Source organism: Aerococcus sp. HMSC10H05, assembly GCF_001806975.1.
Classification (GTDB): domain Bacteria; phylum Bacillota; class Bacilli; order Lactobacillales; family Aerococcaceae; genus Aerococcus; species Aerococcus viridans_B.
Genome location: NZ_KV787010.1, coordinates 1 through 44,589 on the forward strand (window position 1 = coordinate 1; position 44,589 = coordinate 44,589).

The following is a 44,589-nucleotide window of genomic DNA, read 5'->3' on the forward strand; positions in this document are numbered from 1 at the left end:
AATTTCCCACCAACACTATTTATCATAGAACCTTTAAGATTATTCGAACATAAAAGCCAGTGAGTTACTGGCTTTCCCATATGTAGAAAAAAACCGAGCCTGTGCTCGGTTTTTTTACGCGCTAACTATTAAAATGCTTTTTTGATAGTATCTAAGAAATGTTTGTTGTATTTTTCTGCGTCAACACCTAGCGCAACAAATACATTTGGTTTTTCGTTACGATTTAATGCTGATTGATCTTGAACTAAGCGCCCCTCTTGCTCGCCGTATAAGCTCTTGATGCGGAATGTTTCACCAGTCACCCAGTCGCTGTTAAGTGCAACAGAGACAGCCAATGGGTCATGTAATGCACAACCTGTAAGGTCTTCATATGAATTAGCGTAAGCTTTAAAGTAGTAAGTGACAATTTCATGGAAAACTTGGGCAGCTTCAGACATTTCTAACCAAGGTGCAATATCAGTGTCGGTGATTAGCGTTCGTAAAGTAACATCTAAACCAATCACTTTAATAGGCAATCCAGAATCGAAAACAATATTATTTGCTTCAGAGTCTTTCCAGAAGTTTGCTTCAGCAAAGGGGCTAACATTTCCTGGTACAGTTAGCGCACCGCCCATTGATACAATACCTTTAATTTTTTGCATAGCAGGTAGATCCTTTTGAATTGCTAATGCAGCATTTGTTAAAGGTCCTGTTGTTACTAAGACTAATTCTTCACCGTATTTGTTTGCAGACTCAATAATAAAATCGATAGCACCTTGATCAGAGATATTATTGCCAGCAGGTAATTCAATATTCCCTAGGCCATTTAGCCCATGAAAGATACCAGATGCTTTTTCTTGGATATAATCTTCACTTGCGCCAATCTTGTGGGCAGCGCCTCGGAAAACCGGAATGTCTTCGCGGTCCAATAATTTTAATACCGCTGAGGCATTGTGGACACACTTGTCAACTTCAGCATTTCCAAATACAGATGTAATACCGATTACTTCTGCATCTTCTTCGCCCAAAGCAAGTGCAATAGCCATTGCATCATCAATACCCGTATCAAAATCTAAGATTAATTTCATATTTAAACCCCCTAAAAAGTTGGATATTTTAATATCTTATCCTAAGTAAAGTATAAGGCATTGGCTTTCAAATTGATAGAAGAAAGACAATGCCTTATACAAGTTTATTAAAATGGATTGATGAACCAGCTTTCTAAATTAGAAGAAGAAACCAACTATTGTTGCTGAAATCATAGATACTAAGACTGATGCAATGATTAAACGCCATGTATTGTTTGCGATAACTTTGGCCTGTTTAGTTGACATAATTTTTACAGAAGCAATAATCATGCCGACAGTTGCGATATTTGAAAATGAGATAACATAAGTTGACATCATTGCCATTGTTTTCTCTGTTATTTGTCCTGCAACCGCTTGAACTTCACCTAAGGCGACAAATTCATTGGTTAATAATTTGGAAGCCATGATAGAACCAGCGCTTACGATATCCGTACTTGGAACACCCATTATATATGCAAGGGGGGAGAAAACGTAACCAAGGATAGTAAAGAAATCTATGCCAAATACCAAACTAGCTAATGAATTAAGGAAGGTAATTAAAGCTGTAAAACCAATTAATGATCCAGCAATTGCTAAAGCAATTTGGAAACCACTAGAGATGTAGTCGCTCAATACGGAGAAAAAGTTTTCTTCTTCAATACCTTCATTTTCCTTAGCTTCTTCAATAGGGTTAAAATCTACCTGAAGAGTTTGTGGATTATATGGTGTCATCAATGAGACGATGACGAAAGCGGCAAAGACATTTAAAAGAATGGCTACTACTACAAATTTACCATCAACCATTTGCATATAAGAAGCAATAGTCGTAGCAGATACACAAGATAACCCCATTAACGCAAATGTAAATATTTGTTCGGGCGAGAATTTATCAATGTAGCGCTTAATTGTAATGAAACCGTTTGATTGGCCAAGCATGGCCATCATGATAGCAATATATGATTCATTTTCCCCCATACCAGTCACCTTATTAAGGGCTTTACCTAAGAATTTAGCGATAAATGGTAGGACGTTAATATATTGAAGGATACCAATCAAACCAGAAATAAATACGATTGGCATTAAAACGTTTAGGAAGAAAATACCATATCCTGTGGATCCCTCACCAAAAACAAATTCGGTACCACCATTTGCTTGTAAGATTAACCAGTTAAAGAACTCTGATATACCTTCCAAAATTGCGATCCCAAAGCTTGTTCTTAAACCAACGAAGGCTAAAACAAACATAATAATCAATAAAATGCCTACTTGTTTAATACGGGCGTTCTTACGGTCTTTACTAAGTAATAAAGCAATAAGTCCAATGACAATTAGACCGATAATTCCGCGAATAATACTCATAGTGATCTCCTTTTCTTATTTTTATTCAAATTTTTGCACTGCTAATCATTATAAAATATTGACTAGTAAAATACTAGTAATTTAAAAGAATTCCCGAACGATAAACTGGTTACATTTTTAGACTTATCATATATGATATACAATAGACCTAAAACATATAAAATGAAGACATTTAAATTGACTTAAAGTCAAGAATTTGGCACAATAAGATGATGTAAAAAGGGAAAGGAGAACGGATAGCATGTATAATGATGATGAACAAACAACGATTCACTGTTCTTTTTGTGGAAAATCACAAGATGAGGTAGACAAAATCATCGCTGGACCGGGTGTTTATATCTGTAATGAATGTGTAGCACTGTGTCAGGAAATTATTGATGAAGAAGTTAGCCAAGAACGACAAGAATCTTATACAATGGTTGAACCACCAAAACCAACTGAAATTCGTTCCATCTTAGATGATTATGTTATTGGCCAGGATCAAGCCAAAAAGACTTTGTCAGTAGCAGTATATAACCATTACAAACGTATTTCTTCTAACAACGAAGCTGCTGATGATGACATTTCTCTTCAAAAGAGTAATATTCTATTAATGGGACCAACTGGTTCAGGAAAAACATACTTAGCTCAAACGTTAGCGCGTATTTTGGACGTGCCATTTGCGATTGCGGATGCAACGACATTGACAGAAGCGGGTTATGTTGGGGAAGATGTTGAAAATATCTTAGTCAAATTAGTACAGGCTGCTGATTTTGACGTGGAGCGTGCCCAAAAAGGGATTATATATGTTGATGAGATTGATAAGATTGCGCGTAAATCAGAAAATGTTTCCATTACACGTGATGTCTCTGGTGAAGGTGTTCAACAGGCGTTACTGAAAATTTTAGAAGGAACTGAAGCAAACATTCCGCCACAAGGTGGGCGTAAACATCCACATCAAGAATTGATTCAAGTAGATACAACCGATATACTCTTTATTGTAGGTGGTGCCTTTGACGGTATTGAACCAATTATTAAAGAACGCCTCGGGGAAAAAGTGATCGGTTTTGGTAATAGTTCAAAGAATCAGATTTTAAATGATAATGATGCGATTATGCAACAGGCTATTCCTCAAGATTTACAAACATTTGGATTAATTCCTGAATTTATTGGTCGTTTACCAATTATGGCTAACTTAAATAAGTTAACCAAAGAAGATTTAGTTCATATTTTAACAAAACCAAGAAATGCTTTAGTAAAGCAATATCAGCAATTGTTAAAGATGGATGATGTTGAACTTACATTTACTGATGAAGCGCTTGATGCGATAGCACAGAAGGCTTTAGACCGTAAAACAGGAGCCCGTGGTCTCCGTTCAATTATTGAAGAAGCAATGTTAGAAATTATGTTTGAGATTCCATCTCGTGATGACGTCTCAAAAGTGACGATTACAGCTTCGGTCATTAATGATGATATTGAACCGGATTTATTTGATTTAGAAGGCAAAAAAATCGCTTAAATAAGTCTAAGCGTTGCAATGTATGAAATACAATGGGAAAGACTGGCTTTAGTCTTTCCTTTTTGTGTCAGAAAGGAGATTTTCATGGACGTGCATAATGTTGAATTTCTAATCTCAGCCGTAAGGCCAGAGCAGTATCCAGCTTCTACAATACCTGAGATTGCTTTAGCGGGACGGTCAAATGTTGGAAAAAGTTCATTTATCAATACGATGATTAATCGAAAAAAATTGGCTAGAACATCAAGTAAGCCTGGAAAAACACAACAGTTAAATTACTATCAAATTGAAGATTTGTTCTATTTTGTAGACGTTCCTGGATATGGATACGCTAGAGTGAGTAAAACTGAAAAAGCAAAATGGGGCGAGATGTTAGAAACATATTTTACTACCCGTGAAAACCTAGTTTTAGCACTTCTTGTAGTGGACTTTCGCCATAAACCAACCAAAGATGATATTCAAATGAAAGAATTCATGGATTACCATGGCGTACCTTATTTTGTTATCGCAACAAAAAGTGACAAAATTAAGAAAAGTCAATGGAATAAACACCTAAGTGATATTTATAAAACATTAGGATTAGAATCAATTGATCAAATTTTACCATTTTCAGCTGAAACAAAAAATGGTAGAGACGAAGCTTGGGAAATCATTCAAGCTGTTTTAGATGGCGAATTTGAACTTGAAGAATAATTATTCAAATAATATGTCCATATCGATTGCATTTTGATTTGGTTTCCGCTATATTTATTGTGAGTTTTTGCCGGCAAAAGTAGGTGGTCAATTGGCGAATTTTATTCCAGAGGAAGTCATTAATGAAGTCAAAAACAATGTAAATATCCTTGATATAACTAGTCAGTTTGTTGACTTACAAAAAAGAGGCCGTAACTATTTTGGTCATTGTCCATTTCATGAAGAACGTACGCCTTCGTTCACAGTAAATGAAGAAAAACAGATTTTTCACTGTTTTTCATGTGGTCGAGGGGGTAATGTTTTTCGTTTTATGGAAGAAATTGAAGGCTATACATTCCCACAAGCTGTTCAGAAAGTAACAGAACTTGGAAATGTTTCAGTCTCTTTCGACTGGTCTGCTCTAGAAGATGGACAGCAGACAAACAACTATAGTAATACACAGAATCGGTTAATTCAAATTCATGAAGAATTAAGGCAATTTTATCACTATTTATTGATGAATACTGAAAATGGAAATCTAGGATTGCAATATCTATATGATCGAGGATTGCGTAAAGAAACACTAGAAACCTATCAAATAGGTATTGCACCTGAAGATGGTAGGTTAGCAGCTCAGCACCTTTTAAATAAAGAATTTACGGTTGAAGAATTACAACTGTCTGGCATTTTTGTAGGGGATCAAGATCGTTTAAAAGATCGGTTTGCTGGTAGAATTATGTTTCCACTAAGAGATGTAATAAGTAAGACTGTGGGTTTCTCTGGGCGGATTTTACCTGGGTCGATGCATCAAAAGAACTATCCTGATGCTGCTAAATATTTAAATAGTCCTGAGACAGAAATTTTTGAAAAGAATACTTTCCTATTTAATCTTGATTTAGCTCAAAGTGAAGCTAGACGAGCCAAAGAACTTGTATTGTTTGAAGGTTTTATGGATGTAATTGCTTCTCATAATGAGGGTATAGGAAACGGTGTTGCCTCTATGGGAACAAGTTTAACTAGTAATCAAATTAGAGTGATTGAAAAGGCAAGCAAACAAATCTTAATTGCTTATGATGGAGATACTCCAGGTCAAAAAGCAACGTTACGAGCGATCAATTTGATTCAAGATCAAAGTAATCGATTGAAAATAAATGTGCTATCTTTTGAACAGAATTTAGATCCAGACGAATTTATACAAAAATATGGTGGCGAGAAGTATGCCAATTTTGTTATAAATAAAAGAATGAGTCCGATACATTTTATGAGAAACTTCTATCGGAAGAAGTTTTCTCTTGAAACGGACAATGGAAAGATTCAGTTTATAAATGTGATGCTTGAGGCGATTGCAAAAACACAGCAAGCGATTGAGCGAGATATTTATATCAGTGAAATTTCTGAAGATACGGGTGTATCTAAAGATACACTCTTGCAACAATTAGAGAGTTATACTTCAAATAAACAGAATTATCAATCATATCAGGAACAGGGCCATAGGTCATCTCAGTATTTTAATGATGGTAACCTAGCAGTGCCTGAGGTTGGAGTTACAAGAGGTCAGAAAAAGACACAACTTGAAAAAAGTGAATTGCTATTGTTGTATCGTTTACTCTATAATAGTGAGACATGGTTACTCATAGCGAATAAGGATTTTCATTTCCAATCTAGTGAAGTTGAAACGGTCTATATGCTACTGTCAGACTATAGGGATAGGAAACAAAACATAGATGGTGAAATAGATCCAGGAGACTTCTTACAAGCTTTAACAGGCGCTGAAGAGCAACGTTTGGTTGCTGAAGTATTGAACTTAGAAGTCGCCCCTGATATTGGTGAAGGTGAAGTGGAAGACCTTATTTATAATATACAAACTAAAGGGAGTATAGAACAAAAGATGCAAACTTTAGATGATGAAATTGCTTATGCAAAATCCGTAGATGATTTTGCACAAATTGGTATTTTGATCAAGAAAAAAATTGATTTATTGAAACAACTAAAAAATCGTAATAGTTAATTTAATGATGCTAATTTTTGATTTATGTTAGGAGCGAATTGAATGGCAAAGAAAAAAGTGGATGGTATCACACTTAACCAAGCTACCAAACAATTAATAGCTGAGAAGAAAATTTTTGGTACAATTCAGTATACTGATTTAAGCGATAAAATCGCACAACCTTTCGAATTGGATGATAAAGAAATGGATAGCCTGATTGAGAAATTCGAAGATCAAGGTATTGCAGTTGTGGATGAAAATGGCGAACCAACAATGCGCCAAATGGACAAAGAAGCCGACAAGGAAGCTGAAAAAGTGAAAAAAGAAGAGGTAGATCCTACTTCTGTTGCTTCTGATGTTAAAATCAATGATCCAGTTAGAATGTATTTGAAAGAAATTGGTCGTGTTGAATTATTAACGGCTGACGAAGAGGTTTCCTTAGCACAACGTATTGAGCAAGGGGATCCAATAGCTAAACAAGAATTAGCGGAAGCAAACTTACGTTTAGTTGTGTCTATTGCAAAACGTTATGTAGGACGTGGTATGTCTTTCTTAGATTTAATTCAAGAAGGAAATATGGGTCTGATGAAAGCTGTTGAGAAATTTGATTATCATAAAGGATTCAAGTTTTCTACATATGCTACGTGGTGGATTCGACAAGCAATTACTCGTGCCATCGCTGACCAAGCACGTACAATCCGTATTCCAGTACATATGGTCGAAACGATTAACAAGTTAGTTCGTATTCAACGCCAACTATTACAAGACCTTGGCCGCGAACCAACCCCAGAAGAAATTGGGGCTGAAATGGACTTACCAACTGAAAAAGTACGTGATATTCTTAAAATAGCGCAAGAGCCAGTGTCACTTGAAACACCAATTGGTGAAGAAGATGATTCTCATTTAGGAGATTTCATTGAGGACCTTGATGCTACAAGCCCAGCTGACTATACTTCTGCTGAATTATTGAAAGAACAATTAAACGAAGTACTAGATACTCTGACAGATCGTGAAGAAAATGTGTTGCGTTTACGTTTTGGATTAGAAGATGGTCAATCGAAGACATTAGAGCAAGTTGGGCAACAATTTGGTGTTACTCGTGAACGAATTCGTCAAATTGAAGCGAAAGCTTTGAGAAAGTTACGCCACCCATCTCGTTCAAAACAATTGAAAGATTTCTTAGAATAAATATATTAGAGAAGATGAGACAAAAGTCGTTTAGCGTTGACGTACTAGACCAACAGCCGAAGAATAACGAAATGTGATTGGCGTATTTTGGGTAGTATCGGACAAGGCTGACTTTTGAAACCCGATTATAAACATCTTTTATATAGCAAAGAGAGGCTGAGATATTTTTGTCGTAGCCTCTTTTTTGTTTACTAGAGAAATTTATTGACATCAGTAAATGGTTATCGAATGTATTCAGATTTTATCTATGTTCTTAGATAGTGAATTGTAGTTTAGCTCTAATGGGTAGCGCTTATAGCGTATTCGTTTTTATCTACTAGTATGCTTGATAAAGTTCTGCCATCTAGTAAAAAAATAAAATAATGGCCATATAAAATACAAAAATTGTATTATATATATTTGAATACTGTTAGGAGATATCAGTTACTAATTTATTACATATATAGTAATAAATGGTTTTTTGATAATAAAATAGTTGTGAATAAATGAGAAATATATATTTTTTTTCATTTTCTGTTTGACCTATAATTCAACATAGCGTAAAGTACATCAGAGGAAAAACTACTTCACAAACGTGTATAGAGTCGACTGACCAAGAATTACACTGAACTGCTTATGAAAGCACGTGAAGATATTTTTTTAATAAGCCAATCAGCATCTAATTTCTAATAAATCCTTAGTTTCAGACATTTATTTGGAACTAAGCGATTTAGGGAAATTGGTGGATTTGTTATGCAATCGGTAGGCCATTAGAAAAGGGGAAAAAATATGCCAAAGAGAACAGATATTCACAAAATTCTAGTTATCGGATCAGGTCCAATTGTTATTGGACAAGCTGCCGAATTTGACTATGCTGGAACCCAAGCTTGTCTTGCTTTAAAAGAAGAAGGCTACGAAGTTGTTCTGATTAATTCGAATCCAGCGACCATAATGACTGATCGAAAAATAGCAGACAAAATATATATCGAGCCGATTACTGAAGAAATGGTTTCTAAGATCCTTTATGATGAAAAGCCAGACGCAATTTTACCCTCGTTAGGTGGTCAAACGGGTTTAAATATGGCTTTGACATTGGATGCTTCTGGAATTTTAGAAGAACTAGGTATTGAATTAATAGGGACCAACCTAGAAGCGATTGATCAAGCTGAGGATCGAGAATTATTTAAAAACTTGATGACGTCAATTGGTCAACCAGTTCCTGATTCAACCATTGTGCACACAGTTGATGAAGCAATCGATTTTGCCAATTCTATTGGCTACCCTATCATTGTACGCCCAGCTTTTACAATGGGTGGATCAGGCGGTGGTATTTGTGAAGATCAAGATTCACTTGAACAGATTGTTAAAAATGGTTTGACGTTATCACCGGTAAGCCAATGTCTAATTGAGAAATCTATTGCTGGTTACCAGGAAATAGAATACGAAGTAATGCGAGATAGTTCGGGAGAAGCCAAAGTAATTACATCTATGGAGAATTTCGATCCAGTAGGTGTTCATACGGGTGATTCAATTGTATTTGCCCCTAATCAATCTCTTAACGATGAACAGAATGATTTGCTAGCTGAAGTTGCACTTAAAATTATTCAAGCTTTAGAAATTGAGGGTGGTTGTAATGTGCAATTGGCTCTAAAACCTGATAGTAATGAATACTATATTATCGAAGTAAATCCACGTGTCTCGCGTTCTTCAGCTCTAGCTTCAAAAGCAACAGGATTCCCTATCGCTCGTGTAGCAGCCAAAATCGCAGTAGGTTACTGCTTTAATGAGTTGTATAACCCTTACACGAAGACGCATTTTTCTGACTATGATCCAAAAGATATCACTTATACTGTTGCAAAGGTACCGCGTTTTTCTAATGATAAATTTAAACATGCCGATAGAAGCTTGACGACGCAAATGAAGGCTACAGGTGAAGTCATGTCACTTGGGCAATCAATTGAAGAATCTTTACTAAAATCTATTCAATCATTGGATAATGGCCATGCTCATTTATTTGATGTGGATGCTAGTAACGCTTCAGATGAAAAGATTATGAAAGAGCTAGTAGAGGTAAAAGACGATCGGATATTCTATCTAGCTGAAGCAATTCGTCGCGGTATGAAAGTTGAAGAGGCATATGAATTAACTAAAATTCGTCCATTATTCCTTCAAGCTATCAAACATATCGTAGACATCGAAAAAGCTATCAAAGATCAACCTCAAAACTTTGAAATAGTAAGAGAGGCGAAAAAGAATGGCTTTGATGATCAAACAATTGCAGAAATTGCTGGCTTAACTGCTAGCGAAGTGAAGGACCTTAGAGAATCCAATGGCATCACGCCAAACTTTATTCCGGTTACAATTTGGGGAATGGGAGATTATGGTGAATCTGGTTACTACTTCACTTCTTATAACGGAGAAAACAAGCCAAAAACGACTACAGATAAGCAATCTGTCTTAGTTTTAGGATCTGGTCCAATTCGAATAGGTCAAGGAATCGAATTTGATTATGCGACAGTACATTGTGTTAAAGCATTACAAAAGGCTGGGTATGAAGCGCTAATCATCAATTCTAATCCAGAAACAGTTTCTACAGACTTTTCGATATCTGACAAATTATTCTTTGAACCCGTTACTTTTGAAAATGTTATGGCAATTATTGAACGTGAACAACCGGTAGGTGTGATGATTCAATTTGGTGGCCAAACAGCAATTAACTTGGCCAATGATTTAACTCAAGCAGGTGTTCAAATTCTTGGGACATCAGTTGAAGATATGAATCGTGCAGAGGATAGAAAACTATTTGAACAGGCCTTAAAACAATTAGGAATTGCACAACCAAAAGGAGATACAGCTTTGAATTTAGAAGAGGCTCTTGCAATACCTGAAAAAATAGGTGGCTATCCAGTTTTAGTTAGACCTTCTTTTGTCTTAGGTGGTAGAGGAATGGAAGTAGTTTATAATCAAGAAGATTTAACTAAATATATTAATGATGCTTTGGTTGAAAGTAAAAAATTAAACCGTGAAGCACCAATTTTAATTGACCATTATGTGCAAGGAATAGAAGTTGAAGTGGACGCTATTTGTGACGGACAAGATGTCTTTATCCCAGGAATTATGGAACATATTGAAGCTGCTGGTGTTCACTCTGGGGATTCTATGGCCGTATTCCCGACACAAAGATTGTCTCAACCAGTGATTGATCAGGTTATAGAAGAAACAGTTAAAATTGGTAATGGCTTAGGAACTATTGGAATGGTAAATATTCAATTTATCGTAGAGAATGAAGAAGTTTTTGTAATCGAAGTGAATCCGAGAGCAAGCAGAACTTTGCCTTTCCTATCTAAAGTGACTGATATTGAGATTGCACAAATTGCTACTAACGTGATTATGGGAACTAGCTTAAAAGCCCAAGGATTGGGAACTGGTTTATATGACTATACTGGAGATGAGGTACATGTAAAAGCACCCGTATTCTCTTTTACTAAGTTAAATGGTGTTGATCCTGCTGTAAGTCCAGAAATGAAATCTACTGGTGAAGTGATGGGTACTGGAAAAACTTATGCTAGTGCTTTACAAAACGCTTTTGAGGGAGCGAATATTCCTTTAATCAAAAAAGGCACTATCGTTTTCAATATATTCGAAAATGAATTAGAAGAAATTCAAAATAGTTTAAAAAATCTATATAAAGCTGGTTACGAAATAGTAGTAAATATTAATGATAGTTCAAAAGAAATAATATCTGAGGTCTTTACTAGCTTTAAGAATACTGAAGATTTAGACCAGTTTATCATTCAAGATAAGGGGCAAATCGTAGTAGATACCACAGGTAATGTACCTGGTTACGAAAGAGGTTTATCTACTAGAATGGCAGCTATTAGTCACCTTGTACCACTTTTTACCCATTTAGATACTTTTAAAGCTTATGCTACGGCTTTAGAAGAAAAAAGCTAGTTGCTTTCAATTAGTCTAATATCTACAAGGTTGTGTTATAAAATATATATCACCATATTTAAAAAAGGATTAAAATTTAATTGACATTATCATTATTTTCTAATAGAATAATAGAAATATTTAAAATCAAGTATGGAGAGAGTAGGTAACTATTGGATTTACAGCGAATTAGGATAGAGTGGAAGCCTAATATGATAAGGTTGCTGAACCGCACTTCATGGATAAATTGGTGAATGACAAGTAGTCAATTTCGCTGATGCAGCGTTAACAAAAATGAGTGAATTCGATTTGAATTAACTAGAGTGGTACCACGGATAAGCCTCGTCTCTATGTTCTATTTGAACATGGGACGGGGCTTTTTTTATATAATTGAATCAAAGATAAAGTTAGTAATTTGCGGTATATACTTAGCGAGGTAGTGACGGTGTGAGACTACTGATATTAACCAAATGAATCGTGCTTTATAGATTTCTTGTAAGGGTTAAACTGAACAAGGACGTAATATCCACGTTAGGATAAGAGATAGTCTTTTTCAAGTAGTTGTGAAAAGGCTAAGTAGAGTGGTATCGCGGTTAAACGCCTCTATATTTGCAATAAGCAGATATAGGGGTATTTTTTATTAGGAGGGGGATAAAAGTGATAGAAATTAGTAAGCAAGATATTGAAAAGGCTAATATTTTAATTGATTCGTTGGCCTATATAAAAGATTTTTATCAAAAAATTATAGTCATTAAATATGGTGGGCATGCAATGGTTTCTGAAGAAATTCGTCAGCGAGTAATTTCAGATATTGCTTGGCTATCTTATGTGGGTATGAAACCAATTATTGTGCATGGTGGTGGACCTGAAATTAACCGGATGCTTGAGTTACAGGCAGTTGAACCGCAATTTATGAATGGTTTGCGAGTGACTTCTCATGATGTGATGCGGACAGTGGAGATGGTATTAACAGGGTTGATTTCACCAAATTTGACAACTATGCTAAATGAAGAAGGGATTGCTGCTATTTCAATATCAGGTAAGGACAATAAGGTAATGGAGGCAGTGAAGAAAGATGAAGCGTTGGGGTTGGTGGGAGAAGTTACCAAAGTAAATACAGCATATCTGCATCAAATGCTTGCAGATAATATATTACCTGTTATTTCACCGATTGCTTATGGACCTCAGGGGGAGAGCTTGAATATCAATTCTGATGAAGCTGCAGCCGCAATTGCCTCAGCTTTAAAAGCAGAGAAAATGATCTATCTAACGGATATTAATGGCATATATGAGGATCCAGCTGATCCCACTAGCTTATATTCAGAAATGTCCGCTAAAGAAATTCAAATAGCAATTGAAAATGAAGTAATTACTGGAGGTATGATTCCTAAGGTAAAAAATTGTCTTAGTGCAATTCAATCTGGCGTTCACTCATGTCAAATTATTGACGGCACTATTCCTCATGCTATTATTTTAGAACTTTTTACTAAAAATGGCCTCGGTACAATGATTACAGCGTAAAAGGTGGTAAGAAAATGAATTTACAAAATAAAAACTTTTTAAAATTATTAGATTACACTAGTCAAGAAATTGAATTTTTGATTGATTTCGCCTTACATTTGAAGCATTTAAAGCAAGCCAATATTCCTCATGAATATTTAAAAGGTCAAAATATCGCACTTTTATTTGAGAAATCATCCACTCGTACACGTGCAGCCTTTACCGTTGCGGTAAATGACTTAGGTGGACATCCCGAATATCTTGGGGCTAATGATATTCAACTTGGCAAAAAAGAATCAGTCATTGATACGGCAAAAGTGTTAGGTTCAATGTTCGATGGCATCGAATATCGTGGGTTTGACCAAGAAGCAGTTGAACTATTAGGGGCGCATGCTGGTGTGCCAGTTTGGAATGGGTTAACTAATTCTTGGCATCCAACGCAAATGATCGCAGATTTTATGACGATAAAAGAAATATTTGGCACTTTAAAAGAGCAGCATTTGGTTTATCTAGGTGATGGTCGTAATAATATGGCGAACTCTCTAATGATTGCCGGTGCAAAATTAGGCGTGGACATAACGATTGCAACTAGTCCAGAATTAGAACCTGATCAAATGATTTTAAAGGCGGCAGAAGATATAGCGAAGACGACGCAAACTAAAATAATAGTTACAAATGATCCTTATGCAGCAGTTAAATCAGCTACGGTTATTTATACGGATGTGTGGGTATCTATGGGAGAAGAAGCCAGTTTTGAAGAACGTATTCAACAATTAATGCCATTTCAAGTTAACCAAAAGTTAATTGATCATGTAGAATCAGATCAGTTTATTTTCCTGCATTGTCTACCTGCCTTCCATGATGCAGAAACAACGTATGGACAACAGGTATTAGATCAATATGGCTATAAAGAAATGGAAGTGACCGATGAAGTCTTCCAGGCAGACTATGCTAAACAGTTTATACAGGCAGAAAATCGACTCCATTCAATTAAAGCAATCATGGCAGCTACCAATGGGCATCTATTTTGGCCAAGTCAAGCGATTAAAGGTGGTGATTAGATGATTAGAGTAGGTATTATCGGTGCAACCGGTTATACGGGTGAAGAACTTATTCGTTTACTGGTTACCCGTCCGGATATAGAATTAACTTGTTTAACCTCAAGAAATCAAGTTGGGACAAAGGTTCAAGATTACTATCCACATTTTAAAGGACTTATTGATCAAGCTTTCATAGCTTATGACCCCAACCATATTTTTGATTTAGTAGACGTATTATTTTTATGCTTGCCACATGGTGTTTCTATGGAAATTGCAAGCGCCGCACAGGGTTATGATGTGAAAGTGATAGATTTAGGGGCAGACTTCCGAATTAAAGATAAAGAAGTATATGAAGCATATTACGGTGTTCAACAAACAGAACCAGAACTCCTAGCTCAAGCAGTTTATGGACTGCCAGAATTGTATGCTAGAGAAATTCAACAAGCAAACTTAATCGCTAATCCAGGTTGCTTTGTAACTTGTAGCTTATTAGCTTTGCTACCTATTATCGATGCTGATTTTATTCAGAAGAATTCGATTATTATTGACGCCAAAACAGGTGTATCAGGCGCTGGAAGGTCAGCAAAAGCAGCCAACCTACTGACAGAATTAGGGAATAACTTTTATGCTTATAACCCACTAACTCACCGTCATATCCCAGAAATTGAACAAGTTTTAAATCATATAACAAAAAGTCCGGTAACTGTTCAATTTACCCCACACTTATTGCCGACTGAGCGTGGGATTTATACAACTATTTATGTAGACTTAACTTCAGAAGTTTCAGAAGACAAAGTCCAACAAATATACAAAAATTATTATCAGGATAACTACTTTATCCAAATTTTAGAAAAAAATCAATTACCACAGATGAAGGCTGTCCGTGCTAGTAATTTTACTCAAATTCAAGTGCAGATAGATAAAAGAACTAATCGTTTAGTTATCTTTGCTGTGATCGATAATCTGGTGAAGGGGTCAGCAGGACAAGCAATTCAGAATATGAATTTAATGTTTGGACTTGACCAAACTACTGGTCTTAGCCAAGCGCCCATTTTCCCGTAACGCTTTAAGAAAGGAGTCAAGATATGCCACAAATAGATCATGTAACTATCACTACCGTTGAACGTACGCCTACTTCTTTGGAGAAGCAAATAATCCCTGGAGGTTTATGTGCTATCGACAATGTCTGGGTATCAGGAGTACATTCAGGTTTTAAACATCGTAACAAAGATTTGGCGCTTATTTATTTTCCTAAAGGTGCAACAATGGCAGGCGTCTTTACGAAGAATGCCATTGAATCTCATCATATCAAGTATGATAAAAAACTTTTAAATGAACAAGCGACATTCAAAGCAATTATGACTAATTCAGGAAACGCTAATACCTTTAATGGAGAAAAAGGGGATGCGGATGTCAAAATCATGGCTGAAACACTAGCGAATAAATTAGCTATTCACCCTGATGAGGTATTGATTTGCTCAACTGGTGTAATCGGTGTGCCAATGGATCTAACAAATTTTGATAAAAAGGTAGCACATTTAAGCCATAATCTAACCGATGGAGACTCTATTCAGGCAGCTGAAGCAATCATGACAACAGATACTACCATTAAACAAAAAGCAATAGCTTTTGAAATAGAGGGTAAACCAGTACATTTAGCTGCAATTGCCAAAGGTTCAGGTATGATTCACCCTAATATGGGCACTATGCTGTCATATATCGTAACCGACTTAGATTTAGGGCAAGCAACCTTATTGCAATTACTAAAAGAAGCAGTTAGACAGACTTTCAATAAAATTTCAGTTGATGGAGATACTAGCCCAAATGATTCTGTAATTTTGGCTTCTACCAATAAAATATCTGTTAACCCAACTAAGCAAAATATTCTCCTCTTCCAAGAGAGATTAACAGAAATATGCCAAATGATGGCACAGGAAATTGTAGCAGATGGGGAGGGTGCTTCAAAATTCGTAACTGTATCAGTCAAAGGTGCAAGTAGCCTTTCTGATGCAGAGGGGATTGCTAAACAAGTTGCCACTTCCTCCTTAGTCAAAACAGCAATTTACGGTCAAGATGCCAACTGGGGACGTGTATTATCAGCTATTGGTCAAGCACAGCCAAATTACCTAGATCCGAGCAAAATCAAAATTCAATTTATCTCGAAAAAAGGTTCAATACTTACTTGTAAGGGCGGACAAGGATTAGATTTTGACGAAGCCTTAGCCTTTGAAATATTATCAGAAAAAGAAATAACGATTGATATCGATTTAGGATTAGGTAAGAGCCAAATAGCTGTTTGGACTTGTGACATTACGGAAGATTACATTAAGATTAACGCTGATTACCGCAGTTAGGAGTATATAATGAATACAGAAGAACTGATTGCATTGGGTCAGGAAGTCACCATGCATACTTTCAACCGCCAAGAAACTGTCCTAGTCAAAGGTCAAGGAGCCTATGTTGAGGATCTAGATGGAAAAAAGTATATCGATTTCATTTCTGGCATTGCATGCAATGTATTAGGCCACGCTGACCAAGAATTCGTCGAATACATTTCTAAGCAAGCAGGCAATTTGATACATGTATCTAACCTTTTCTGGAATGAAAATGGGATCAAACTCGCTGAAAAATTAAGCGAAGTATCAAATCTTGACAAGACTTTTTTCGCTAATTCGGGTACAGAAGCCAATGAAGCAGCCATTAAACTAGCCCGTAAATGGGGGACTGAAATGAAGGGTCCCGATGCTTTTGAAATTATTTCCATGAACCAATCTTTCCATGGTAGAACTTTGGCCAGTTTAACAGCGACCGGTCAAGAAGACATGCATACTGCATTTAAACCACTACCTGTGGGCTTTAAATACGTCGATTTTAATGATATAAACGACTTAATAGCAGCCGTGAACAATAATACATGTGCTATTTTGCTGGAGGTCATCCAAGGAGAGGGTGGAGTCAATGCAATTACGCCAGAATATGTTGCTGCTGTGAATGAAATTCAGAAAAAGGAAAAAGTTTTAGTGATCGTTGATGAAATTCAAACCGGTATCGGCCGAACCGGTACCATGTTTGCTTTTCAACAGACGAGTCTAAAACCAGATCTTATTACCTTAGCTAAGGGATTAGGAGGTGGGTTACCGATTGGTGCGCTTGTGGCTAAAAATCATGTCGCCAGTCATTTTAAACCGGGAGATCACGGCACAACCTTCGGTGGCAATCCCCTAGCAACAGCAGCTGGAAACTATATTCTTTCAGCGATAGAAAAGCAGCACTTGTTGGCAAATGTGCAAGAAGTGTCACAATATATCATTAATGAAATTGAGTCATGGCAGTCCCTAGCCATTAAAGAAATTAGAGGAAAGGGATTATTAATCGGCTTGAAACTGACGAAATCAGTTGGGCATGTAATTACCAAAGCTGCTGAACAAGGATTATTGATTACTTCCGCTAAAGATGATGTTATCCGCCTGCTACCACCATTAAATGTCTCAAAGTTAGTAGTGGATGAAGGATTAGAAAAATTAAAGGTTGCACTACAGGCATAAAAGTAATATATCTCATAGGTTATCTAAAGTGAGTATTTATATAATAAAATAATTTTAAGACCTTTCTTTTCTTGTGTATATATGATTAGAAGGTATCTGAAAAGTGAAGTTTATATTTATCATATTAGTGGTATAATTGAAGAGCAACCGGATGCTGACCTATATAATAGGAAGGTCCGGTATTTTTTGGAGGAGACAACATGCATTCAATTTTAAAACAAACTTTTTCATTAAAACCCTCCCCAGATCATCACTTAGAAAGAATACTTGTTGCCGGTATTTGTGCGCTGATTGTAAATTTAACCGGATACTTTTTAAAAAATCCTGGTATCAATGCTACATCTAGCTTGGGATTATTTACTTTTCTGCATTTTCAATCTTACGAAGGACAGCGAACGATTAAGCGAATGATATTTGTCGCAATATCGCTATTTACTGCTTATACGGTTGGCCTTATTATTGGTCAAATCCCCTTAATGGCACCCATATTTATTAGTTTTGTCGCATTCTTTGCAAGATTAGTTTACCGTATCTATCGAATTGATAAGCCAGGAGATATTTTCGTGATACTCGTGATGGCTTCAGGAGCAACGAGAGATATGTCGCTGAGTCAAATTCCGACCCAGTTAGTCGAGCTAAGTTATGGGATTCTAGTTTCTTTATTCATGGCTTATTTATTGGTTAAGTATTTAGACTTACCTAAACAATCGTTTACGTTTAGTTTCAATTATAAAGAGGCTATTCGGACTGAACCTAGAATGATAGTTGATTCATTTTTTTATGCGGGTGTGTTATTTTTCGCAGCTTATCTTAATATCGTTTTAGATTTAAGCCCTTATTCTTGGATTATTGTCTCGTGTTCAGCTATTTTACAAGGGAACACATTACAGATAATATTAAATAAGAGCTTCCAAAGAGTTTTTGGCACTACTGCTGGACTAGCAACTGCAGCCCTGATTTTATTGATACAAATTCCGCATCTTGGTCGAATTGCAATGGTAGTGGTGCTGTATGTGTTAGCTGAATATTTTATTCCAAGAAACTATTCATTTGGGATATTCTTCGTGACCAATATGGTCTTGATTCAATTAACCTTTCAAAATCCAAATCTTGGCTTCGATTATTTAGGCGATCGATTTAGCGGGATAGTCATTGGGACTTTAATAGGAAGTGTAGCTGCGTATTTACAATACCATTTATATAAATTTTACAGTCAATCTTTGATACAGAATCGAACTTATGATTATAAAGAAAAGATGGATGAAAAAAACTAGTCATCATAATGTTTAATGAAAATAATTACCCTAAAACCATTTAACTGTATGGTTTTAGGGTATTTTTGTATGGTATTTAACTGAGTTTCGTATTTTATCCGAATAAGACTTCATCATTGAAAGGCCTTCTGGTAAAAAGTTTTTTATCTCCGAATACAACCCAAAATATAACGAATCATTTAAAAGAACCTAGAAAAAACGACTTTTTTCATGAACGGCCTACTTTAGAAGAAAGCATATTCACTATATAAGGAAAATGCCGAATGCAAGAATCGAACTTGTGACCTCCTCATTACGAATGAGATGCTCTACCAACTGAGCTAATTCGGCGAAATATATAAAGTATTTTCAACATAAATATTCTATGCCTAATATTTTTATTTGTAAAGGGATAAACTCTTATCATTTTAGAAGGTAAATTCCTAAAAAAAGTAAGAAACTTTGATATAATTATTCTGTATTGAAATTGAGTGGAGAAGATAAATTATGAACGTAAATCACTTATCAGAAAGATTAGCATCGGTCGCTTCTTTTATAGAAGATGGCGCACGGTTGGCAGATATTGGCTCAGACCATGCATATCTACCAACTAATTTGGCTAGTCAAAATAAGCTTACCAAAGCAATTGCTGGTGAAGTAGTGGCAGGCCCGTTTCAATCTGCCCAGCAAGAAATTGCCAGACAAGAATTAGGACATATAGTTGAGGCTAGACTTGGAGATGGCTTAGCTGTCATTCTGCCTGAAGATCAAATCGATACCATTACCATTTGTGGTATGGGGGGTGCTTTAATCGTTGATATCCTAGCCCAAGGTTTAGTTGATGGTAAATTAGCTAGCAAACCACGGTTGATTCTACAACCGAATGTCGCAGAAGACAAAGTCCGTCAATGGTTAAACCAGCACAATTATGAAATTGTTGACGAAGCGATGATCACAGAAAAAGGTAAATTTTACGAGGTCATTGTGGCAGATTATCGAGATAATCTTCAACAAAAACTAACCCAAACGGATTTGCTATTTGGTTTATTCAATAAAGAGAAATATCCAACCGTTTTCCAAGATAAATGGCAATTGGAATTAAAAAGAACAGAGTATGTACTAGGTCAACTGGAACAAGCTAAACAACGGGATGAAAGTAAAATCGTCCGCTATCGAGAGTTGAAGGCAGCAATACAAGCACAATTAGCTTAAGGAGGCATTAATTTGTCACTCACAATTAAAGATTTTATCCAACAATTCCAAACATTCGCACCGGAATATTATGCTGTTGAAGGAGATCCAACGGGCTTACATTTTGGTCGTTTGGATCAAAATATCCATAAGATTTTGGTCACTTTAGATATTCGTCCTGAAGTGGTTGAAGAAGCGAAAGCAATCGGTGCAGACTTTATTTTTGCACACCATCCACCCATTTTTAAACCTGTGAAGCGATTGACTGAAGATGATCCACAGCAGGCAATGTATGCCGAAATTATTCGGTTAGGTATAGGCGTTTATGCAGCGCATACGAATTTAGATGCTGCACCAGATGGTATGAACGATTGGTTGTCTGACGTATATGCGGTTGAAAATACGACAGTTTTACGACCACATACTGAAGATGAAACGACAGGACAAGCAATTGGTATTGGACGGATTGGTGACTTAGCTGAACCTGTGTCACTTGTAGATTTTGGCAAATTTGTAAAAGAAAAAACTGGTGTAAATGGACTGCGAATGGTTGTTGCTGATGGCAATAGACCCGTTAAACGTGTGGCAATCCTTGGCGGCGATGGAGGCTCTTACTTTGAAGATGCACTCGCTAAAGGTGCAGATACTTTTATTACTGGAGATGTTTATTATCATACGGGACACGATATGATTGCTGCAGGGCTGAATGTCATCGATCCTGGCCACCATTTTGAATCAATTGTCAAAGAAAAAATGACAGAGAAATTTACTGAATGGAATGAAATGAATCATTGGCAAGTTGAAATTGTAGCTAGCCAATTAAATACCGACCCATTTACATTTATATAGGAGGAAAAACTGAATGACTTACCAAATTAAAGAACAAGAATTATTAAATCGTTTTATAGCATATGCAAAAGAAAATACACGTTCAAACGAAGCGAATGCGGACCAAGTGCCTTCCTCACCAAACCAAGTAGCTTTTGCTAAGAAACTGGTAGAAGAACTAACAACTTTAGGATTTTCAGATGTTTCTTACAATAAAAAAGACTCATTTGTTACTGCTACAATTCCAGCAACAGATGATAGTAAAAACTATCCAACGATTGGTTTTTTTGCTCATGTAGATACAGCAGATTTTAACGCTGAAAATGTTCAACCACAAATTATTGAAAACTATGATGGTAGTGTAATCCCTTTGGGTGATTCAGGGTATGTCTTGGATCCTGACGAGTTTGATTCATTAAATAAATATGTGGGTCAAACATTAATCACTACTGATGGGACAACATTACTAGGAGCAGATGATAAAGCTGGAATCGCAGAAATTGTCACAGCTGGTAAATACTTAATTGACCATCCTGAAATTAAACATGGTGAAGTGAAAGTTGCTTTTGGTCCTGACGAAGAAATTGGCGTAGGGGCTGATCGTTTTGATGTAGAAGGTTTCGCTGCTGATTTTGCTTATACAATGGATGGCGGACCACTAGGAGAGTTAGAATTTGAAACCTTCCATGCAGCATCTGCAGTTATTGAAGTAGCAGGTAAAAATATTCATCCAGGTTCAGCGAAAGACTTAATGATTAATGCCTTGCAAGTAGCGATAGATATTCATAATCAATTACCAGAAAATGAGCGACCTGAAAATACAGAAGGACGCGAAGGTTTCTTCCACTTGATGGGTATGGATGGAAATGTAGAAGCAGCGAAATCAACCTATATCATTCGTGACCACGACCGCCAACAATTTGAAAACCGTAAAGCAGCAATTCAAGCTGCTGCTGATAATTTGAACGAATTCTATGGTCGTAAAATTGCAACAGTTACGTTAAATGATCAATATTACAACATGGGTGAAATTATTGAAAAAGATATGCGCCCGGTCACGCTTGCTGAAAATGCCTTTGCTGCTGTCAATATCCAACCAGATATCATCGCTGTTCGTGGCGGTACTGACGGTTCTAAACTGACTTACATGGGATTACCAACCCCTAACTTATTTGCCGGTGGTGAGAATATGCACGGACGTTTTGAATATGTGAGCCTACAAACCATGGTTAAGGCAACTGAAGTGATACTTGCGATTGTTGAGGGTGCTGGTGACTATGATCGATTATAAGAATACTGTTTTAAATATATGAAGGTAAATCATTTACCGTAAATAAAGAAGTTGGCATTTTAAAGATGTCAACTTCTCCTTTTATATATTTAGCAATTAAAAACATTTGCTTTAATCTGGAGGAGCTCAAATGAATTTACAGTTTATTTTAAAAACACCTACACAAAATGACTTAACCAGCCTCTATCAAGATATAGATCGTTACCTAAGAGCAGATATTGAAAACCAAGTATTTATCATTACAGACGATAATATGAAATTTGATTTAGAAATGTCTGTGCTGCGTCAAATGAAAGCTATTCAACTGAATGCAGGGTATACGAATGATGAAGAGCATGCGGGGATGATGCGACTTCAAGTTCAGTCATTTAAACGATTGGCTTGGTATTTATTACAAAAACAAGATAGTCAGTCAGTTGGCGATATTTCAGATATTGGTAATATTATGGTGATAGGTCGTGTCTTAGCTGATATGAAGGAAGAATTACTAGTTTATCGTGGTGAATACAATCAGATTGGGTTCGTAGAAGCGCTAGCAGACCTATTTAAAGAATTGATCAATGGACAGGTTACAAGTGATGTATTTTTCTATTCTTTGTCACGTTATGAAGATAGTAGTCAGCCACTTATCCAGAATCAAATTAAGAAGATGAAAGAGTTAGCGGCTATTTACCAAGAATATGAAAAGTACTTAGCTGGTTTAACAATGGCAGAACAGAACGTTTTTGTACAACTTAGACAGGCTATTGTAGACCAAGATTTATCCAAAACAAGGATTATCATTACCGGGTTCGACTACTTTAATGCCCAAGAGTTGGAGACAATAGTATCACTTTTAGAAAATTGTCCTCAAGTTCAGATCGTTTTAAATCTAGATAAAGCTTATGATTTTAAAACGCCAGACTGGTATGAGTTATTCACTGTTACTGGAAAAACCTATCATCAGTTGACACAATTTGCGCGAAACAGACATATTCCGCTTCAAAAACCGATTTTAGCTGAAAATAATAAAAGCTATGCAACTGGCTTTAAAGTACTCGATCATTATTTCAGAACGGATAATCGTATTGAAAGTGGTCAGAAGGCACAATCATTCCAAGATAAAAATGCAGTTAATCAGGTAATGGAAATATGGGAAGTGCCATCGACTCATATGGAAGCTGACCAGGTTGCCAATGAAATTTATCAACTGATTGCTGATCCAGATGCAGGTTATCGCTATAAGGATATTCAAATATTAACTAGAGATGAAGCAGGTTATCAACATACCTTACAGGCAGCTCTTGAAGCCAATGAGATTCCATATTTTGCTAATTTTCAAGAAGACATGGCACTACATCCGCTTTATCGATTTATGATGAGCTTATACCGCGTTTATCAACATAATTGGCGATATCAAGATACGTTTGATTTGCTTCGTAGTGAATTATTAAACCCTATAGATTTGGATACGCTAAAATTGGTAAATATTGATGATTTCAGTATGGGTAGTATGTTCACTGACGACCTATCAGATAGTCAAAAAGCACAAATACAATTTCGCGACGCCGTTGATTTAACTGAAAATGTTGTTTTACGAAACGGTTATGAAGGACAATTCTGGTGGTCTAAAGATCGCACTTGGTCGTATATTTTAGTGGGTGAAGATGGTGAAAAAATTGGGACAAAACGTGATATTGCTATTGAAGAGACTGCTAATCAAGTTAAATCTTTTGTTGTTGGTATCTTGTCACCGCTATTTGCCAATTGGAAAAAGGAACAAACAACTGAAGAAGCAGTCACTTATTTTTACCATTTTTTAGTGAATAGTGGTATTCCAAAAAGTCTAATGAATTGGCGAGATAAATATTTAGAGGCTGGTCAATTACAAGAAGCTAGGCAACATGAGCAAGCTTGGCAAACCTTCATTCAAATGTTAGATGACTATGTTCAACTATTTGGTTCAGAGCTATTTGATCTTGAATATTTCTTCAAAATTCTTGATCTAGCCTTTCAAAATGCTAGGTATGCTATGGTGCCACCAACAATGGATGCTGTAACTATTGGGTCTTTTGATGAAAATCAGGTAGAAGCTAAGAAAATCACTTTTATTTTAGGTATGTCCAAGTACGCCTTACCCGTTGTCTATGAAGAGAAGTCTTTGTTAACGAATGAAGATAGACAATTAGTAGTAAAGCAATTAGACGATTTACAGGCATTGAAGCAATCTGCTGATAGCAAGAATAATAATGAAGCTTATAAAGCCTACTTAGCGCTTCTATCCGCTACTGACCATTTGTATATCTCCTATCCATTGAATAATGGAGATGCTGATACAGAAGGATTATCGCCTATGATTATGCGTATCGCACAAGCTTTTGATGTACCAATCAAATACTTGCGTCAACCATCAGACCATACTTCAGAAGCTACAATTCTGAAACTCGGCAATAGCTATTCTCAGGTACGTTACTTACTAAAAGCTATAGCACAGGATGCACATGGACAGCAGAAGTTACGTCAGATTTGGCAACCGGTTTATAAGCAAGTAATGACTGAAGCTGGTGCTAGTGACTTCTTTAAATGGTTGCAAACTAGTTTAACTTACCATAATACTGTTTTACCACTGACACCTGAATTGTCTCAGTCTCTATACGGTGATATTTTGTCAGTCTCTGTGTCACAGCTTGAATTATATAATCGTGATCCATTTTCTTATTATTTAAAATATGGTTTGAAATTAAAAGAACGACCTAGCTTTCAACTAGATTCTCTGCAAACAGGGAATTATTTCCATGAAATGCTGGACCATTTTTTCAAAGAAGTCAGTCAACGCGAATTTGATTTGGCGAGTCTTTCTGAAAAGGAAGTTGTAGCTATTTTAGGGGAAGTAACAGCTAAGTTGAATGATCCGGATGTGTACCCAGAATATACGATATTTAAGGTGAATAACCGTAATAGTTACTTACAAAAATCAATGCAGGAAACGATCCAGTTATTGGTAGAGAATATTATTAGACAGCGGCAAGCGGTCAACGTGACGACAATGGAAACAGAGCAACGGTTTGGCTATATCCAAAAAGATGACGAACCAGAGGAAACCATTACGCACTTTACCTTAAAGAATGGACAAGAAGTACGCTTGCGAGGGAAAATTGACCGAATCGATGCGGTATCGCATGAACAAAATGGCAAACTTCAACATTTTATTCAGGTAGTGGATTACAAGTCATCTGCGCATGAGGTAAAATTTGATGAAATTTATGTGGGGGCGCAACTACAACTTTATACTTATTTAAAAGTCGCTTTAGACCAACTGAATCAGTCAGGGCAAACAGCAAAGCCTTTGGGAGCCTTTTATCAAAGAATCTTCCAACCTCAAGTGAAAATTGAAAAGCAAGCTGATTTGACTGACAAAAATATTGCCGATAAAATATTTGCTGATTTGAAATTGGCAGGTTATATCCGCTTAGATTATGACTTATTAGAAGACATTCATCACGAAGGGTTAGCTGCTGGTGATCAGTCGTCTGTTTATTCGATTAGTAGAAAAAATGATGGTGATTTCAAAAAAAATGCTAAGGTATTAACGCAAGAAGAATTAGAGCAATTGTTAGCCTTTGTAGAAGAAAAAATAAAGTCTACAGCTGAGCAAATTGTATCTGGACATATTGCTTTAAATCCACTTGAAAACGATCCTTATATACCATCAATGACAGAACCTTACAGGTCAGTGTCTATGTTTGATGCTACAGACTATACCAATAAATACCGACCAAATCTATCTATGACTGCAGATGCATTTTTCCAAGCGTTATCAATAGATAATGAAATTGAAGAAGAGGAGGACCAGACCGAAGATGATAAATAAGGAAAAACAAACCACTATTCCACTACAAACGGAAGCTAACGCCAGGTATACGGCAGACCAGTGGGCAGCTATTCACTTAGAAGGAGATAATTTATTGGTTTCAGCCTCTGCTGGTTCTGGTAAAACGAGTGTCCTTGTCCAACGTATCTTACGAAAGGTACGTCGGGGTTATGGTGTAGACGAGTTACTAGTCGTTACATTTACTGAAAAGGCTGCCAGTGAAATGAAAGAGCGTCTTGAATCTGCATTGCAAGAAATGATCAATGATGAACCAGATAGTGATAGTCGCCAGCATTATTTACAGCAAATCGCTAAATTACCTCAAGCCAACATTTCAACAATTGATGCCTTTTGTAAGCAGGTCATCCAACGGTATTATTTCTTGATAGATTTAGACCCAGTTTATCGACTGTTGACTGATGAAACAGAAAATATGATGCATTTTGAAAATGTCTGGGAAACCTTAAAAGAAGACTTATTGGCTAATGAAAATGCTGATTATTTACTGATGGCTAACCACTTTGCTAGTGACCGTAAGGATGACAAGGTGGACCAATTAATCTTTGATTTATACAATAAATCTAGAGTACATACAGATCCAAATGAGTGGTTAGACGGACTGGTTGCCAACTACCCAGATGCAGATACCCCTTACGGTGAAACTAGCTTCTATCAAGACTTTGTAGTACCAACTCTCTTAGCAGAAATTGAAGCTTTGGAGAATACGGTCCGTCTTTATATTGAAGATTTACCTGTTTCTGAAGCTATTGGCTTTGAAAAAATGGCGAGTTCAGTTAAAGAAAAATTAGCTTATTTAGACCAACTGAAAACGAATATAAAGTCATCCTATAAAGAGGCCTACCAACAAGTTATTTCTATGCCATTTCCAAGATTAGTATCGCAATCTAAAAAAGATTTTGAAGCAGGTAACGATGCACAAATCGAATTAAGAACAACCTTAAAAGAACGACACGATAAGACAATTAAAGCAGTTTTTGAAAAAGATATTATGCCGTATTTCACCTTTGATGAACATTATCAAGGACAATTTATTCAAGATGCTAAAAGATTGGCGCAGGCAATTATTAATATAGAAAAAAAATTCACTAAACGTATGCAGGCACATAAGTTTGACCAACGAATTCTAGATTTTTCAGATATAGAACTCTTTACTTATCAAATTCTTAGTAAGCAAGTGGGTGAATTATCCCAAATAGATACTGATCAACCAGAAGTGATGAATGAAGCCAAAGCATATTACCGAGATAAGTTTACAGAAGTAATGATCGATGAGTACCAAGATGTCAATGCCTTACAAGAAGCAATATTACAAGCTGTTTCGGGTAATCCTGATCAACCTAATATGTTCATGGTAGGAGATGTTAAGCAGTCGATTTATCGCTTCCGCTTCGCTGAGCCAGGATTGTTTATTCATAAATATAATCAATTTGCGGATGGAAATGGCGGAAAGCGTATTGTCTTAGCAGAGAATTTCCGTTCAAGAGCAGATGTCCTAGATTTTACGAATTTTATTTTCCGTCAAGTAATGGATCCACAAGTTGGCCAAATTGCATATGACGAAGAGGCGGCTCTTAAACTTGGATTTACAGATTACCCAGAAACTGACCGGATGCAAACTGAAATACTTTTATACGAGGAGGAAAAAGCTAGTAATTTAGAAAATGATCTATTAGATGAAGGGATAAATAATGGGACTAAAATGCAAGCAGAATTGATTGCACAATCTATTTTAGACAAAGTCCATCATCAACATATGATTTACGATAAAAAAATACAAGCTGAGCGGCCAATTACATTTAATGATATCGTGATTCTAGTGGCTACTAGACGGAACCATTCAGAATTAGAGGATGTATTTGCACAATATAAAATTCCGTTAATGTTAGATGACTCAGCTAATTATTTCCAGCGTACTGAAATACGTATTATGTTGAATGTGTTGAAGTTTATCGATAACCCTTATCAAGATATTCCGCTGGCAGCCATTTTACGGTCTCCTATTATCGGTTTAAATGAGCAAGATTTAGCCAAAATTCGTATAGCTAATCAAAAGGCAACATACTATGATGCAATGAAGGCATATATGATAATGGATGAAGGACAAGATGCACAATTAGCAGAAAAGCTACATAAATTGAATGCATGGCACCAAGATTGGCGAGATATTGCTCGTGATAAACCATTGGCAACTTTGATTTGGCGAATCTATACGGATACCGGATTTTTAGATTATGTTGCTGGTATGCCGAATGGGGAGGTCCGACAAAATAACTTGCATGGTTTTTATCAATTAGCTTCTGATTACGAAGCATCTGCTTTTAAAGGGATTTTTCAATTTATCCGCTTTGTTGAAAAGATTCAAGAAAAAGATAATGACCTACAAGCACCTAAACATGGAGATGATACACAATCTGCAGTCAAAGTTTTTACGATTCACCATTCTAAAGGGCTAGAATTCCCCTTAGTCTATGTTTACAATGTTTCCAAACGCTTTAATACGCAAGACCTTCGTAACCCGGTGATTTACAATGATGTAATTGGTATGGGGGTAAAATTAACCGACCGCTCTCGTCATATCACTTATCCAAACATGTTTGAGATGATGACGAAAAGATTCGAGAAAAAAGATATGCTAGCTGAGGAAATGCGGAAACTATATGTTGCGTTAACCCGAGCAGAACAACAATTAGTCTTAGTCGGAATGGTGAATGATTTTGATGCAGTGATTGCTAAATGGCAGGGGTTACTGATGAAAGATGAACAATTAGCGCCTTCAGGAAGGATTAAAGCCAATAGTCTACTAGATTGGATTGGACCAGCTTTGATGCGTCATCACGATTTTGATCAAGTAAATCAAAGTGTACACATTCCAGATTACCTTACCAATACCAACACCAATTTCCGTATTGCTGTGGTATCTGGTGAAGAAGCACCATTAGGCCGTCATAAATGGATAAATGCAATTGATGAGACTGCACCAATTGATCATAATGAGATTTTGGCAGCTATTCTAGCTGATGACAAAATAGTTGAAAATGATCAAGTAGATAAGCAAATGATTCAATTACCAGTAAGTCAATTAGATTATGCTTATCAATCAGCTACGCAGACAACATCCTTCCAATCTGTATCAGAATTAAAACGGATGCTACAAGATCCAAGCGAACAAGAATTAAAACCGTGGTCAATAAATAATCGAAACAAATTAACCAAAACCTTTCGATATACAGAAGATGATTATGAACAACCTAAATTCTTAGTGAAAGATCAACCAGTTACGCCAACAGCGATAGGATCAGCAGTTCATCTTCTCATGCAAAAATTACCCTTAGATGATTTGCCAAATACGGATACCTTTAAAAGTTTATTCAATACTTTATGTGATGCAGGTATCTTGAGTCAGCAACTTTGGGACCATATCCAAGTGGATAAATTAGTAGCTTTCTTTGAAACAGCAACGGGACAATTGATCTTAAGGCATGCGGACCATTTGTATAGAGAGGAAACTTTTTCATTAATGATGGCCGGATCTGAAATTTTTACAGATATGTCTACATCTGATGATTTACTTATTCATGGGACGATTGATGGTTTTATCCTATTAGCTGATGAAATTTATCTTTATGATTTTAAAACGGATCGTATTGCATATCTAAATGATAGCCAACAAGAAAAGACCTTAGTTGACCGCTATCAAGCCCAAATGGATTTATATGCCCAAGCACTTGAAACAATTTGGGGTAAACCAGTTACTCAGAAAATGATCATATCTTTAGACACTTTAAAAACTTTTTTTGTCTAAAAGACTTGCAAAATGAATACAAAGGGTGCTATAATATCTTTTGTATTAGTTTTGCATGCGGGTGTAGTTTAGTGGTAAAACCATAGCCTTCCAAGCTATCGTCGCGAGTTCGATTCTCGTCACCCGCTTATTAATTTAACATTATCACTGTTGATAAGATGGTGAACAAAAAGTGGGGCTTAGGTCTCACTTTTTTTATGCTAAAATTTAAAAAACAATTAAGTAAGAGAAAGTGAGTGGCCTACAAAAGATGGCAAAATTTTATGCGGTTAAAAAAGGTAAAAAGCCAGGTATCTACAAATCTTGGCTGGATTGCCAAGAACAAGTTAAGGGTTTTTCAGGTGCAATATATAAGTCGTTCGCTAGCCTAGAAGAAGCGGAAGCTTTTATCAAAAGTGGGTCAACTTCAGTATCAAAGGCTTGGCAGGGTGAAGAAGTCCGGTGGCTGAATAAAGATGGTAAAAGCGAACAGGAAGATGGCGATACCATGATCGTTTATGTGGATGGCTCATACGATAAAAAATCTGGTTATTTTGGCTATGGAGGTGTAGTCTTATATCAGGATACGAAGAAGACTTATAAAGGTGGCCGCAATACTGAGGGCTTAGCCAAGATGCGCAATGTTGCTGGTGAAATTATAGCAGCTATGCACGCTGTAAAAATCGCCCGAAATGCAGGAGCTAAAAGCGTCATCATTTATCATGATTATATGGGAATTGCAGAATGGGCATTAAAATCTTGGCAAGCTAAAAATGAGAATACTAAGGCTTATCAGGCGTTCATGCAAGAACAAGCTAACGATTTAATTATCGGTTTTGTAAAGGTACAAGCCCATACTGGTAATCGATACAATGAGGAAGCTGATCAGTTAGCTAAAGATGGGATTCTCCAAGCTTTATCCGCTAATTAATTATGATAAATAAAGGTAAAATAAAAGAATAAAATATATCAGGCTAAGGCCTCAGGAGGATGTATGTTACTGAATTATCTATTAATCGCCATTTTAGTTGGTATTGACCAAATTGTGAAGTATTGGACCGTGACTTCTTTTGCTGTAAATGAGGGTCAAGATTTTATTCCTGGTATCCTCTCCTTTTTCTACATTCAAAATGATGGGGCAGCTTGGGGGATCTTTTCAGGGCAAATGTGGTTATTTTATATTATCACGGTAGCAGTTGTTGCAGTTTTAATCTATATGTTACACAAGGAAGGTAAAGTTTCTCGCTTATTATCAATAGGTTTATCCTTTATGATTGCAGGTGCGTTAGGTAACTTTATTGATCGACTTCATTTAAACTATGTAATTGATATGTTTAGATTGTCCTTTATCGATTTTCCCATTTTTAATATCGCCGATGTTTGTTTAACAATTGGTGTCATCTTAATAATTGTATATATGGCGATTACACCGGAAGATCAATTGGAAAAGTAAAACCAGTAACAAGTAAGGAGCAGTATTTTGACAGAAGAAAAAAACACAGTATATAGCTATACATATGAGGGTGAGGCAGGCTTACGATTAGATCAGTTTGTTACTAATCAATTTAGTGATGAGAGTCGTACAACCATCAAAAAATGGATTAAGGAGCAATTAGTAACGGTGAATGATAAAACCGCTAAGGCATCTCAAACATTGATGACTGGCGATATCGTTAACGTACAAAAGCCAGAGCCAGTGGAAGCAGATGAGTTTAAACCAATCGCTGAGCCGATGATTTTAGATATCGTTTATGAAGATGATGATATTTTAGTGGTAAATAAACCTGTTAACCTCGTCGTGCATCCATCAGTTAACCACCCAACAAATACCTTAGTAAATGGTCTACTATACCATGTGCAAGAGAATGGTTCCCAACTAGCTATTGGGCGTGAATCATTTAGGCCAGGTATTGTCCACCGATTGGATAAGGATACAACGGGTTTATTAGTTGTAGCTAAATCACAACTAGCACTTGAACGTTTGAGTGAGCAAGTAGCGAACCACGAAATGACTCGTATTTATACTGGATTAGTATATGGAGAAATTTTTGAAGCTGGTGGAACGATTGATGCGCCGATTCGTCGCCATGAAAAAGATCGATTAAAGTTTGAAACGAATGAAGCTGGTCGCCAAGCGATTACACATTTTACTGTAAAACACCGTTACGTGGGTTATACACTAGTGAACTTCCAATTAGAAACCGGAAGAACACATCAAATTAGAGTCCATGCTAACTTTATCAACCATCCAATAGTTGATGATCCTTTATATGCAAGACAATATAAAGAGCGATTTTTCAGTGAAAATGGACAATTATTACACGCACACCATTTAGAATTAGACCATCCAGTAACTGGTGAGCATCTGGTTTTTGATGCCGAACTACCAAGTAGTTTTCAAGCTGTATTGCATCAGTTGACATTTAAGGGTGTTTAATTTATGAAAAGCTTTGCAAATGGGTGAATACTTTAGTAAAATTTTATCTTGTAAACGTATGAGAGGAGTGTAGAAACTATGCTAAGTACGGGAGCTTGGATTTTAATCGTAATTATTGCAGCGATTTTGGGCGCTGTTGGGGGATTCTTTATTGCCCGTAAATATATGGTCAACTATTTTGAAGAAAATCCGCCGATTTCTGACGATATGATTCGTTCAATGATGATGTCAATGGGTCAAAAACCATCAGAAAAACGTGTGCGTCAAATCACACAATCTATGAAAAAATCAAACAAAAAAATCTAAATAACTAGATTAAAGCAACAAGATTCGCTTTATATCTGCAATAGCCTCCGCAGCTCATTTGGCTTGCGGAGGCTATTGCATTGTCTAACCAAATTTTTATTTTACCGACAAGTGTTAATTTTCGCAATTGGTCAAGATTTGTTAGATAATAAATAGGAATGTGTTTAGGAGGGAAGAAATGTTTTCAATTTTTAAAAAATTGGGTTGGTTTTTTAAATTGCGGTGGAAGAGCTATGCTTTTGGGATAGCGGCATTAGTCACCTGTGCGATTCTATCAGCTATGACCCCTAAGATCGTAGGGAATATGGTTGACCAATTGGCGGCAGGATCTTTAACTGGGCAATTATTAATCACTCAAACAGGTTTAATATTATTATTGGCTATTATTATGTATGTGCTTCGCTATAGTTGGCGATCGATTATTTTTGGGAATTCGACTTTATTAGAATCGATTATGCGTAATCGTTTGTTTAGTCATTTTACAAAAATGGATGCTACGTTTTACCATAAATATCGTACGGGTGACTTGATGGCACATGCTACAAATGACTTGGCTGCCTTACGTTTTGTTGCTGGTGGCGGTATTCTAACTTTAACTGACTCTATCTCTATTTCGGTAGTGACATTGTTCTCTATGTTTGTCTTAATTGATTGGCAGTTAACTTTAGTCACTATTTTGCCGTTTCCTATCTTAATAGTGGTAGCACGGGTGTTAGGACGCATTATCAACCAACGTTTTCGTAAATCATTAGAAGCTTTTTCAAGTTTAAATGATGAAGTGCAAGAAAATGTGTCTGGAATGAAGGTAATCAAGACATTTGGTGAGGAAGAAGATTATTACCAAGATTTTGTTGAAAAGACTGAACAAGTTGTTGAAATGAACCGAAAAGTTTATCAAGCAGATGCGGCATATACACCAATAATTGAAATTATCACTGGTTTAACGTATGTATTAACGATATTTTTTGGAACTTATTTCATCCAAAGTGGTCGGATTACTGTTGGTGACTTAATAGCCTATATCTCATATTTATCTATGATGGCTTGGCCATTAATAGCAGTTGGACACCTAGTAAATACACTTGAACGAGGAAATGCATCATGGGACCGGGTATCTGAATTGTTAGATGAAGTACCAGCAATTACTGAGGTAGACCAAGCGATTACTACGTCAATTAAAGGTGATATTCATTTTGATATTAAAGAATTCGCTTATCCCGATGATGGTAGCATTAAATTATCAGATACGACTTTCCATTTGAAAGAAGGGAATACACTTGGAGTGGTTGGTCGAACAGGTTCAAGCAAAACGACGATTTTCAAATTGTTAATGCGTGATTATGATCAATATGATGGTCAGATTACTTTCGATGGAAAAGATATTAAAGATTTTAGTTTAAACACACTTTCATCAGCTTTCGGTTATGTACCACAAACGAATTTCTTATTTTCTAATACGATTTTAGAAAATATTCGTTTTGGAAACCCTAGCCTGACGGAAGAAGAGGTAATTCATTATGCCAAAGTGGCAGATATTCATGAAGATATCATGAAATTCCCTGAAGGTTATCAAACAGAAGTTGGGGAACGTGGTGTATCGCTATCTGGGGGACAAAAACAACGGATTGCAATTGCTCGAGCATTAGCTGTTGACCCTGAATATTTAATCATGGATGACTCGCTATCAGCAGTAGATGCACAGACTGAAGAAAATATTTTAAGCAATTTACGTAAAGAACGAGCAAATAAAACAACGATAATTGCTGCGCAAAGATTGTCATCGGTCATGCATGCAGAAGAAATTATTGTAATGGATAGAGGTACTATTATTGAACGTGGGAAACATGACGAGTTAGTTGTTGAAGATGGTTGGTATGCACATACTTATAACCAACAACAATTACAAAGAAAAATTACTGAAGGTGGTGATACTGATGGAGAAAACTAATCAAACAAAGTTTTCACTGGCTGACCAGGTCCGTATTTTTAAAGGGATTGTTGGCTTTGGAAAACCACACTGGCTACCTTTTACTTTATCATTTGTGGCAACAGCTGTCGTAGCTGGAATTTCTGCTTATTTACCCATCGTGATTCAACGATACCTAGACCAGGTATTAGCAACTAATTCAGCCACTTTACCAGTGACGATCCAGGTAGCTGCATTTTATTTTGGGTTAACTTTATTAAAGGTGGCGGTGTATTACTTTAGAGATTTCACTTTTAAGTTAACAGCTGAAAAATCAGTTGCTGATATGCGTAATACCCTTTATAAAAAAGTTGTTCATCTAGGTATGCGCTATTTTGACCAAATACCCAATGGGTCAGGCGTTTCTAGAGTGACGAATGATACAGAAACAATTAAAGAATTTTGGCAGGTATTCTTATCTTTCTTTGATGGTTTATTAAATATTGTAGCTATTACCTATGCCATGTTTACTTTAGACGCAGGATTAGCCTTAGTATTTATGGCCTTTGTTCCTGTCATGTTAGTTTTAATTTACATTTATCAGCGACAATCTACTTATGTTTATGGTCGTATGCGAGTTGCTTTATCTACTTTGAATGCTAAATTAAGCGAATCTATTTCTGGAATGAATATTATTCAAAATTATGGTCAACAAGATCGATTAATCCAAGAATTTGATGATGTAAACCAAACTTATGTAAGAGCTAGAGTAGGTATGTTTAAAATGAACGCCTTATTATTACAACCGGCTATTAACTTACTTGAAGCAATCGCCTTGGTACTCGTTTTGTATATTTTTGGTTTTCAAGATTTACAAGGTGTGGCCATTAACGTAGGCGTTGTTTATGCTTTTACATCTTACGCTAAATCATTCTTCCAACCGATGGGACAAATGATGGATTCGTTGTCAATTTTCCAAGATGGGATGGTATCTGGTTCGCGGGTTTTAGATTTACTGAATAGTCAGGAAATGGCACCAGTATCAAATAAGGATGCGAGCGGTAAAGTAACGGATGGTCATATCCAAATAAAGGGGTTGTCTTTCTCTTATGATGGAAAGAAACAAGTGCTCCATGATATTAATATCGATATTCAACCGGGACAAACAGTAGCCTTTGTTGGTCAAACGGGTTCAGGTAAATCATCCATTATTAATGTTTTGATGAGATTCTATGAGTTTAATCAGGGAGAAATTTTAATTGATGGACAGTCTATTAAAGATATTCCTGTGACGCAGTTAAGAGAAGATATTGGGTTAGTTTTACAAGATTCGTTTATGTTCTATGGAAATATTGCAGATAATATTCGTCTACACGGAGATTACAGTATTGATATGGTTAAGGCTGCAGCACAATTTGTGAAAGCAGATGCTTTTATTGAATCCTTAGAAGATGGTTATCACGCTAAAGTAATCGAAGGCGGTGCAGCTTTTTCTACTGGACAAAAACAATTGTTATCTTTTGCAAGATCAATATTAAGAGAACCTAAAATCCTCGTATTAGACGAAGCAACTGCTAACATAGATACTGAAACAGAGCAGAAAATTCAGTCTGGATTAGCCAATATGCGTCTAGGGCGAACAACTATTATTATTGCACATCGTTTATCGACAATTAAAGATGCAGATCAAATTATCGTATTGAAAAATGGTCAAATCATCGAACATGGTAACCATGACGACTTGATTGGACAAGGTGGCACATATTATAATATGTATCAGTTGCAGACCTATTCGGATGCACATCAAGATTTAGGTGAAGGGGAAACTGATGATTTATAATATTCTATTAACTTTGGTAGGATGGTTTATTGGTATAATCAATGGACCAACTCAAATTGATGTGGATGAGGCATTCGATCCAAAAGCTAATTATTTAGTGGTTGGGCCACATCGTTCAATTCTTGATCCAATTTTCATCGCTTTAGCTCTACGACCAAAACAAGTAGCCTTTATGGCAAAGAAAGAATTGCTAGCTAATAAATTTTTAACTTGGTTTTTTACTACAATCAATGTTATTCCGGTTGATCGTGAAAATCCTAGTCCATCTTCAATAAAAGAAGCAGTCCGTACGATTAAATCTGGCGAGAAGTATGTAGGTCTATTTCCTACTGGTTCTCGTTATACGGATGAAATTAAAGATGGGGCGGTTTCTATAGCTAAGATGGGTAAGGCTGAAATTTTACCAGTCAACTACCAAGGCCCTATTCAAATTCGTGATTTATTCTCTTGGAAAAAAGCTAATAGGGCTAAAGTTCGTGTGGGCAAACCTATTCAATTACCTGATGTTAAACGGTTAACTGAAGAAGATAACAAGGCTATCAACCAATCTATCAAAGAGGCTTTCATCGAAAATGACCGTATTTTAGATCCAAATTACCATTATGATTTGGCAGGCGCTATAGCAAAACGTGATGCTAAGAAGGCTAAGAGAGCAGGAAAATAATTTATCACATTTTTAATGCGTGTCCTATCAACCAATAGCAAAAGCGATTATGTAAGAGAGGTCGATAAGATGACAAAAGCTACATTTTGGAAACAAGTTTTCTTGCACACGATTCAAAATATTAAGCTGTATATAGGTGCTCAAGTTAAGTTGTTACTTTTAACAGTGGTTATTTATGGGCTAGGTTTTTGGTTATTAAACATCCAATGGGCTTTGCTGATAGCCATTGGTATCAGCTTGGTAGCCTTATTACCCGTAATTGGTGCTGGCGTGGTCTTTATTCCTTGGATACTGATTGAGTGGCTACAAGGGGATACGCAAGTAGGATGGTGGTTATTTGCTATATATTTAGGTGTTGAATTATTGACTGAAGTATTACAACCACTTTTAATTGGTAAAGATTTAAAATTACCGTTTTGGTTACCGATAGTGATCACGTTAATGTGTACAATCGCCTTTAATTTATTTGGCGTAATGGTAGCGGGTATTCTGATACCTTTTATTTCAGCGTATTTTCAAGTAAAGGCACTTGAACGTGCTGAAATCTATGATGAAAAATAACTTATTGAAGAGATCTGTGAGTCCTTGCAGGTCTCTTTTTGATTATTCATTATAGTCAACTATACAGAGAATTTTATGACCTACTTGATGATGGTAAGAAAATTTTGTCCTTTTCCAGTTAGCGGAGCTAAGCCACTGGCTAAACATATGAATTTCTAAGGAAGTTTGATATAATACATGAATGAATAAGCGACAGATTCAGAATTTTGGGGTGTATGATATGAAGTGGAGTATTCCAAGTAAGCTAATCGAGCAAGGTCGTGCTTTGGTGAAGGAAAACCGAGTACTGAAAGTAGTGCCAGATGTTGAAAATACCGTTTGGCGTGCAGAAGTGCTTGATGATGATACGTATACCGTTATCTTAGATGGAACTGCTAAAGAAGAGGATGTTTGTCAGTGTCAAGTATTTCAAAAAAAAGGCTACTGCGAACATACAGTAGCTGTAGAGCTTTTTTTAAGAGAGATGGGTATGACACGTGTTCACCAATTTAATGAGGAATTGAAACGCTATCCGGAAGTGGATGACGAGGCGGAATTACAAGTGAATGAAGTCCTTGAAGGCTACTTAAGTCACCGTCAAGTGACGAGTCCCGTGAAACGGTTACCGCGATCTAGTCGGGTAAAGGTTACTTTAGAAGTTCAATTTGATGAAGTGAGGCCCTATATTATATCTTACGAAGATATTGCCTACTTACGTATCCGGGTTGGCGTGAATAACCTGTATTATGTAACAGATATGGATAATTTCTTCCAAGCTGTTATTCAAAATACGCTGTATATTCTACCGAATCGAGATCGTGAGGAAATATGGCTTTCACCTTCAACTCTGGGGCAAGAAACTTATGACTTATTAGTTGAATTAGCCAATGCTTATAATCTACGTAATAAGTGGTTATTGCTAGTAATGAATACGCCAGAAAATAAAAAGAATACGCAACGCTTTTATTTGATGAGCAAAGAGTTAGATCGTTTGAAGAGCTTATATGAAGCGGATAATCGGATTAATATTCGATTTAAATTGGATGGAAACTCAATTAAACCAACTTTTTCTAACGATAAAGCTTTGATATTTAGCCTGCAAAAGGATAATGACTTATACCATTTAACCTGGGATCAATCGGTTAATTGGTTAGCACAATATGGTTTATTAATTCAAGATGAAACGTTTTATGAAACAACGCAAGATAGTAACTTCTATGATGATTTAAGATTTTTACAAAGTTTCTTTGCTGAAAATGACTATCAAATTAGTTTGTCTGCGGAAGAAATGACATACTTTATCAGTTTATTTGGTCGTACATTAATGGCCTATAGTGAAATTGATCAGTTGGAAGAATACTTTGACTTGTACCAAGAGGATTTACGAGTTCACGTAACTTTGGATGTTGAAGGAACCGATTTATATGTCACTCCTGAATATCAATATGGTGAATTTCTGGTATCTGATGATGCGGAGAATCAAGTCTTACCTGATGAGGATATGGTTTTAATTCGTGACTTCTCTGGAGAAATAACTGTTGAAAATACCTTGAAAGCTTTAGGTTTTGTAGATGAAAAAGGTGCTTTTGTTCAAAGTTTCGATAACTTGACTGAAATAATGATGAACATTGAAAACTTTGCCCACTTGTTTATTGGTCAATGGGACATTAAATATGGAAAGTTTTTACGCAATGTTTATGATAATAAGGTGAATGCCACTGTTAAGATGACACCAAGTGATGGTAGTCGATTTCTGTCAGTTGATTTTGAACTATCCGATGTTGAGCCGGTTGAAGTAGACCGAATTTTAAATGCAATTATGGAAAATGAAGCTTACATTCGCTTACGTGATGGCCGCATAATTGATGTTCAAAACACGATTGATGATGAGCAAAAACGCATGCTTAAACAAATTACTGCAGCGAATAGTGACTGGCAAAATGGTGATGTAGTACCAATTTTTCAAACGTTGAGATTCCAAACATTAGTTGATGGTAATGAGGTTTTTGAAGAATTTTATGATGATATCGTCAGAGCTAAAGATAAACCATATACACCATCACCTAATTTGAAAGCTACCTTATCTGACTATCAAGAAACATCCGTAAAATGGTTTAGAGGTTTAGCTAAGTATCAATTAGGTGGATTATTAGCAGATGAGATGGGTCTTGGGAAAACTGTTCAAACGATTTCCTTTATCCTAGATTATATTGAAAACAATCCTCATGAGAAATCTTTAGTATTAGCACCAGCATCAGTACTATATAACTGGGCCCATGAGTTTAAACGATTCACCCCTAGTTTGAAAGTAGCGGTAGTAGATGGCACAATTGAAGAACGAGAAGCAATTCGACGAGATGAAACAATTGATGTTTGGTTGACTTCCTACCAATCATACCGAAACGACCAAGAAGCCTATCAAAAGATTAACTTGGATATCCTAGTGTTAGATGAAGCGCAAGCGATAAAGAATGATAATACAATTCTCTATCGGTCAGTAAAAAAACAAGTAGCAGCTATGCGAATTGGCTTGTCAGGTACACCGATGGAAAACAACTTGAATGAATTTTGGGCACTGATGCAAATTATTGTTCCAGGATTACTGCCTAACAAACATGATTTCCAAAAATTATCAGTAGTAGAAGTTGGGCGAATTGCTAGTCCATTTGTTCTACGCCGTACAAAAAATGATGTGGCCCTTCAACTACCACAAAAAACTGTTACTGATCGCTATAGTATGTTGGAACCTGAGCAAAAAAATATTTACTTGGCTTACTTGAAGAAAATTCAAGATCAGTTAAACAATGACTCATCAAATGCTGGTCAAATGCATATGGAACTTTTGGCAGGTATTACGCGCTTACGACAAATTTGCTGTCACCCACGCTTAGTGAAAAATGATTATACTGGTTTATCTGGCAAATTTGAGTACTTTAAAATTATGTTGAAGCGTGCGATTGAGTCTGGTCGCAAAGTGCTTGTGTTCTCGCAATTTACAAGTATGTTGGATTTGATGTCTGAATATCTAGCTGAAGAGGGTATTGATTACTATATGATGACAGGACAAACCAATAAAAAAGACCGTCAAGAGCAAGTAGATGAATTTAATGCTGGGGATAAATCAGTCTTCTTAATTTCATTACGAGCTGGGGGGGTAGGGATCAACCTAACGGGTGCAGATACTATCTTCTTATATGATTTATGGTGGAACCCAGCTGTTGAAGAGCAAGCTATCGGAAGAGCGCATCGGATTGGACAGAAAAAAGATGTTGAGGTAATACGTTTCATTACAGAAGGAAGTATTGAACAACGGATTGCAGAACTTCAAGAAGAAAAACGATACTTATTTGAGCAATTATTTGATGAGAGAGACCAAGCAACTAGCCAAAGTTTAAGCTTGGACGATTTAAAATTTATTCTTGGGGTCAGTCAGGCCTTGTAAATGAACATATCAGCTATATCGTGTTTCTACTTTTTCAAAAAAAGATTGCAAAAGGTGGTTGTATATGGTAATATATCCGAGTGTCGAATGACACATATTTCACACCTTATGGATGGAACCGCAGGGTGCTAGTTGAACTAGTGGCGAGTCTTTGAAATAGGGGCGGAAAAATAAAAACCAAATTGGAGGAATATAACATGCCAGTAATTAGCATGAAACAATTATTAGAAGCTGGTGTTCACTTTGGACATCAAACACGTCGTTGGAACCCTAAAATGGATAAATACATCTTTACAGAACGTAATGGTATTTATATTATTGACTTACAAAAAACTGTTAAGTTAGTAGACCAAGCTTACAACGCTATGCGTGACTTAGTTGGTAACGATGGTGTTGCATTATTCGTAGGGACTAAAAAACAAGCACAAGATTCAATCGCTGATGAAGCAACTCGTGCAGGTCAATACTACGTGAATCACCGTTGGTTAGGTGGTACTTTAACTAACTGGGAAACAATCCAAAAACGTATTAAACACTTAAAAAATATTAAAGAAATGGAAGTAGACGGTACTTTTGACGTACTTCCTAAAAAAGAAGTTGTTGGCTTATTGAAAGAAAAAGAACGCCTAGAAAAATTCTTAGGCGGTATCGAAGATATGCCACGTATTCCAGATGTGATGTTTGTTGTTGACCCTCGTAAAGAAAAAATTGCGATTCAAGAAGCACACAAATTAAATATCCCTGTTATCGCTATGGTTGATACTAACTGTGATCCAGATGAAGTAGATTACGTAATCCCTTCAAACGATGACGCTATCCGCGCTATCAAGTTAATCACAAGTGGAATGGCTGAAGCAGTTCTTGAAGCTAAACAAGGTGCTCAAGAAGAAGCTGAAGAAGAAGTAACAGTTGAAGACTTCCAAGGTGACGAAGTTTTAGACGAGGTTGCTGAGTAAGCTTTGCTGTAGTTGAAGAATACTTCAATTAGTAGTAAAATATAAACAGTAGATGGCTATCTGATTAAGTTTGTCTAAGCTATATTCGGCTTTCCTTCTTAGTTTAGATAGCCTTTTTTTAAAGAATGCATGCAATTAGGAGGAAAATTTTAAATGGCAATTACTGCAAAACAAGTTAAAGAATTACGCGACCGCACTGGTGTAGGTATGATGGATGCTAAGAAAGCCTTAGTTGAAGTTGACGGAGATATGGACAAAGCAATCGACTTCCTACGTGAAAAAGGTATCGCTAAAGCTGCTAAGAAAGCTGACCGTGTTGCTGCTGAAGGTTTAACTAAAGCTGTAGCTAAAGGAAATGACGCTGTAATTGTAGAAGTTAACTCTGAAACTGACTTCGTTGCACGTAACGATCAATTTATTGAATTATTAGATACCGTTGCATTCGCTATTTTAGAGCAAAAACCTGCTAACGTAGAAGCTGCTTTAACTGATGTAACTATCGAAGGTAAAGATTTAGATACTTACATTAAAGAAAAAGCTGCTGTAATCGGAGAAAAGATTTCATTACGTCGCTTTGAAACTTTAACAAAAACAGGTGACCAAGAATTTGGTACATACGCTCACCAAGGTGGACGTATTTCTGTTCTAACATTAATTGATGGCAATAATCCTGAGTTTGCTAGCATGGTATCTATGCACATCGGTGGTATGAAACCTCAATTCTTAAACGAAGAATCTGTACCTGCTGATGTTTACGAACATGAAAAAGCAGTTCTTACAGAACAATCATTAAATGAAGGTAAACCAAAAGAAATCGTTGAAAAAATGATTACTGGTCGTTTACGTAAATTCTTCCAAGAAATCTGCTTAGTTGATCAAAAATACTTATTAGATGACAGCAAAACTGTTGCAGAAGTAGCAAAAGAAAACAATGCTGAAATTAAAGATTTCTTCCGCTTTGAAGTCGGCGAAGGTATCGAAAAACGCCAAGATGACTTTGCTAGCGAAGTAGCTGCTCAAATGGGTAAATAATTTAACAAGATCCCGATATAAACTTTTTGAATTTGCTTAAAATAGAGAAGTAATGAAGAGGGAATTTAAAATAGGTTGGGAAAGGTTTCTTTCTCAACCTTTTTAGTAAGGAGAATAGAATGACGGAACCTAAATACAAGCGTGTAGTTTTAAAACTTTCAGGTGAGGCTTTATCTGGTAACAATGGTTTTGGTATTGATCCAGAAACAATGAAAGGTATTGCAAAAGAAATCAAAGAAGTTCATCGTTTGGGTGTACAAATTTCAATCGTTGTAGGCGGTGGAAATATTTGGCGCGGTAAAACTGGTGAAGAAATGGGGATGGAGCGTGCACAAGCGGACTACATGGGTATGCTTGCTACCATCATGAATGCCTTAGGTTTACAAGATGTTTTAGAGAATATTGGTGTGCCAACTCGTGTACAAACCTCAGTTGAAATGCGTCAAATTGCGGAACCATATATACGCCGTCGTGCTGAACGACACCTAGAAAAAGGGCGCGTTGTTATTTTTGCTGGGGGTACTGGTAATCCTTACTTCTCAACAGATACGACAGCTTCATTGCGTGCCGCTGAGATTGAAGCAGATGTTATTTTAATGGCTAAAAACGGTGTTGATGGTGTTTACTCTGATGATCCTCGTAAAAATGATGCGGCAGTTAAATATGATAAATTATCGCATCTAGAGGTTATCAGCAATAACTTACAAGTAATGGATACGACAGCTTCATCATTAAGCATGGATAATAATATTCCTTTAGTTGTATTCAACTTAAATGAAGAAGGTAATATTCGCCGTGTTATCTTAGGTGAAGATATTGGTACGACAATAGAAGGATAAGGGAGTTATTTCAATGGCTATTGATAATTTATTAAAAGAAACTAAGAATCGCATGGTGAAATCGGAAGAAGCTTTTTCACGCACATTATCACGTATCCGTGCTGGTGTAGCGAACGCTTCTTTATTAGATGGTATTATGGTTGATTACTACGGTGTACCAACTGACTTACGTCAATTGGCGACAATCACTATTCCAGAACCACGTATGTTACAAATTGCTCCATACGATAAAAGCTCTTTAAATGATATCGACCGTGCGTTACAACAATCAGATTTAGGTATTCCGCCTACAAATGATGGTTCTGTCATTCGTTTGATTATTCCAGCGTTAACACAAGAACGTCGTAAAGAGTTAAGTAAGATCGTTGGTAAAGACTTAGAAGATGCTAAAATTGCTATTCGTAACATCCGTCGTGATGCGATTGATGAAACAAAGAAGGCTGAAAAAGCGAAAGAAATTACTGAAGATGACGTACGTTCATATGAAAGTGACATTCAAGATTTAACAAACGCTGCAATAAAAAATATTGAAAAGATTGCTTCTGATAAAGAAGACGAAATCATGAATGTTTAATTTATTTATTCATAAAAAATAAGGAAAGCCAGTAAATCTCAAAATGATGATTTACTGGCTTTTTTCGGTTCTATGATAAATAGTGTTGGTGGGA

The 44,589-nt window shown here is 36.3% G+C and carries 31 protein-coding genes, 2 tRNA genes and 1 other annotated feature; of the genes, 30 read left to right on the forward strand and 3 right to left on the reverse strand.

Going from position 1 to position 44,589, the window contains the following annotated elements; genetic code table 11:
• Positions 1–128 precede the first annotated feature (128 nt).
• Positions 129–1,067 (reverse strand): nucleoside hydrolase, encoded by a 939-nt coding sequence (locus HMPREF3116_RS08245; protein WP_070469127.1) that lies wholly within the window; start codon positions 1,065–1,067, stop codon positions 129–131.
• A 138-nt stretch (positions 1,068–1,205) separates the two neighbouring features.
• On the reverse strand, positions 1,206–2,405 hold the full coding sequence (locus tag HMPREF3116_RS08250; protein WP_070469128.1) for a NupC/NupG family nucleoside CNT transporter: 1,200 nt from the start codon (positions 2,403–2,405) through the stop codon (positions 1,206–1,208).
• A 241-nt stretch (positions 2,406–2,646) separates the two neighbouring features.
• On the opposite strand from HMPREF3116_RS08250, the gene clpX reads away from it, so the two are divergent.
• From clpX to HMPREF3116_RS08305, 11 genes are all read left to right on the forward strand, one after another.
• Positions 2,647–3,903 (forward strand): ATP-dependent Clp protease ATP-binding subunit ClpX, encoded by a 1,257-nt coding sequence (gene clpX, locus HMPREF3116_RS08255; RefSeq protein WP_070469129.1) that lies wholly within the window; start codon positions 2,647–2,649, stop codon positions 3,901–3,903.
• 84 nt (positions 3,904–3,987) lie between these two features.
• Positions 3,988–4,593, forward strand: coding sequence for a ribosome biogenesis GTP-binding protein YihA/YsxC (gene yihA / locus HMPREF3116_RS08260; protein WP_070469130.1), 606 nt, complete (start codon positions 3,988–3,990; stop codon positions 4,591–4,593).
• Between the two features lie 91 nt (positions 4,594–4,684).
• A complete protein-coding gene (dnaG, locus tag HMPREF3116_RS08265; protein WP_246819083.1) occupies positions 4,685–6,580 on the forward strand; it encodes a DNA primase in 1,896 nt (631 codons plus the stop codon).
• A 42-nt stretch (positions 6,581–6,622) separates the two neighbouring features.
• Positions 6,623–7,747: an RNA polymerase sigma factor RpoD gene (rpoD, locus tag HMPREF3116_RS08270; protein ID WP_070469132.1), complete on the forward strand. Its 1,125-nt coding sequence runs from the start codon at positions 6,623–6,625 to the stop codon at positions 7,745–7,747.
• Between the two features lie 768 nt (positions 7,748–8,515).
• A complete protein-coding gene (gene carB / locus HMPREF3116_RS08275; RefSeq protein WP_070469133.1) occupies positions 8,516–11,680 on the forward strand; it encodes a carbamoyl-phosphate synthase large subunit in 3,165 nt (1,054 codons plus the stop codon).
• 120 nt (positions 11,681–11,800) lie between these two features.
• Positions 11,801–12,012: a binding site (T-box leader), on the forward strand.
• Between the two features lie 304 nt (positions 12,013–12,316).
• Entirely contained in the window at positions 12,317–13,180 is an 864-nt protein-coding gene (gene argB, locus HMPREF3116_RS08280; protein WP_070469134.1) for an acetylglutamate kinase, read from the forward strand.
• A 14-nt stretch (positions 13,181–13,194) separates the two neighbouring features.
• Positions 13,195–14,220 (forward strand): ornithine carbamoyltransferase, encoded by a 1,026-nt coding sequence (gene argF, locus HMPREF3116_RS08285; protein WP_070469135.1) that lies wholly within the window; start codon positions 13,195–13,197, stop codon positions 14,218–14,220.
• Positions 14,221–15,261 (forward strand): N-acetyl-gamma-glutamyl-phosphate reductase, encoded by a 1,041-nt coding sequence (argC, locus tag HMPREF3116_RS08290; protein WP_070469136.1) that lies wholly within the window; start codon positions 14,221–14,223, stop codon positions 15,259–15,261.
• A 23-nt stretch (positions 15,262–15,284) separates the two neighbouring features.
• Positions 15,285–16,553 carry a bifunctional glutamate N-acetyltransferase/amino-acid acetyltransferase ArgJ gene (argJ, locus tag HMPREF3116_RS08295; protein WP_083272821.1) on the forward strand — a complete coding sequence of 423 codons (1,269 nt, stop codon included), beginning with the start codon at positions 15,285–15,287 and terminating at the stop codon, positions 16,551–16,553.
• A 9-nt stretch (positions 16,554–16,562) separates the two neighbouring features.
• A complete protein-coding gene (locus HMPREF3116_RS08300) occupies positions 16,563–17,744 on the forward strand; it encodes an aspartate aminotransferase family protein (RefSeq protein ID WP_070469137.1) in 1,182 nt (393 codons plus the stop codon).
• A gap of 200 nt (positions 17,745–17,944) precedes the next feature.
• On the forward strand, positions 17,945–19,018 hold the full coding sequence (locus HMPREF3116_RS08305; protein WP_070469138.1) for an FUSC family protein: 1,074 nt from the start codon (positions 17,945–17,947) through the stop codon (positions 19,016–19,018).
• Positions 19,019–19,275: 257 nt separating this feature from the next.
• Here the strand turns inward: HMPREF3116_RS08305 and HMPREF3116_RS08310 are convergent.
• Positions 19,276–19,348, reverse strand: a tRNA-Thr gene (locus HMPREF3116_RS08310).
• A gap of 156 nt (positions 19,349–19,504) precedes the next feature.
• Here HMPREF3116_RS08310 and HMPREF3116_RS08315 point away from each other — a divergent pair.
• The 19 genes from HMPREF3116_RS08315 (at position 19,505) to frr (ending at position 44,495) form a co-directional block, all read left to right on the forward strand.
• The gene (locus tag HMPREF3116_RS08315) at positions 19,505–20,209 is read left to right on the forward strand and encodes a tRNA (adenine(22)-N(1))-methyltransferase (protein WP_070469139.1); all 705 of its coding nucleotides are present in this window, start codon (positions 19,505–19,507) and stop codon (positions 20,207–20,209) included.
• Positions 20,210–20,221: 12 nt separating this feature from the next.
• The gene (locus tag HMPREF3116_RS08320; protein WP_070469140.1) at positions 20,222–21,037 is read left to right on the forward strand and encodes a Nif3-like dinuclear metal center hexameric protein; all 816 of its coding nucleotides are present in this window, start codon (positions 20,222–20,224) and stop codon (positions 21,035–21,037) included.
• Between the two features lie 13 nt (positions 21,038–21,050).
• Positions 21,051–22,307, forward strand: a complete 1,257-nt coding sequence (gene pepT / locus HMPREF3116_RS08325) for a peptidase T (protein ID WP_070469141.1) — start codon at positions 21,051–21,053, stop codon at positions 22,305–22,307.
• Between the two features lie 130 nt (positions 22,308–22,437).
• On the forward strand, positions 22,438–26,157 hold the full coding sequence (locus HMPREF3116_RS08330) for a PD-(D/E)XK nuclease family protein (protein WP_070469142.1): 3,720 nt from the start codon (positions 22,438–22,440) through the stop codon (positions 26,155–26,157).
• Positions 26,147–29,980: a helicase-exonuclease AddAB subunit AddA gene (addA, locus tag HMPREF3116_RS08335; protein WP_070469143.1), complete on the forward strand. Its 3,834-nt coding sequence runs from the start codon at positions 26,147–26,149 to the stop codon at positions 29,978–29,980. The genes HMPREF3116_RS08330 and addA overlap by 11 nt, the downstream gene beginning before the upstream one ends.
• Positions 29,981–30,037: 57 nt before the next feature.
• A tRNA-Gly gene (locus tag HMPREF3116_RS08340) sits at positions 30,038–30,108 on the forward strand.
• Positions 30,109–30,230: 122 nt separating this feature from the next.
• Positions 30,231–30,890, forward strand: coding sequence for a ribonuclease H1 domain-containing protein (locus HMPREF3116_RS08345; RefSeq protein WP_070469144.1), 660 nt, complete (start codon positions 30,231–30,233; stop codon positions 30,888–30,890).
• Positions 30,891–30,953: 63 nt separating this feature from the next.
• The gene (gene lspA, locus HMPREF3116_RS08350) at positions 30,954–31,412 is read left to right on the forward strand and encodes a signal peptidase II (protein WP_070469145.1); all 459 of its coding nucleotides are present in this window, start codon (positions 30,954–30,956) and stop codon (positions 31,410–31,412) included.
• Between the two features lie 27 nt (positions 31,413–31,439).
• The gene (locus HMPREF3116_RS08355; protein WP_070469146.1) at positions 31,440–32,396 is read left to right on the forward strand and encodes an RluA family pseudouridine synthase; all 957 of its coding nucleotides are present in this window, start codon (positions 31,440–31,442) and stop codon (positions 32,394–32,396) included.
• A gap of 78 nt (positions 32,397–32,474) precedes the next feature.
• Positions 32,475–32,702 (forward strand): YneF family protein, encoded by a 228-nt coding sequence (locus HMPREF3116_RS08360; protein ID WP_070469147.1) that lies wholly within the window; start codon positions 32,475–32,477, stop codon positions 32,700–32,702.
• 178 nt (positions 32,703–32,880) lie between these two features.
• Entirely contained in the window at positions 32,881–34,650 is a 1,770-nt protein-coding gene (locus tag HMPREF3116_RS08365; RefSeq protein ID WP_070469148.1) for an ABC transporter ATP-binding protein, read from the forward strand.
• Positions 34,637–36,448, forward strand: a complete 1,812-nt coding sequence (locus tag HMPREF3116_RS08370; protein ID WP_070469149.1) for an ABC transporter ATP-binding protein — start codon at positions 34,637–34,639, stop codon at positions 36,446–36,448. Before HMPREF3116_RS08365 ends, HMPREF3116_RS08370 begins: the two co-directional genes overlap by 14 nt.
• Entirely contained in the window at positions 36,438–37,112 is a 675-nt protein-coding gene (locus HMPREF3116_RS08375) for a lysophospholipid acyltransferase family protein (RefSeq protein WP_070469150.1), read from the forward strand. Before HMPREF3116_RS08370 ends, HMPREF3116_RS08375 begins: the two co-directional genes overlap by 11 nt.
• Positions 37,113–37,181: 69 nt before the next feature.
• Positions 37,182–37,673, forward strand: coding sequence for an AI-2E family transporter (locus HMPREF3116_RS08380; protein ID WP_070469151.1), 492 nt, complete (start codon positions 37,182–37,184; stop codon positions 37,671–37,673).
• Positions 37,674–37,893: 220 nt separating this feature from the next.
• On the forward strand, positions 37,894–41,094 hold the full coding sequence (locus HMPREF3116_RS08385) for a DEAD/DEAH box helicase (RefSeq protein ID WP_070469152.1): 3,201 nt from the start codon (positions 37,894–37,896) through the stop codon (positions 41,092–41,094).
• A gap of 197 nt (positions 41,095–41,291) precedes the next feature.
• Positions 41,292–42,050, forward strand: a complete 759-nt coding sequence (gene rpsB / locus HMPREF3116_RS08390) for a 30S ribosomal protein S2 (protein WP_070469153.1) — start codon at positions 41,292–41,294, stop codon at positions 42,048–42,050.
• 153 nt (positions 42,051–42,203) lie between these two features.
• Entirely contained in the window at positions 42,204–43,082 is an 879-nt protein-coding gene (tsf, locus tag HMPREF3116_RS08395; protein WP_070469154.1) for a translation elongation factor Ts, read from the forward strand.
• A gap of 119 nt (positions 43,083–43,201) precedes the next feature.
• Positions 43,202–43,921, forward strand: coding sequence for a UMP kinase (gene pyrH / locus HMPREF3116_RS08400; protein WP_070469155.1), 720 nt, complete (start codon positions 43,202–43,204; stop codon positions 43,919–43,921).
• Between the two features lie 13 nt (positions 43,922–43,934).
• Positions 43,935–44,495, forward strand: a complete 561-nt coding sequence (gene frr / locus HMPREF3116_RS08405; RefSeq protein ID WP_070469156.1) for a ribosome recycling factor — start codon at positions 43,935–43,937, stop codon at positions 44,493–44,495.
• Positions 44,496–44,589: the final 94 nt, after the last annotated feature.

What these genes read in the sequence shown, in the direction of transcription:
- lspA (WP_070469145.1), top strand. Translation starts at nt 30,954, where the DNA reads ATGTTACTGAATTATCTATTAATCGCCATTTTAGTTGGTATTGACCAA.
- HMPREF3116_RS08385 (WP_070469152.1), top strand. Translation starts at nt 37,894, where the DNA reads ATGAAGTGGAGTATTCCAAGTAAGCTAATCGAGCAAGGTCGTGCTTTG.
- carB (WP_070469133.1), top strand. Translation starts at nt 8,516, where the DNA reads ATGCCAAAGAGAACAGATATTCACAAAATTCTAGTTATCGGATCAGGT.
- frr (WP_070469156.1), top strand. Translation starts at nt 43,935, where the DNA reads ATGGCTATTGATAATTTATTAAAAGAAACTAAGAATCGCATGGTGAAA.
- argC (WP_070469136.1), top strand. Translation starts at nt 14,221, where the DNA reads ATGATTAGAGTAGGTATTATCGGTGCAACCGGTTATACGGGTGAAGAA.
- HMPREF3116_RS08345 (WP_070469144.1), top strand. Translation starts at nt 30,231, where the DNA reads ATGGCAAAATTTTATGCGGTTAAAAAAGGTAAAAAGCCAGGTATCTAC.
- HMPREF3116_RS08375 (WP_070469150.1), top strand. Translation starts at nt 36,438, where the DNA reads ATGATTTATAATATTCTATTAACTTTGGTAGGATGGTTTATTGGTATA.
- HMPREF3116_RS08315 (WP_070469139.1), top strand. Translation starts at nt 19,505, where the DNA reads ATGAACGTAAATCACTTATCAGAAAGATTAGCATCGGTCGCTTCTTTT.
- clpX (WP_070469129.1), top strand. Translation starts at nt 2,647, where the DNA reads ATGTATAATGATGATGAACAAACAACGATTCACTGTTCTTTTTGTGGA.
- addA (WP_070469143.1), top strand. Translation starts at nt 26,147, where the DNA reads ATGATAAATAAGGAAAAACAAACCACTATTCCACTACAAACGGAAGCT.
- HMPREF3116_RS08250 (WP_070469128.1), bottom strand. Translation starts at nt 2,405, where the DNA reads ATGAGTATTATTCGCGGAATTATCGGTCTAATTGTCATTGGACTTATT.
- HMPREF3116_RS08245 (WP_070469127.1), bottom strand. Translation starts at nt 1,067, where the DNA reads ATGAAATTAATCTTAGATTTTGATACGGGTATTGATGATGCAATGGCT.
- pyrH (WP_070469155.1), top strand. Translation starts at nt 43,202, where the DNA reads ATGACGGAACCTAAATACAAGCGTGTAGTTTTAAAACTTTCAGGTGAG.
- HMPREF3116_RS08330 (WP_070469142.1), top strand. Translation starts at nt 22,438, where the DNA reads ATGAATTTACAGTTTATTTTAAAAACACCTACACAAAATGACTTAACC.
- HMPREF3116_RS08365 (WP_070469148.1), top strand. Translation starts at nt 32,881, where the DNA reads ATGTTTTCAATTTTTAAAAAATTGGGTTGGTTTTTTAAATTGCGGTGG.
- HMPREF3116_RS08370 (WP_070469149.1), top strand. Translation starts at nt 34,637, where the DNA reads ATGGAGAAAACTAATCAAACAAAGTTTTCACTGGCTGACCAGGTCCGT.
- HMPREF3116_RS08380 (WP_070469151.1), top strand. Translation starts at nt 37,182, where the DNA reads ATGACAAAAGCTACATTTTGGAAACAAGTTTTCTTGCACACGATTCAA.
- HMPREF3116_RS08305 (WP_070469138.1), top strand. Translation starts at nt 17,945, where the DNA reads ATGCATTCAATTTTAAAACAAACTTTTTCATTAAAACCCTCCCCAGAT.
- rpoD (WP_070469132.1), top strand. Translation starts at nt 6,623, where the DNA reads ATGGCAAAGAAAAAAGTGGATGGTATCACACTTAACCAAGCTACCAAA.
- HMPREF3116_RS08360 (WP_070469147.1), top strand. Translation starts at nt 32,475, where the DNA reads ATGCTAAGTACGGGAGCTTGGATTTTAATCGTAATTATTGCAGCGATT.
- HMPREF3116_RS08300 (WP_070469137.1), top strand. Translation starts at nt 16,563, where the DNA reads ATGAATACAGAAGAACTGATTGCATTGGGTCAGGAAGTCACCATGCAT.
- yihA (WP_070469130.1), top strand. Translation starts at nt 3,988, where the DNA reads ATGGACGTGCATAATGTTGAATTTCTAATCTCAGCCGTAAGGCCAGAG.
- tsf (WP_070469154.1), top strand. Translation starts at nt 42,204, where the DNA reads ATGGCAATTACTGCAAAACAAGTTAAAGAATTACGCGACCGCACTGGT.
- pepT (WP_070469141.1), top strand. Translation starts at nt 21,051, where the DNA reads ATGACTTACCAAATTAAAGAACAAGAATTATTAAATCGTTTTATAGCA.
- argF (WP_070469135.1), top strand. Translation starts at nt 13,195, where the DNA reads ATGAATTTACAAAATAAAAACTTTTTAAAATTATTAGATTACACTAGT.
- argJ (WP_083272821.1), top strand. Translation starts at nt 15,285, where the DNA reads ATGCCACAAATAGATCATGTAACTATCACTACCGTTGAACGTACGCCT.
- rpsB (WP_070469153.1), top strand. Translation starts at nt 41,292, where the DNA reads ATGCCAGTAATTAGCATGAAACAATTATTAGAAGCTGGTGTTCACTTT.